General features: G+C 57.2%; 44 protein-coding genes and 12 pseudogenes (1 of these 56 running past the window's edge). 31 read left to right on the forward strand and 25 right to left on the reverse strand.

Translation table 11 applies throughout. From position 1 onward, the window contains the following. From VSR72_RS38345 to VSR72_RS38355, 3 genes are all read right to left on the reverse strand, one after another. Positions 1–1,189, reverse strand: a 1,189-nt coding sequence (locus tag VSR72_RS38345) for an IS66 family transposase (RefSeq protein WP_342957424.1), incomplete at its 3' end; no start/stop codon positions are given. A gap of 29 nt (positions 1,190–1,218) precedes the next feature. Then, positions 1,219–1,566 carry an IS66 family insertion sequence element accessory protein TnpB gene (gene tnpB, locus VSR72_RS38350; protein ID WP_342957425.1) on the reverse strand — a complete coding sequence of 116 codons (348 nt, stop codon included), beginning with the start codon at positions 1,564–1,566 and terminating at the stop codon, positions 1,219–1,221. Then, positions 1,563–1,970: a transposase gene (locus tag VSR72_RS38355; RefSeq protein WP_342957426.1), complete on the reverse strand. Its 408-nt coding sequence runs from the start codon at positions 1,968–1,970 to the stop codon at positions 1,563–1,565. Before VSR72_RS38355 ends, tnpB begins: the two co-directional genes overlap by 4 nt. A 100-nt stretch (positions 1,971–2,070) precedes the next feature. On the opposite strand from VSR72_RS38355, the pseudogene VSR72_RS38360 reads away from it, so the two are divergent. After that, positions 2,071–2,840 (forward strand): annotated as a pseudogene (locus VSR72_RS38360) (SDR family oxidoreductase). 168 nt (positions 2,841–3,008) lie between these two features. Here VSR72_RS38360 and VSR72_RS38365 read toward each other — a convergent pair. Next, positions 3,009–3,950: a helix-turn-helix domain-containing protein gene (locus VSR72_RS38365; protein ID WP_342957427.1), complete on the reverse strand. Its 942-nt coding sequence runs from the start codon at positions 3,948–3,950 to the stop codon at positions 3,009–3,011. A gap of 493 nt (positions 3,951–4,443) precedes the next feature. On the opposite strand from VSR72_RS38365, the gene VSR72_RS38370 reads away from it, so the two are divergent. The 3 genes from VSR72_RS38370 to catA all read left to right on the forward strand — a co-directional run bounded on the left by VSR72_RS38370 (position 4,444) and on the right by catA (position 8,568). Next, positions 4,444–5,913 carry an aldehyde dehydrogenase family protein gene (locus VSR72_RS38370; protein WP_342957428.1) on the forward strand — a complete coding sequence of 490 codons (1,470 nt, stop codon included), beginning with the start codon at positions 4,444–4,446 and terminating at the stop codon, positions 5,911–5,913. 274 nt (positions 5,914–6,187) lie between these two features. Further along, positions 6,188–7,270 (forward strand): porin, encoded by a 1,083-nt coding sequence (locus VSR72_RS38375; RefSeq protein ID WP_342957429.1) that lies wholly within the window; start codon positions 6,188–6,190, stop codon positions 7,268–7,270. Positions 7,271–7,632: 362 nt separating this feature from the next. Continuing rightward, entirely contained in the window at positions 7,633–8,568 is a 936-nt protein-coding gene (catA, locus tag VSR72_RS38380) for a catechol 1,2-dioxygenase (protein ID WP_342957430.1), read from the forward strand. 94 nt (positions 8,569–8,662) lie between these two features. Here the strand turns inward: catA and VSR72_RS38385 are convergent, their stop codons facing one another. Beyond that, positions 8,663–9,658: an AraC family transcriptional regulator gene (locus VSR72_RS38385; RefSeq protein ID WP_342957431.1), complete on the reverse strand. Its 996-nt coding sequence runs from the start codon at positions 9,656–9,658 to the stop codon at positions 8,663–8,665. A gap of 305 nt (positions 9,659–9,963) precedes the next feature. On the opposite strand from VSR72_RS38385, the gene antA reads away from it, so the two are divergent. The 5 genes from antA (at position 9,964) to VSR72_RS38410 (ending at position 15,378) form a co-directional block, all read left to right on the forward strand. Continuing rightward, the gene (gene antA / locus VSR72_RS38390) at positions 9,964–11,352 is read left to right on the forward strand and encodes an anthranilate 1,2-dioxygenase large subunit (RefSeq protein WP_342957432.1); all 1,389 of its coding nucleotides are present in this window, start codon (positions 9,964–9,966) and stop codon (positions 11,350–11,352) included. Between the two features lie 3 nt (positions 11,353–11,355). After that, complete coding sequence (gene antB / locus VSR72_RS38395; protein WP_342957433.1) at positions 11,356–11,844, forward strand: anthranilate 1,2-dioxygenase small subunit; 489 nt, start codon at positions 11,356–11,358, stop codon at positions 11,842–11,844. A gap of 15 nt (positions 11,845–11,859) precedes the next feature. Continuing rightward, on the forward strand, positions 11,860–12,888 hold the full coding sequence (gene antC / locus VSR72_RS38400; protein WP_342957434.1) for an anthranilate 1,2-dioxygenase electron transfer component AntC: 1,029 nt from the start codon (positions 11,860–11,862) through the stop codon (positions 12,886–12,888). Positions 12,889–13,044: 156 nt separating this feature from the next. After that, the gene (locus tag VSR72_RS38405; RefSeq protein ID WP_342957435.1) at positions 13,045–14,607 is read left to right on the forward strand and encodes a methyl-accepting chemotaxis protein; all 1,563 of its coding nucleotides are present in this window, start codon (positions 13,045–13,047) and stop codon (positions 14,605–14,607) included. Positions 14,608–14,688: 81 nt separating this feature from the next. Beyond that, positions 14,689–15,378, forward strand: coding sequence for a sensor histidine kinase (locus tag VSR72_RS38410; RefSeq protein WP_342957436.1), 690 nt, complete (start codon positions 14,689–14,691; stop codon positions 15,376–15,378). A 1,433-nt stretch (positions 15,379–16,811) separates the two neighbouring features. On the opposite strand, the gene VSR72_RS38415 is transcribed toward VSR72_RS38410, so the two are convergent. Beyond that, complete coding sequence (locus VSR72_RS38415; protein WP_342957437.1) at positions 16,812–17,009, reverse strand: hypothetical protein; 198 nt, start codon at positions 17,007–17,009, stop codon at positions 16,812–16,814. A 219-nt stretch (positions 17,010–17,228) separates the two neighbouring features. Here VSR72_RS38415 and VSR72_RS38420 point away from each other — a divergent pair, with 219 nt between their 5' ends. After that, positions 17,229–17,465, forward strand: a complete 237-nt coding sequence (locus VSR72_RS38420) for an AlpA family phage regulatory protein (RefSeq protein WP_342957478.1) — start codon at positions 17,229–17,231, stop codon at positions 17,463–17,465. Here VSR72_RS38420 and VSR72_RS38425 read toward each other — a convergent pair. Beyond that, positions 17,455–18,725, reverse strand: a pseudogene (locus VSR72_RS38425) (tyrosine-type recombinase/integrase). The gene VSR72_RS38420 and the pseudogene VSR72_RS38425 overlap by 11 nt on opposite strands. A 1,533-nt stretch (positions 18,726–20,258) precedes the next feature. On the opposite strand from VSR72_RS38425, the gene VSR72_RS38430 reads away from it, so the two are divergent. Next, complete coding sequence (locus VSR72_RS38430; protein ID WP_342957438.1) at positions 20,259–20,516, forward strand: hypothetical protein; 258 nt, start codon at positions 20,259–20,261, stop codon at positions 20,514–20,516. A gap of 48 nt (positions 20,517–20,564) precedes the next feature. Here the strand turns inward: VSR72_RS38430 and VSR72_RS38435 are convergent, their stop codons facing one another. From VSR72_RS38435 to VSR72_RS38470, 8 genes and pseudogenes are all read right to left on the reverse strand, one after another. Beyond that, positions 20,565–20,900, reverse strand: coding sequence for an H-NS histone family protein (locus tag VSR72_RS38435; RefSeq protein WP_342957439.1), 336 nt, complete (start codon positions 20,898–20,900; stop codon positions 20,565–20,567). Positions 20,901–21,047: 147 nt separating this feature from the next. After that, positions 21,048–21,773, reverse strand: coding sequence for an IS6 family transposase (locus tag VSR72_RS38440; RefSeq protein WP_342957440.1), 726 nt, complete (start codon positions 21,771–21,773; stop codon positions 21,048–21,050). Positions 21,774–21,810: 37 nt separating this feature from the next. Continuing rightward, a pseudogene (locus tag VSR72_RS38445) lies at positions 21,811–21,939 on the reverse strand (IS5/IS1182 family transposase); the annotation flags it as partial. A 13-nt stretch (positions 21,940–21,952) separates the two neighbouring features. Then, positions 21,953–22,213 (reverse strand): hypothetical protein, encoded by a 261-nt coding sequence (locus VSR72_RS38450; protein ID WP_342957482.1) that lies wholly within the window; start codon positions 22,211–22,213, stop codon positions 21,953–21,955. Positions 22,214–22,249: 36 nt separating this feature from the next. Continuing rightward, positions 22,250–22,553 (reverse strand): annotated as a pseudogene (locus tag VSR72_RS38455) (helix-turn-helix domain-containing protein); the annotation flags it as partial. 814 nt (positions 22,554–23,367) lie between these two features. After that, positions 23,368–24,077 (reverse strand): annotated as a pseudogene (locus tag VSR72_RS38460) (IS6 family transposase). 62 nt (positions 24,078–24,139) lie between these two features. Further along, positions 24,140–24,329: pseudogene (locus VSR72_RS38465) on the reverse strand (IS6 family transposase); the annotation flags it as partial. Between the two features lie 705 nt (positions 24,330–25,034). Next, a pseudogene (locus VSR72_RS38470) lies at positions 25,035–25,319 on the reverse strand (transposase); the annotation flags it as partial. A 114-nt stretch (positions 25,320–25,433) separates the two neighbouring features. On the opposite strand from VSR72_RS38470, the gene VSR72_RS38475 reads away from it, so the two are divergent. The 8 genes and pseudogenes from VSR72_RS38475 to VSR72_RS38510 all read left to right on the forward strand — a co-directional run bounded on the left by VSR72_RS38475 (position 25,434) and on the right by VSR72_RS38510 (position 33,614). After that, positions 25,434–25,589: a hypothetical protein gene (locus tag VSR72_RS38475; RefSeq protein WP_342957441.1), complete on the forward strand. Its 156-nt coding sequence runs from the start codon at positions 25,434–25,436 to the stop codon at positions 25,587–25,589. 276 nt (positions 25,590–25,865) lie between these two features. Further along, positions 25,866–26,130, forward strand: a pseudogene (locus VSR72_RS38480) (transposase); the annotation flags it as partial. 478 nt (positions 26,131–26,608) lie between these two features. Continuing rightward, positions 26,609–26,956 (forward strand): hypothetical protein, encoded by a 348-nt coding sequence (locus VSR72_RS38485; RefSeq protein ID WP_342957442.1) that lies wholly within the window; start codon positions 26,609–26,611, stop codon positions 26,954–26,956. Positions 26,957–27,192: 236 nt separating this feature from the next. Next, positions 27,193–27,795 (forward strand): reverse transcriptase domain-containing protein, encoded by a 603-nt coding sequence (locus VSR72_RS38490; RefSeq protein ID WP_342957479.1) that lies wholly within the window; start codon positions 27,193–27,195, stop codon positions 27,793–27,795. Next, positions 27,792–28,246, forward strand: a pseudogene (locus VSR72_RS38495) (SDR family NAD(P)-dependent oxidoreductase); the annotation flags it as partial. The gene VSR72_RS38490 and the pseudogene VSR72_RS38495, both read left to right, overlap by 4 nt. Positions 28,247–29,527: 1,281 nt before the next feature. Next, positions 29,528–30,787: an acyl-CoA dehydrogenase family protein gene (locus tag VSR72_RS38500; protein ID WP_342957443.1), complete on the forward strand. Its 1,260-nt coding sequence runs from the start codon at positions 29,528–29,530 to the stop codon at positions 30,785–30,787. A 244-nt stretch (positions 30,788–31,031) separates the two neighbouring features. Then, a complete protein-coding gene (locus VSR72_RS38505; protein ID WP_342957444.1) occupies positions 31,032–32,057 on the forward strand; it encodes an aldo/keto reductase in 1,026 nt (341 codons plus the stop codon). Between the two features lie 750 nt (positions 32,058–32,807). Next, entirely contained in the window at positions 32,808–33,614 is an 807-nt protein-coding gene (locus VSR72_RS38510) for a class I SAM-dependent methyltransferase (protein ID WP_342957445.1), read from the forward strand. Positions 33,615–33,688: 74 nt separating this feature from the next. Here VSR72_RS38510 and VSR72_RS38515 read toward each other — a convergent pair. Together VSR72_RS38515 and VSR72_RS38520 are read right to left on the reverse strand one after the other, a co-directional pair. Then, positions 33,689–34,524 (reverse strand): IS5 family transposase gene (locus VSR72_RS38515; protein ID WP_342957446.1). Its coding sequence is split into 2 segments (ribosomal slippage): positions 33,689–34,152 and positions 34,152–34,524, totalling 837 coding nucleotides; the frame shifts between segments, so codons are not numbered across the junction. A 43-nt stretch (positions 34,525–34,567) separates the two neighbouring features. Continuing rightward, positions 34,568–34,823 (reverse strand): annotated as a pseudogene (locus VSR72_RS38520) (hypothetical protein); the annotation flags it as partial. A 639-nt stretch (positions 34,824–35,462) separates the two neighbouring features. Here VSR72_RS38520 and VSR72_RS38525 point away from each other — a divergent pair. From VSR72_RS38525 to VSR72_RS38565, 9 genes and pseudogenes are all read left to right on the forward strand, one after another. Further along, positions 35,463–35,789: a universal stress protein gene (locus VSR72_RS38525; protein WP_342957447.1), complete on the forward strand. Its 327-nt coding sequence runs from the start codon at positions 35,463–35,465 to the stop codon at positions 35,787–35,789. 235 nt (positions 35,790–36,024) lie between these two features. Continuing rightward, positions 36,025–37,339, forward strand: a pseudogene (locus tag VSR72_RS38530) (IS701 family transposase). A gap of 242 nt (positions 37,340–37,581) precedes the next feature. Next, positions 37,582–37,842 (forward strand): annotated as a pseudogene (locus VSR72_RS38535) (hypothetical protein); the annotation flags it as partial. 202 nt (positions 37,843–38,044) lie between these two features. After that, positions 38,045–38,986: an EamA family transporter gene (locus VSR72_RS38540; RefSeq protein WP_342957448.1), complete on the forward strand. Its 942-nt coding sequence runs from the start codon at positions 38,045–38,047 to the stop codon at positions 38,984–38,986. Positions 38,987–39,144: 158 nt separating this feature from the next. Beyond that, complete coding sequence (locus VSR72_RS38545) at positions 39,145–39,840, forward strand: iron-containing redox enzyme family protein (protein ID WP_342957449.1); 696 nt, start codon at positions 39,145–39,147, stop codon at positions 39,838–39,840. A gap of 10 nt (positions 39,841–39,850) precedes the next feature. Next, positions 39,851–41,089 (forward strand): ATP-grasp domain-containing protein, encoded by a 1,239-nt coding sequence (locus VSR72_RS38550; RefSeq protein ID WP_342957450.1) that lies wholly within the window; start codon positions 39,851–39,853, stop codon positions 41,087–41,089. Positions 41,090–41,127: 38 nt separating this feature from the next. Further along, complete coding sequence (locus tag VSR72_RS38555; protein WP_342957451.1) at positions 41,128–42,408, forward strand: ATP-grasp domain-containing protein; 1,281 nt, start codon at positions 41,128–41,130, stop codon at positions 42,406–42,408. A 277-nt stretch (positions 42,409–42,685) separates the two neighbouring features. After that, the gene (locus VSR72_RS38560) at positions 42,686–43,177 is read left to right on the forward strand and encodes a hypothetical protein (protein WP_342957452.1); all 492 of its coding nucleotides are present in this window, start codon (positions 42,686–42,688) and stop codon (positions 43,175–43,177) included. A gap of 116 nt (positions 43,178–43,293) precedes the next feature. Further along, positions 43,294–43,803, forward strand: coding sequence for a transposase (locus tag VSR72_RS38565; protein ID WP_342957480.1), 510 nt, complete (start codon positions 43,294–43,296; stop codon positions 43,801–43,803). A gap of 1,378 nt (positions 43,804–45,181) precedes the next feature. Here VSR72_RS38565 and VSR72_RS38570 read toward each other — a convergent pair. The 5 genes from VSR72_RS38570 to VSR72_RS38590 form a co-directional block, all read right to left on the reverse strand. After that, positions 45,182–46,075 (reverse strand): hypothetical protein, encoded by an 894-nt coding sequence (locus VSR72_RS38570; RefSeq protein ID WP_342957453.1) that lies wholly within the window; start codon positions 46,073–46,075, stop codon positions 45,182–45,184. Between the two features lie 2 nt (positions 46,076–46,077). After that, a complete protein-coding gene (locus tag VSR72_RS38575) occupies positions 46,078–47,385 on the reverse strand; it encodes an MFS transporter (RefSeq protein WP_342957454.1) in 1,308 nt (435 codons plus the stop codon). Beyond that, positions 47,330–48,373 (reverse strand): CaiB/BaiF CoA-transferase family protein, encoded by a 1,044-nt coding sequence (locus tag VSR72_RS38580; RefSeq protein ID WP_342957455.1) that lies wholly within the window; start codon positions 48,371–48,373, stop codon positions 47,330–47,332. The genes VSR72_RS38575 and VSR72_RS38580 overlap by 56 nt, the downstream gene beginning before the upstream one ends. Positions 48,374–49,069: 696 nt before the next feature. Then, the gene (gene nifW / locus VSR72_RS38585; RefSeq protein WP_342957456.1) at positions 49,070–49,408 is read right to left on the reverse strand and encodes a nitrogenase stabilizing/protective protein NifW; all 339 of its coding nucleotides are present in this window, start codon (positions 49,406–49,408) and stop codon (positions 49,070–49,072) included. Between the two features lie 524 nt (positions 49,409–49,932). Then, entirely contained in the window at positions 49,933–50,433 is a 501-nt protein-coding gene (locus tag VSR72_RS38590) for an Lrp/AsnC family transcriptional regulator (protein ID WP_342957457.1), read from the reverse strand. 574 nt (positions 50,434–51,007) lie between these two features. Between VSR72_RS38590 and VSR72_RS38595 the strand changes: the two genes are divergently transcribed. Both VSR72_RS38595 and VSR72_RS38600 read left to right on the forward strand, forming a co-directional pair. Continuing rightward, on the forward strand, positions 51,008–51,385 hold the full coding sequence (locus tag VSR72_RS38595) for an iron-sulfur cluster assembly accessory protein (RefSeq protein ID WP_342957458.1): 378 nt from the start codon (positions 51,008–51,010) through the stop codon (positions 51,383–51,385). Positions 51,386–51,763: 378 nt separating this feature from the next. Then, complete coding sequence (locus VSR72_RS38600) at positions 51,764–51,883, forward strand: hypothetical protein (RefSeq protein WP_342957481.1); 120 nt, start codon at positions 51,764–51,766, stop codon at positions 51,881–51,883. Between the two features lie 736 nt (positions 51,884–52,619). Here VSR72_RS38600 and nifK read toward each other — a convergent pair. From nifK to nifH, 3 genes are all read right to left on the reverse strand, one after another. Next, entirely contained in the window at positions 52,620–54,179 is a 1,560-nt protein-coding gene (nifK, locus tag VSR72_RS38605) for a nitrogenase molybdenum-iron protein subunit beta (protein WP_342957459.1), read from the reverse strand. Between the two features lie 72 nt (positions 54,180–54,251). After that, the gene (gene nifD, locus VSR72_RS38610; protein ID WP_342957460.1) at positions 54,252–55,715 is read right to left on the reverse strand and encodes a nitrogenase molybdenum-iron protein alpha chain; all 1,464 of its coding nucleotides are present in this window, start codon (positions 55,713–55,715) and stop codon (positions 54,252–54,254) included. A gap of 79 nt (positions 55,716–55,794) precedes the next feature. Then, the gene (gene nifH / locus VSR72_RS38615; RefSeq protein WP_342957461.1) at positions 55,795–56,676 is read right to left on the reverse strand and encodes a nitrogenase iron protein; all 882 of its coding nucleotides are present in this window, start codon (positions 56,674–56,676) and stop codon (positions 55,795–55,797) included. A gap of 445 nt (positions 56,677–57,121) precedes the next feature. On the opposite strand from nifH, the gene VSR72_RS38620 reads away from it, so the two are divergent. Next, on the forward strand, positions 57,122–57,671 hold the 5' portion of the coding sequence (locus VSR72_RS38620; protein ID WP_342957462.1) for a hypothetical protein. It continues 59 nt past the right edge of the window; 550 of the gene's 609 nt are visible here — the first part of the coding sequence; the start codon lies at positions 57,122–57,124; its stop codon lies beyond the right edge, outside the window.

The following is a 57,671-nucleotide window of genomic DNA, read 5'->3' on the forward strand; positions in this document are numbered from 1 at the left end:
GCTCCTGGCGATGGGCACGGCGCTCGTCGGGCGGTTTGCCCCTGATACTTTCCTCAATCCTGTATAGCGCGCCGATACGCTCGAGCGCCTCAGTGTTCAGCGCATTGGGGCGCGCTGCGTGCAATTCGTAGAACTGTCGTCGAGCGTGTGCCCAGCAAGCTGCCTCCGTAACGCCCCCGGTTTCATAGATGGCCTGGTAGCCACCGTATGCATCGGCTTGCAGCGTACCCTTGAACGAATCGAGGTGTTGCTGTGGATGGATGCCTTTGCGATCCGGCGTATAGGCGAACCACACCGCCGGCGGCGTCATGTCGGCCGATGCACGATCGTCGCGCACGTACACCCACAGGCGACCGGTTTTCGTCTTGCCGTTGCCCGGAGCAAGCACTGGAACCGGCGTATCGTCGGCATGCACTTTCGTCGCCGACATCACGTGACGACGCAATGTTTCAACGAGCGGTTGCAGCAGCGTCGCCGCGTGACCGACCCACTTCGCCAGCAGCGAGCGATCAAGCTCGACGCCTTCTCGCGCGTACATGACCGATTGCCGGTAGAGCGGCACGTGGTCTGCGAACTTCGAGACGAGCACATGGGCCAGCAACCCTGGGCCGGCGAGACCGCGTTCGATGGGGCGGCTCGGCGCAGGCGCCTGAGCGATGTGGTCGCAACACGCGCACGCAAACTTCGGCCGCACATGACGGATGACACGGAAGCTGGCCGGCACGTACTCCAGTTGTTCGGCGACGTCTTCGCCCAGCGACTTCATCAGGCCACCGCACTGCGTGCACGTCCCAGCGGATTCGGGCAGGTGCGTCTGGATCTCGCGCGGCAGATGTTCCGGCAGTGGCCTGCGCGGTGGCTGTTCCACTGCCGTGCGCGGCGTCTTCGGGATTTCGACGGGGGCCGCGCCTTCGTCGGCCTCAAGCTCTTCGAGACGCAGTTCGAGTTGCTCGATCTGATGGTCCAGCTTCTCCGACTTGCGACCGAACTGCATACGGCGCAGCTTGGCAATGAGCAGCTTCAGGTGTTCGACTTCGGCGGCGCGCGAAGCCAACGCGGCTTGTTGCGAGTCGACCGTTTCCTGCAACTGGAGCACTTGCGCGTCGCGTTCGCGCAGCGCGGCCTCCTGGCTGAGCAGCATGGCCTTCAGCGTTTCGACATCGTCGGGAAGTGGGTTCGCACGCGTCATGCAGGCAGTTTACGCGCCGGCGACGACGTTTACAACGCTGAGATCGGTTGTGCCGTTCTCGTCGGTTGCCGCCAGTCGATGCCTTCCAGCAGCATCGCTAGTTGCGCCGGGCTCAGGCAGATGACGCCACCGTCGGCTTGAGGCCAGACGAAGCGCCCCTTCTCGAGTCGCTTCATCAGCAGGCACATGCCATCGCCGCTCCACCACAGCACCTTGAGCAGGTCGCCGCGTTTGCCACGAAACACGAAGACGTGCCCGCAGAAGGGATCGCGCTCCAGTACGGTCTGAACCTTCGCGGCGAGGCTGTTGAAGCCTGAGCGCATGTCGGTCACGCCAGCAGCCAGCCAGACGCGTGTGTGGCTGGGCAGACCGATCATGCGGCTGCTCCCGGCATACCGCGCAGCATGCGAAGCACCAGCATCAAGGTACTTTCGTCAGGTGCGCCTTCAATACGCACCCGGGAATTGCCGACACTGATTTCGATAGCCCCTGATGGTGCGGCGACCGGCGCTGGAATCGATGCCGGCGGCGCTACCTCGCTAAGCGCTGCATTGATCTTTATGGGGAGCAGATCAACGGGGTCGTATTCACCCGCGTGCAGCGCCCGGCGCCATTTGAACACGAGGTTCGTGTTCAGCCCGTGTTCCATCGCCAGGCGTGCGACCGAAACCCCGGGCTCGCTCGCCAGCCTGGCGATCTCGCGCCGGAATTCGAGCGGATGATTCGGTATGCCTTTGCGGCCAGATCTCTTCAGTGCTTCTGTTGTCAAAGTAGTCCCCACTACTCGATGTGGTGGGGACTACTCTGGCAACTTCTGGTCAGATCGTCGAGACGGTATGGTGGACTCGCTTACTGCCGAGCGGTGGGCGGAGGGATTTTAAATGAGCGATCAATTCAAGGGTAATAAGCTGCTTGTCGTCGGGGGCACGAGTGGAATGGGCCTCGAGACGGCCCGTATGGTGCTCGCCGAGGGCGGTAGCGTGGTCATCGTCGGGCACCGTGCAGATAAAGCCGAAGAGGCACGTAAGGAGCTCGCCGCGCTCGGCGCGGTAACAGCGTTGACGGCGGGACCTATCCAGCAACGACGGGCTGGCTGCGCTGCTCAAGACGATCGACGAGCAGCATGCGGACATCGACCTGCTCGTCAATGCTGCAGGCATCTTTCCCAAGCCGTTCCTCGAGCACCAGGATGCGGACTACGATCAGTACATGAAGCTGAACAAAGCGTTTTTCTTTATCACGCAGAAAGTCGCCGCTAATCTGGTCGCCAAGGCCCGCCCCGGTGCGATCGTCAATATCGGCTCGATGTGGGCGAAGCAAGCCATCGCGGCAACGCCGTCGTCGGCATACTCCATGGCGAATGCCGGTCGGCATTCGCTGACTCAGCACCTCGCGATGGAATTGGCTCCGAAGCACTTCCATGTCAACGGGGTATCGCCAGCAGTAGTCCAAACCCCGATCTACGAAGGGTTCATCCCGAAGGCGGAAGTGCACAGCGCTGCAGGGCTTCAATAGCTTCCACCCGATCGGCCGCGTAGGCACGCCGCGGGATGTCGCGGAAGTGGTCACGTTCCTACTCTCGGACAAGGCGAGCTGGGTTACCGGTGCGATATGGGATGTCGACGGTGGTGTGATGGCTGGCCGGAACTAATATCCAGCTGCATGGTACTGCCCCGTTTTTGGCGGGCTCCGATGTCGTCGACGAAAACGTTCGGCGGCGGAAGTTCAACGACCGGCGCCCGCCGCTGTACGAAATCTGCTTAAATGAGTAGCGCCTCTCCGCACTGCCCCGTTGTCGAACGTCGACGGGGGCATCACCTCACCGCGGGCGATAGCGACGCAACGTCGCCGCTGGTGGCTCCCCAAAAGCCAGCCGATAGTCCGCACTGAACCGGCCGACGTGGGCGAACCCCAGCCGCAAGGCAACATCAGTGACCGACGTATCGTCGGTTGCGGACGTGAGAATCCGATGTGCGGCGTCTAGACGCGACCTTCGCAGAAAAGCAGAAGGTGTTGTCTGATCGACCTTCTGAAACCCATTCTGCAGCGTTCGAATACTGACCCCGAGCTCGCGAGCCACAGCCGCAACCGTGGTTCCGGATTCCGCTCGTTCACTGAACAGTTGCTTGGCCGAAGCGACGACTCTCGGCGTCGCGGCGGGAACTGGGCGCTCGAGTTGCTCCGAAAAATTGTGTCGATGGCCGTGCAGAATCGTCGACAACAAGAAATTGTCCAGCGATTCGGCGGCAGTCGGCGTCAAGGCTATGCCTGACGATGTGATCGTGCATAGCACTCTCAACGCATCTTGCCAGACGGCTTCGAATGCTTTCGGCAGCGGACAAAGTTCGAATGCGATGGGCTTTTCAAGTGGGTAGCCGAGCAACGACGCACACGTGCGTTCGAGCTGTTCAACGTTGACGCGCAGCGAATTTTGGGCGAACGCGTGATCGAAACGGAAGATGGTCTCCCGCCCAGGCGACAGTGGAACAGTCTGGCCTGCGCGCCAAGAGATGCTATTGCCGTTTTGCTCGGCGCGAGCCGCGCCGGACGATGCAGACATCAAAAGCAGTAGATTCGGAAAACGCCCGGCATTGACGACTACCGGCGCCGAATAACGCAGGTGCACGACTGCTTGTTCCGTCGCCCCCGCGACACAAAATACAGTATTGATCCTCCGATCTGGCGCACTTGGTTCGATCCTGTGAGGACAATAGACCCGTCCCACCAAATCAATGGCCTCATCGAGATCACGGATCGTCACGGAACTACGGTCATTCCGAGCCGAAACGAGGCGACCCATTTGACCGGTAGAGTCTTCCGGGTGAGGTGTTGGCATCTCGGACACTCCGTAGCAGAAACAGCGTCATTGTGCGTCATTTGCCTGCCATACGGAAAGCATTGGATACAGAGCCTGCCGGACCCTGAGATGCAAGTTAGCGATGGCACTCTTGTGCCAGGGAAATCCCCGAGGTCCTGAATGCGCAATTCGGATATCGCTGCGCCTTTCGTCCTTTCGGGCATCCTCTGCGCCGGTGCAGTATGACGCAGGAGAGTGTTCGGGACCATGCACCGGCCCCCACTGCCTGAGCACCCTGGTTTCACATTGTGTTCGCAGCCTATCGGTGCAAAAAAAATGCAACCGTTGAAGAAAGCGATCACTGTCGCTCGACTAGCGCATTTAAGAATTTCCCGCCGAGTCCTCGTGCGGGACTGACCAGACCTTTAAATCATCAACGATCACTGAGAAGAAATCTATGGAACTGGGACTGAAGCAATCCTACGGTGCGTTTATCGCCGGCGCATTCACCCCTATCAAGGGAGAGACCTTTCCTGCAATCAATGCTTCGACGGGCGCACACCTGGCTGATATCGCGCGCTGCAACGCCGACGATGTCGCATTGGCCGTCGAAGCGGCAGAGGCAGCCTTCCATGCATGGCGCGCGACCGGCTTCGAGGAGCGTTCGTCGCTGCTACTGAAGCTGGCCGACGCCCTGGAAGCCGATGTCGAACGGTTGACTACGATCGACACAGCGGATATCGGCCGTGTTTACAGCGAAGTTATGCACGATTACCGGATCGCGATCGAGCAGTATCGCTACTTCGCTGGAGCCATCCTCACACATGAAGGCTATGGTCGGCCGATCCCGGATGGCTACTTGCTGGCAAAGCGCGAGCCGATCGGCGTCGTTGGGCAAATCATTCCGTGGAACGTACCGGCGATCATGGTCGCGCTGAAGGTTGCGCCGGCGTTGGCGGCGGGCAATACCGTCGTACTGAAGCCCGACGAGAACGCATCGCTTTCGACCCTCGAATTCGCCGAGATCGCCAGCAAGATCTTTCCGCCGGGAGTCGTGAATGTCGTGCCCGGCTTCGGCGAAGAAGTTGGTGCGGCGCTGACAGCACACCCCAAGGTGAAAAAAATCGCCTTCACCGGCAGCTCCGAAGTCGGACGCATCGTCGCACGCGCGGGCGCCGATCGGCTCGTACCGGTCTCGCTCGAACTTGGCGGCAAGAGCCCCAATATCGTCTTTCCCGACATCGAGGACATCGATGCGGTCGTCGACAATGTGCTGTTCGGCGGCACGTATTGTAACGGTCAATCTTGCCTCGCCGGTACACGAGTCTTTGTGCACGACGATATTTACGGAACGTTTTCCGACAAGCTAGCCAACGCCGCGAGCCGCATCAAGGTGGGCGACCCGATGGATGGCCGCACGCGAGTCAGCAATCTCGTGTCGTCGACTCAAGGTCAACGCGTCCTGGACTACATCGACATCGGCAAGGCGGAGGGTGCGAAGCTGATCGCCGGCGGTGATCGAGTCAAGGTTCAAGGCTGCGAACACGGATATTTCATTCAGCCCACTGTCTTCGAAGCAACGAACCGTATGCGCGTCGCGCAGGAAGAAATTTTTGGCCCTGTGCTGAGCCTGATTCGCTGGAGCGACTACGAAACGATGATTGGCCAAGCCAATGACGTGAGATATGGTCTGGCGTCGGGCATCTATACGTCGAACCTGGCAAACGCGATGCGGACTGCTGATCGCCTCGAAGCTGGCAACGTCTGGATCAACCACTACTTCAACCTAACTAGCGGCTCGCCATTCGGCGGCTTCAAGGAGAGCGGCATCGGCACCGAACATTGCCGCGAAACGCTCAATATGTATTCGCATGTCAAGGCGATCACCGTGCAAGATACCGTCGTCAAGCCCTGGTTCTCGATTTGAGAGCGAGCTGATCGAATTCTCATAGCGGATTAGTCACCACTGAAGACCGAGACGTTTCACAATTTTAGGTCTCGCCATGACGTCGCCGCCTGCAGCTCGTCATGGCAGTTATGCCATTCGATCACGCCTTCCCAAGACCCAGCAACCCCAAATTGCGCTCGAACCAGCCATCGCTGATCGACCGGTGTTTCAAGAGACGAAAGCAACCCGCCATTGGTATATCTGCTGTATCGGCGGACAGAATAATTCGATTAAGAATCAAGAAGGAGACTCTATGCCGAAGAAGTTTCATTGGCAAGCAGTTGCACTTTGCCTATGTGCGGCCCAAAACTGTCATGCGCAATCCAGCGTAACACTAAGTGGACTGATCGACGCCGGCGTCTCGTACGTCAGCAACGAGGGCGGAAGCGGAAATCTCAAATTTGACGATGGCATTTTTGTGCCAAACTTGTTGACACTTAGTGGTAGAGAAGACCTCGGAGGCGGGACACAGGCTGTCTTCAATCTCACAAATCAGTTCGTTTTGGGAAGTGGATCTACGCTGCCCGGCCAGGGATTTTTCGGCAGGACGGCATACGTTGGCCTGGACGATAATCGACTGGGTCGCCTCACGTTCGGCAATCAGTACGACTTCATGACCGATTCCCTATTCGGCGGGCTGACTGATGCCGCAAGCTTTACATCGGGCCTCTATCAATTTCGCAATGGGCCATTCGATAAATTAGGCTTACCTGGCAATCCCACCGGAGCATTCGACTGGGACCGGCTGGCCGGTGAGCGGATCACGAATTCCGTAAAGTATCAAAGCACTTCGTTTCACGGGCTATCCGTTGGTGCAATGTACGGCTTCGGGAATGTGGCAGGTTCGATCGGGACGGGCAACGCCTCCAGCTTCGGACTGAGCTATGTGAACGGTGCGTTCGGCGCGAACGCGGCATACACCCTGGTGAAAGACGCGACGGCGTCCGGGCAGGTCAGCGTTCGCAACTGGGGAGTCGGAAGCCACTACCGTCTTGGCACCGTGACGGCGACAGCATTGTTCACCACAGTACATAACGATGCGAATGGAGCCGCAGTCTGGCAAGCGGAACTCGGGGAACTCTGGGAAATGAATAGCAGTTGGTCGCTAAGCGGCGCATATTCATATATGAAGGGCAACTCAGTGGTTGACGACAACCACGCGCATCAGTTGAGCGCCATGCTGCAATACCTATTGTCGAAACGCACCAGCGTTTATGCATCCGCCGTGTACCAGCGAGCAACCCAGGGAAGCACCGCGCAGATCAACGCCGTATTCGTACCATCCAGTACACCGTCGCAAGCCATTGTGCGGGTCGGGATGACGACACGGTTCTGATAACGTACGCGCAAGTTCGCAGGCCGTAGCAAAGGCGGATAAGCGCCTTGCTTTCGACGCACAATCCGCGGACAAGGTCAGTCGAGCGATTGAGGGACGACTTTGGCCATGCCTATGAGGCGTCCGGCCGCGATCGATCGGAAGTGTAAATCTCCTGCCCCAATCGCTTGATGAGGTCGATGTACTCCGAGCGGTCGTTGACACGATGACTAAGGATCACGGGTGATGTGGTAGTGACGGCCTTGTGTCGCCATCCGTCGTCCATTCATAGCGACGACGCCTGATTTTCAGTAAGGGGCGCTCTTTCGAGGGCGAGTGCGTCCTAACGGTTCTTGCCCCCATACGTAGTGGAGACAATCATCATGAGCACCAAGGTGTTCGATACAAACGAAGTACAAGAGTTGCTGAAGGCTGCGGTCAACCTTGAGGGGGAAAACGGCAACCTCCGTTTCAAGGCGATTCTGCACCGGTTGTTGAGCGATCTGTTCAAGGCTATCGACGATCTCGACATCACGCCCGATGAGGTTTGGGCCGGCATCAACTACCTGAACGTGCTCGGCCAACAAGGCGAAGCGGCGTTGCTCGCTGCCGGCCTCGGGCTGGAGAAGTATCTCGACATTCGAATGGATGCAGCGGACAGGAACGCTGGCATCAACGGAGGCACGCCCCGTACGATCGAAGGCCCGCTTTACCTCGCGGGCGCGCCGGTGCGCGATGGCGTATCGAAGATCGATATCGACCCGGATCCGGATGCAGGCCCGCTGGTGATCCACGGCACCGTCACAGGCCCCGACGGCAAGCCGGTCGCCAATGCCGTAGTCGAATGCTGGCATGCCAACTCGAAGGGCTTCTATTCGCACTTCGATCCTACAGGTTCTCAAAGCCAGTTCAACCTGCGTGGTGCGGTGAGAACCGGGGCCGATGGCAAGTACGAATTCCGTACGCTGATGCCCGTTGGCTACGGATGCCCGCCGCAGGGCCCGACTCAACAATTGCTTAACGCAGTCGATCGTCACGGCAACCGCCCTGGACACGTTCATTTCTTCGTCACCACCCCCAACTTCCGCAAACTGACTACGCAGTTCAATATCGAGGGCGACCCGCTGATCTGGGATGACTTCGCGTACGCGACCCGTGAAGAACTCATTCCGCCTGTCGTCGAAAAGGCAGGTGGGGCAGCGCTAGGATTGAAGGCTGACGGCTACAAAGATATCAAGTTCGATATCGCGCTGACTGCCCTGGTCCATGGCAAGGACAATCAGGTAGTCAACCGCAACCGCGCGTCAGCCGCGAAGTGATTGTCACAGGCGGCCCAACGCCGCCGCTTTGCCTGCTGCACGAGAGGACCAATGCAGTCGAGTTCTCTTCCAACATCAGGAAACGCGCACCCGGCTAACGTACGCGAGTGCGCTTCAGCGTCTGAGACGGGGTTTCGCCAAACAGATCCTTATACTCAGAAGAGAATCGCCCTAGGTGCGAGAAACCCCAGCTCATCGCGATCGAGGAGACATTGTGTTCAGAGCGATGTTCGAGCAGGTCACGCCGCGCGCCCTCGAGCCTAAACCTTCGCACAAATGCCATAGGCGATTGCCCGAAATGTTGCCTGAAGGCGTCGAAAAGCCTGTGACGCGATACCCCAGCCGCACGTTCTATGTCTTGGAGTGCGATGTCGTTACGCGCGTTGTCGACGATGAACTGACGGGCACGCCGAAGGTAGTGCGGCGGAGCAGACCGCAATGTAGCGAGTTCTTCAAAATAATTGTGAGGCTGAGACAACAAGAGCCCCTTAAGCAGCGCATGCTCGATGTCACCTGTCAGATAGGAGTGGTTCAGTAGCGGAGCCGACTGCTCCATCTCGCGCAGCACAAATTTGACCAACCTCCACCATGCCGCCTGATCTCCATTCGCGGCATCCATATCCGGCTGAAAAACCAGCGCCCCATCGAGCGGCCGCTGCAATAGGGTCTCAAGCACTGTGCGTAGCGCCGGCCGCGGAATCGAAACGATAATCTTGCGGCAGTTCCCTCCGATCGCCAGTTCTTGGGTTTCCTCAGGGGAAACGATCAGACCTTTTCCCTCGTCCGATGACCACAAGCGACCACGCATCGCGAGTTTCTGCTCGCCGGTAAGTGGAAGACTAATACTGTAGCAATTCAGCGGAGCGCCTTTCCGCACCAAGACCGTTACGTCGGTGCCGTATTCCACGTAGCCAAGCGTACATGCCGTGGAGCGCAGTACAGTGCCTGAGTGACGAAATCGCACATCGCCGGGGTGACGTACTTCGAGCCCGTGCGGGCCGCAGATCAAGGCCATCCAATCCCGCGCCCCGTCTAAGTCGTGACGCGAGGCTTGAATTCCGTAGCCATCGTTAGCAGCCGTAGAAGACATTGCTCGCAATACCTGTACCTGAAGCTTAGAGAATAGACGATTCCGCAACCGAAAAGAAGCGCTGCGGCCGATAAGTCAGCTTGGCAAAGGTGGGACGAATGGACGTCTGCCACTAGCGAGCCTGGCGCGTTCCCGCGGCACTTCGGTGCGGTCTTCCCCGACGGGTAGATGTCCGCTCGCCAAGAGGCAAAAAAATGGATAAAGGACGCCCACCAAGCGGATAGTGCCGGCGCCTCGTCCGGTGTCCAATCCTATCTACCAAGCACCCATTCATAAGCCCGAGAAAAGCTGGAGGAGCAACGATCGTGAGCGCCAAAAGAACCACTTTGCAGTGGCAGGATTTTATTCGCGGATGCCTCGACTTCCGCCCCGCGGATGGCGTCTATCGCATCGCGCGCGAGATGTTCACGGAGCCCCAATTGTTCGACCTGGAGATGGAATTCATCTTCGAGAAGCGCTGGATTTACGCCTGCCACGAAAGCGAAATTTCGAAACCGCACGATTTCATGACGATGCGCGCGGGCCGGCAACCGATGATCATCTCGCGGGACGCCAGCGGCCAACTGAACGCCATGATCAACGCGTGCCAACACCGCGGCGCAACCCTTACGCGCATGAGTAAGGGGAATCAGTCCACTTTCACTTGCCCGTTCCACGCATGGTGCTATAAGAGCGATGGCCGGCTCGTCAAAGTGAAGGCTCCGGGCGAGTACTGCGACGATTTCGACAAGGCAACGCGAGGACTGAAGAAGGCACGGATAGCGAGCTACAAGGGCTTCGTGTTCGTAAGCCTGGACGTCGAAGCCACCGATACGCTCGAGGATTACCTCGGCGATGCTCGCATCTTCTTCGACATGATGGTCGAGCAATCGCCTACGGGGGAACTCGAAGTTCTGCCCGGCAAATCGACCTACACCTATGACGGGAACTGGAAGCTGCAAAACGAGAACGGACTCGATGGCTACCACGTCAGTACTGTGCACTACAACTACGTTGCCACGGTTCAGCATCGCCAGGAATCGAACGCGAAGAAGGATGGGAAGCCGAGCGCAACCCTCGACTACAGCAAGCTCGGTGCGGGCGACGCGGATACCGACGATGGGTGGTTCACATTCGCGAACGGCCACAGTGTGCTATTCAGCGACATGCCAAATCCAGAGGTACGTCCGGGCTATGCGAGCGTGACACCGCGCCTCGTTGAAGCTCACGGCCAACAGAAGGCTGAGTGGATGATGCATCGACTGCGCAATCTGAACATCTATCCGAGCCTCTTTTTTATGGATCAAATCAGTTCTCAGCTTCGCATCGTGCGGCCAGTGGCCTGGAACAAAACGGAAGTGATCAGCCAGTGTATTGGTGTAAAGGGCGAATCAGATCAGGACCGCGAGAATCGCATCCGCCAGTTCGAGGACTTCTTCAACGTATCCGGCATGGGCACGCCAGACGACCTCGTCGAGTTCCGGGAACAGCAACGCGGCTTTCAGGCGCGGCTCGAACGATGGAGCGATATCTCGCGCGGCCATCATCGTTGGGTGACGGGCGAGACCGAGAACACACGCCTACTCGGCATCAAGCCACGTCTCACTGGAACGGAACTCACACATGAGGGCTTATATGTGAACCAGCATGGAGCGTGGGAAGAGTCGCTGTTGAAAGGACTCTCGCAAAAATCCAGCGATACCGAGGAGGCTTAAACCATGCAAGCGCTGCAACATTCAGTCGAGCAGTTTCTTTATCGCATGGCGGAGCTTTGCGACGCCCAACTCTGGGACGAATATCTCGATCTGTTCGACGAGAACAGCGAATTTCACGTACCGCAGTGGGACTCCGAGCACGAATATACGAGCGACCCGAAACGCGGTATGTCGCTGATCTACTATTCGAACCGCACGGGTCTAGAAGACCGCGTCTTTCGCTTGCGAACCGGCAAATCCGCTGCATCGACGCCGCTGCCGCGAACGATGCATCAGATCACCAACGTGCGCATCACCCCGTGCGAAGGCGGTAACTATGAGGTGAAGGTGAACTGGGCAACGTTTTATGCTCGTCAAGGCATAGGCGAGTACTTCTTCGGGCGGGCTACTTACCACCTGCGCGAACACGGTCAAAGTTGGAGGATCACCAAGAAGCACGTGCTGCTGCTCAACGACACCATCAACGCGGTGCTCGACTTTTACCATCTTTGAGCGGAGTGCCTGCCCATGAGCTACAAAGTTGCTTTTAGTTTTGCCGACGGCAAAACCGTGTTCTTCGACGCCCGGGGCGACGAGCTTTTACTCGACGCTGCGTTGCGCAACGGGGTAAACATTCCCCTTGATTGCCGAGAAGGCGTATGCGGCACCTGCCAGGGACGCTGCGAATCAGGCAGCTACACGCAGGATTATGTTGACGAGGAGACGCTTACCTCTGCTGACCTCGCGCAACGCAAGATTCTTTCTTGCCAGACGCGCTTGCAGTCGGACGCGTCCTTCTATTTCGATTTCGATTCAAGCCTGTGTAACGCCGGAGGCACCTCGCTCCTGTCCGGACGCGTCGCCGGTGTACAGCAGGTTTCCGAAACAACCGCAATTTTGCATCTCGATGCGAGTTCGCACACGCGACGGCTCGACTTCCTCCCCGGACAATATGCACGCCTCAAGGTGCCCGAAGCGGATGTCTGGCGGTCCTACTCGTTCGCGAACCGGCCCGATGACAGCAACCAGTTGCAGTTTCTTATCCGGCTCCTCCCAGACGGCGCAATGAGCAATTACATACGCGATCGATGCAAGCCAGGGCAAACGATCGAGTTCGAAGCGCCGTTCGGAGCTTTTTATCTGCGACAGATCGAGCGCCCGTTAGTTCTGGTTGCCGGTGGCACCGGCTTATCCGCGTTTTTGGGCATGCTTGACGACCTTGCACAGAACGGCGCCTGCGGCCAGCCGATCCGCCTCTACTACGGCGTAACCAACGCGCGTGATTTGTGCGAACTCGAGCGCCTTGCACGTTATGAAGACAGAATCGCGAACTTCCAATGCGAGATTGTCGTAATGAACCCCTCCGCAGAATGGCTGGGCAAGACGGGGCTTATTCCACAGCATTTCGACCGCGCGTTCCTGGACGCCAATTCGGTCGACATGTACTTGTGCGGGCCACCTCCGATGGTGGAGGCGATCAAAGTGTGGCTGTCGACCGAACTTCTCGACAAACATAGGCTCTTCTACGAGAAATTCGCGGATAGCAACAGCCTTTAACCGCCCCGCTTCGAAGCAGTAAGGACGCCGACGATTCGTTCGCCGTTGGTGAGAATGCGGGTATCGGGTTGGCACCGAAGCCGCGTTGAATATCCGCGTCTCATTCGATAAAGATTCGATTCCATGGACCATACCGGATTAACGGGGAGAGAAATAATGAAAAAAAAGACGCTTAGCGTTTCTACACGCCTCCTTATATCGTTCGGCACCTTATTCCTCCTATTCGCCATGGAAGGTGCCGTTTCGTTGGATAAACTTCGAGAATCCAACACTCGCCTCTCTCGAATCGTCGACGATGGAAACGTAAAATTGGCATTGGCGGAAGACCTCTCTCGTCAGGTTTTTATCGGGATGGACTCCATAAAAACAATATTGCTTATAACCGATGCGAACGCGATCTCATCTTTCACTGCGCGCGGTTATGATGCAAAACAAAAATTCATGACTGACCGAGAAGCGCTGCGTAAGATAACGCTCGGGTCTCCTGAGGCCACTGAACTGATAGACGCAATCTTCGAGACTAACGATAAGCGGGCGGTGCCTGACTTCGATCGCTTCGTGACGTTGGCACGGAACGGGCAGCGCGACGAAGCTGCTCAGTGGTTGGTCGATCGAGCCGCACCGTCGTTGCAAGCACTTCAAGATACGATCACGCACTTCACGCAATTCCAAACGGCACGTAACGCGGAACAGAAACTGCAAGCTGTCACGACGTATGAGAGAGCGAAGGTGACCCTAGTGATCGTCCTGACAGTTTCGACTGCCATACTGTTTGGGGTTGGGCTCGCTCTATCTCGAAGCCTGCTGCATGACTTGGGCGCGGAACCGGTTACCGCACGAGAAGTCGCTTCTACGATCGCGCAAGGTGATCTATCGAGCGAGCCTGTAGTTCTCGGTGCACCTCCAGGTAGCTTGATTGTGGCAATGAGAGAGATGCATATCGGTCTCAGGCACGTTGTCGAGAGCGTACGCCACTATGCTGAAACAGTCGCGCTTGGGAGTCGAGAGATTGCGCAAGGAAACGACGAACTCTCAGCACGCACAGAGGAGCAGGCCGCGTCGCTCCAGGAGACTGCAGCCAGCATGACGGAATTGACCGAAGCTGTCAGGCAAAACGCAGACAACGCACGAGAGGCAAATTCTCTTGGCGCGCATGCCTCCGCCATGGCCAAATCCGGGAACGAAGCGGTGCAGGATTTGGTAAGCACGATCGCGGAGATAAGCGGCAGGTCCACGAAAATTGCCGATATCACTAGCTTGATAGAAGGCATAGCGTTCCAGACGAACATACTTGCACTTAATGCAGCCGTTGAGGCCGCTCGTGCGGGCGATCACGGACGCGGTTTCGCCGTCGTGGCGAACGAGGTCCGAGGGCTCGCCCAACGGTCGGCGTCCGCCGCCAAGGAGATAAAGGAACTCATTGCCTCATCCCTCGCAATAATTCAGGGCGGCGTAGCCCAAGCCGGCAAAGTGAACGTAATGATTGGAGATGTCGAGCAGGCCATAGAGCGTGTATCGGTCATCGTGAGCGAAATCGCGACTGCGTCGATGGAACAGAGCCGAGGCATCGAACAGATCAATCAAGCCGTGTCGCAAATGGACGACGTGACGCAGCAGAACGCTGCACTCGTCGAGCAATCGGCTGCAGCCGCGCAGTCGCTCGACGAACAAGCTTGGAAGTTGAAGGACGCCGTTGCGACATTTAAATTGACTGCGTGACCGGGAATCTCACACGTCATTTTTGGTGAGAATGCGATAGTCCTATCATCGAAAAAGTCTCTTCAACTTGAGGTCGGTCCAATGTGCAAAGACACCAAACGAAGAACACCCGCTTTCTCTCAGCCACAAGCTTTGTGCAGGTACTTGGAAGCCGCTCGGGAAGGTGAACGGAAACGAATCGCAATGGAGATCCACGACGAGCTGGGGCAACTGGTCACTGCTCTGAGACTTGAAGTGTCGCTGTTGAGGGACAACTTGTCGCCCGATTCAATTGCGGTGCAAAAGGCCGAAGAAATGAAAATGCTCGTCGAGTCGATCATGGGGGCGGCTCGCAGTGTGGTGAACCGGTTGCGGCCCGCTGCGTTGGATTTCGGGATCGTACCAGCACTCGAGTGGCTGGCCAACGACTTCAGACGACGTTCACAGATTTCATGTCGTCTGTATGTGAAGGGCCGTGAACCGCGTTTATCTGAAATCCATGCTACGGGGATTTTTCGCATAGCCCAAGAGTCACTGACGAATATCGCTCGCCACGCCGCCGCCTCGCACGTAGAAATCACATTGATCACATCAAATTCTAAGATTGAGCTCGTAGTCAGCGACAATGGAAAAGGGTTTGATATGTTGGAGCGGCGCCCTGGGTCGTATGGACTACTGGGGATGGCCGATCGGGCGAGAATGATGGACGCCCGCCTCGAGATCCACAGCCAACCCGGAAACGGTTCGGTGGTCCAGTTGCGCGTCGATGAAGATGCTCTCATTGCAGAATAAGTATAGATGGCTTACGATTTATCAAAATGGCAAATTCAAATTATCATGCGTATGCGATCAGCATTCGAGCTTGACTAAAGCGCTGTATCAGAGCGGTGGCTAATCCGCTTGATAAAATCAGTACTGTTACGGACTGGGCCGAATCAAACCTCGGCGCGCTTGTATCAATATACAATTTTAACTCATCACCTATTCCAGCCACTGGACGCGCCGCGATCGTAAGAACACAAACTCCCTGGAGCAGACGGAAGATTTTCAAAGCCGATGAGCACAAGGCGCACCCGCTATCGATGACCTTGCCCCTCGGAGTGCCACGAGCTGGTAGCTTCAGGTGCGTCACTTGAGCGTTTCCGGCTCTCGCCTTCGTGCCGCGTAGGCATCGCAATACCTTTGAGGGACGCCGGTGCGGCGTTCAAATTGACGGGTGACCACGTTGTCTCGGCCAACCCATAAGTTTCACTTCAGGAATATACCTTTTCCAGAAATTCATAAGACAGGGAGCGTGGCTTCTAGTCGTTTTGATAAAATCGGTACCGACACAGTCCGCTCAAACGCAGGCCATGTCATTCTCGTATTAGGACGAAATTCGAGTCTTATCATCTATTATTTCCCACTGGACACGCCGTGAATCCCTATTCGAAACCAAAGAATTCCGGAGCACCGGTCGAAAATCCCGACTCAACTGACCGGGCAAACTGATGAGGAGGTGGTCTATCCGCTCTCGCCTCGTTGCTCCGTTATCCGGCACGCACGGGCGCTTGCAGAAGCCAGATTAAAGCCGCGAAGGCGGCTACGCGGTGTCACCGGATCGGAGGTAGTGTCAGATGGTTGTTGCACGACAAACGGCGTGCTTTTATAGTCAGCAGCAGACGAGTACGTCAATGAGTACATTGATGGAGCCATATACAGAAAAATTCGCATCAAATCAATGCACTGAATGCGAACTCCGAGTCCTCTCCTGGGCATCTAAGGGTTGTGCGGAAATGTACAAAGGAATCCAAAACAAATGATTGATCAACAGGCACTGGATAGCTTTAGCTCGACTATCGTCCATTTTGAACCAACGCGATCCGGCTGCGAGCGAGCACGTTTGTGAGTACGTCGAAAGTACGAGGTCGATAAATGCACTCGCCCTGCGCTCTGCATCTCGTCCATCGACCGACACTGGTGTCTCGGCTTTTTTAGGCGGAGAAGCCCAAATCTGACTCCGCCTCGCCACGCACGACGGCTTGTACTGGATCAGCCTGAGGCCGCGTTCGGCAGTCTCCCGCGCAGACGGCCACCGTTTGCCTAAATGTACGCGACATGCTCTCGTTGATCGTTCAGGAACAAATAGCGAAGGTTGAACGCCTTGTTTTTCCCGAACAACCGATTATGATGGTGATTGTTAATGCACTGCCTGAGTGCGTGAGTTGTTCCTCAAGTACTGGCGCTCATCTCTCGCATTCGCGGTCGTGCTTCGTCTCTTCGTCTGGGCCACCGCGGGTCTTTTTGACTAGAAGTCCTCCTTGCTCCTCGCCTGGGGAATAAGTCGCTCTCCGCAGATCCGCCGCTTCTTTTCCGTTCACGAGATCGTCGTAGAGCAGCCCGGCGAGTTCCGGATGGTTCGACGTGACGTCGGTGCTGTGCACGCTAGAGTCCATCGCATGATCAGCGCACTTCGAGCGCTGAGCCCTTGCTCGAATACCCGACTTCGTGGCATCTAATGCGAGCCGGATCTCGGGGGCTTGTCGTTTGAGCGCAGCGCGTGCGGTATCGCGAACGCCTCGAGTAAAACCCGATTACAAAACGTTGTTTATTGGTCAGCGCCCCCAAAGCCAGAGGATTGCAGCATGCCCGCACCGACCAGTATGAAACCGCTCTACCTTGATCTTCCTGCAGTCGCTGCCGCCGTCTCACTCTCGGAAACGAGCGTACAAAAGCTCGTTCGCGAAAGCCTGTTCCCAAGGCCCCGAATGTTGTCCGGCCGTCGCGTCGCGTGGCTCACCCGCGAGGTCGAAGCGTGGGCCGAGGCCCGCCCCGTGTCGGATCTCCTCCCTCCCCCGAACACCGGCCATAACAATCGACGCCATCGCGCTACTTCCTAGCAGGATACGTGGCTGCGATCTCCTCAAGTCGATGCGACAAGCGGGTAAGCCAGTCGCGCCGCTCCCTGTCGTAGGTGTGACGGTTATAGATCCCAACGATGCGCGGCTGCACATGACCGAGTACTGCTTCCCCGATTTCATTTGGGCAACCGAGCGTTGCCAGAAGCGTGCGGGTCGTTCGCCGAAGGTCATGGGCCGACCAGTGCGTGACCGGCAGACGCGGACGGACGTGTTTCGGAGTGATCTTGCAATATGGCTGATGATAGTAGACGCCGTGCTGGATCACGGTCTGGTTCATCGACGTACCGCGCGATGACGAAGGAAACAGGAAGGGTCCCCTGGCCTGGTCCAGCCGGCGACGCACGACGACCTCGGCGCGGCCGATGAGCGGCACTCGCAAGTCCGTTGCTCTTTCGTTATGGAGCCCCTTGGTCTTGTGCTTCGGGATGGTCCACCACAGCCCGCCAGCCTCCTCCGCAATCTCCGTCTCCTCCATGGCGACGATTTCGCCGCCCCTTGTGCCGGTCCAAAGGTAGAGCGTCAATGCGTCAGCAACGGTCAAGCTTAAGTTCGGCAACCACCGGATCAACGTGCCAAGCTCGTCTGCCGAGAGGACCCGTTTCTGTGTCCCCGTATACTTCCCCTCGACCTTGCGCCCCTTGCTCTTCAATCGCCCCCGTAGAACCTCCCGCCACCAGTTGGCGGTGTCCTCCGGAAGGCGACCCGCATCGAGCGCATAATGCCAGGCATACCCAAGTTCCATCCGAAGCCGCGACGCGAGCATGGGCGTGGCGACTCGAGGAAATCAAACGCCTGTGCACGGGTGATGGTCGCCGCGCGCATATCTGCAATCGGTCCCAGCATCGCCTTGAAGATGCGCGCGACCTCGACCGCACCCTTCGTCTTGCGGTTCACCTCCACGTACCCTTCGAGATAGTCGCGACAAAGTTGCTTGACGGTGTAATCCTCTGGTGATGGACGGGCTGCCGCGCGTTCTTTCTTTCGACGCAGTGCGGAGAGCTCGGCGCCAGTATCACGCTCGACGCGGTTCTTCTCCCAAGCAGCGATCGCTGCCGCGAACGCCATCGCCGGCCATTCGCCAAGTTTCACCTGTCACATCCGGCCGTCAACTGGTGACTTGTAGCGATACGTCCACGACTTGCGGCTCGTCGAAGCCTGCAGGCGTAGCCCCGGAAATCCCTCAAAGGTCATGTGCTCCCCGCTGGGCAGCCTGGCCGCGACACGTGCATCAAAGCGCATTCTTCCCTCGGCGTAGGTTTTCTCCGAGAGAAGGATACGCGGCGTAGGTTTTCTTACAATGGCCCAAAAACCTACGCCGAAGTAGCGAGTTTGGGTGAGTGGAAACAAGTGTGGATGCATCAGCCGCGGCGGCGAAAAGAATTTTTACTTTGTAAATTCAGTTAATTAACAACACTATTAGACGTATCTGGCTGACCTCGGGCGGGACTGGAATTTCTACTATTCGTTTTCTTCGGAACAACGATACGAGCTTGATCATTTAGCGATGCAAGATCGAGAGATCGCCCCTCCATACCCCGCGCGGCCATCATTTCCACGAGATTACGCAGCCTGATAGGCTACGTACCAGCGTACACATAGCAGCATCACACAACGGGGATTGAAGCCCCCCACTTGATAGGTAGCGTCCTCCGTGGGTTTTGCGTCTTTGCCCTCATGTGATTTGTACGTTTTGATCGAACCATGCGAATCGCCCCTTAGCGGGAGATGCCAGAACCGCTCGTGCGCTGATGCTCTGCATGACTACATACCTCGGAGAGTAATGCATGTTGCATGAGCATGCTGCGGGTTCGCGTGTCAAACGGCACGAAAACAAGGCTTTTCATGCGGAAGATCAAGTCATGCAGAAGATCGAGGTTTCTTTACAGCGAACCCTTGACAGTGTCGAGACCAAAGGCGCAGTCCGCGGCCTCAGTGACCGTCTTGTTATAGCGGTCCGAATACCATTCGGCGAACCCGTTCCACACCATCGTCGGCAGCGGGCCGTCGCGTTCGATGCCAAGATACAGTCTGCTGGCACGCGGGCCTACTTCTGACGGCCACATTCGATGCTGACCCTCAAGCGCTAGCCGCCTGATCATGCCACCCACCCGCATACACTAGTCTTGACGATTTCTCGCAGACCCGATCGGAAACACGAGCGTCCCGAACTAGGGGACCCACTTGCCGTCCTGCTGCGCAAGCGGCAGGACGCCGACCAGCGCAAGCACGGGCCACACAGCATGCGGAACTTGCGGTTACCGACCGTAGCGACGGAGAGCGGCCCGCGAGAGCTGATGGCGACTGCGAGACCGAGTGACACGCACGCGCCGGACGGCTTCGAAGTAGCACAGCGCCATGCCCGCCATCGCACTACCGAGGACGATGGCGGCGATCCAGCGCCGCCGGGAGAAGGTTAAAGTGGCGGTCGCACCACGATTGACGGTACCACGCTCGCGAAACAAAGGCGCACCTAAGTCGTGCTGAACGTACCATATTGTGCCATCACGGGCCGCGACAACGCGGCACCAAGCTGTACGCTGCACATCGACGCGATGGCCATGATAGGCGCGGGCCCACTTGCACTACGATTTACTCGGACGGCATCCGATTCCTCGCTCATACACGGCTCAGTGACGATGATGCGCAAATCCTAGCAGTACCAATTCGCTTTATATAAATCGCTATTTCTTCTGGATACTTCAATCATATTGATGCCCCCTCTAGTCCATTGCTTCGTTGAAAAAGCGCCTTATTTGGTATTCAATGAAATACATGGAAAAGATGAACTTGACCACGCTTGAGCGCAAACAATTGCTGTCGGCGGCTCGTAGCCAAACGGTGCGCGCAGCGGACACGCGGCGTTCCCGGTTGATCCTGATGCGTGACGACGGTGAGACACGTGAGGCCAACATGCAGCGGCTGCGCTGTGACTCTCGCTTCTTTAGCCGTTGGTTGAGCCGGTTTCTGGCCGAGTGGCTGGCAGGCCTGTACGTGCGTCATCCCGGACGAGTCCCGGCGCATCCGCCTTAAAAGCTGGAGGCGCGGGTTCTGGTTCTGTCGCATTAGACCGAGAGAGAGTTAACCAGCGCGAACGGCCCGCAGCGTGCCGGTTGGTGCATCGTCGTTCTCGATGAGGAACAGACTGCGATCCTTGCCAGCGATCCAGGCCGGTTCACGGCCCCGGCCGCTCCACTCACGGCCAGTGGCCGGGTCTCGGTATTTCGCGACAACCGGCTTCATGTGGTACGTGCCACGTCGATATCGCCGGAGCTCGTTCGAAGTAATATCCCACTCGGTCATCTTCTCACGAATGTCCTGCAAAACGTTTTGCCGTTCGTCCTGCCTCGCACTCTCGATGCGTCGGTTCAACTTTTGCAGCTCGGCGATGAGGTGCTTGTACGTATCGCCTTTCACCTGATTCTGTCCTCCGTGCTAGTTGATGCGATCAGTTCGAACCGGCCGCCTTCGGTGCGGTCGGCTTCCACGTCTGGAATGCCTTGTCTGGCTTTGTCAAGTTAAGCGATGGTGTTTGCCAAACCCCATTAAAGATAGGCATCCTTATTAGATAACCAAGCAGTTCGTACCAGTCCACTCAGACCAGAAGCGCAGGTGCGCCTGAAGTTCAGCTCTATGGCAGGCTGCTTTCATTTGATGCCGGGGCAACACGAAATGCTGACGGATCGGTCCGAAGCGCGAAAGAAACGCCTGCGTTCGGTGTGGATCGCGAAACCCCTGCATTTGACACTCACGCCCGCGCTTGGGCTGGTGGCTATTCTCGGCGCGGTTATTGACCTCGGCAGAGGCCTTCACGAAGACGTGCTTCACGCAGGCCAGCTCGGTCACTTCCGCCTTGGCTGCCGGGTAGCTGCGCAACTGGCCGGTAACGATCTTAATGGGCACCGGGTGCGAGCACAGCACCCACTTGAAGAAGCGTTTGGCCGCAGCCTTGTCGCAGCGCTCTTGCAGCAGCACATCTAGCTCTGCTCCATGTTCGTCCACCGCGCGCCACAGCACGTACGGCTCACCGCGCAGCTTCACGAACATTTCGTCGAGATGCCAGGTGGAGCCCGGCTTTACGCGCGCCGCTTTCGCGCGCCGCGCAAACTGGGCCCCGAACCGGTCGCCCCAGCTTCGCACCGACTCGTAGCTGACCGTCACGCCGCGCTCGAGCAAGAACTCCTCCACGTCGCTCAGGCTCAGGTTAGAGCGGTAGTACCAGCGTACCGCGCAGCTGATGATCGCGGCCGGAAAACAAAAACCATAGTACGGCGTTTTGTTCCTCTTCATCCTCTCATTCTAACCGCCTTCGACTTGAAAAAGCCAAACATACCGCCGCCAGCCATCGTTGTGTCTGCTGGTACACGAATGCCACGGCGTATAAATTAGTCGGCAGCACTCGCCACGCCGCCCAAGCGCGACCCATCCAGCGCAACGCATTGAGCATCTCGCGCAAGATCGGTTGATCGCTATTCAATGCCTCCTTGCTTGCCGTCTCGCTCGTGACTATCTTCATCGGACAGATCGTGACGGCGGGCTTTGCCACATCGATTATTCAGATCCAGACGACAGAATGGGCTCGCGAGGATATCCTCCACGTGACTAGTTGGAAATTGTGAGCGGAGCGCCGCCCCAATTGCTTGCCAATTGGTAAAGGCACCGCTTTCGGCGAATTCGAAGGCCTTTTTTCGGATTCTCTCGCGACGCTCTATCGTGTCGGTGTCGATCATATTCTTCATCGTCGCCCCACCCTTCAGTGCGAATTAAAACTTGAACTGCAACGGCGTGTGGTCCCGTACGGCTTGCGCCAGCCAGCGCATCTCCTCGGCAGTGACCTTGGGCGCCCGGCCCAGGATCGACTCGGCGAGCAAGGCGCTTTGTCCGCCGTTGGCGAAGTCGGCCAGCCAACGATAGGCGCTGCGTTCGTTCATCCGCAGGCCGCCGCCACACTCGCCACGCCCTGTCCTTCGCGAACGGCTTCGCTGCTTGCTGGCGCATTGCCTGCAACGTCACGTAATCCAGTTTCCGGCCGTCGGATGACGTTTGGATTTCATGCTCGTACTGTCTCATCGTCATGACAATACTTTCAAAAATGTTAGTAAACGCGGTGCGCCACGAGCTAACGGCTTGCCGCACGCTTGCGCACCTGCATTCGCAAAGATACTCATGCGACTCGACCTCGACGTTGATGTGCATCATTTGATTCTTGGGAGACGGGCTCACCCGTAAAATTTCCTTGAACGCGCGCTGCCTGCCCTTTCCCTCGGATTACATCCCCGCAGCAATCCAGCGCGCTCAACGCCACGCTCCTGATTCCATTACCAAGTTGCGCATCCTGCTCAGACAATGGCCCATGCAACGACGGCTCTCTTCCTGTGCGATAGAGCGCGCAACTAATTATGTGACACAGTAAGCCTTCTATAGGGAAATGGAAGTCAATCCATTTTGCGATTCTTTTTTTTGTCAGTTATCTCCTATTCTAAAGTGCAGGCCAGATGTTTTTTAATCCTCCATATCAGGCGAGAGCAGCAGTGAGGTCGGCGTGTCTGAAGTCCGGACACTTGACCGGACCAACTTCTATCCGTGCTGGCACGGGACCGGGCGCCACATACCGCCTGCGCAAGGCGCTGGAACCACCCCATTGTGGACGAGTCCCATCTAGAACTACGGTTACCTGCGAAGGTAGCCCGCTTGCTGTCCGGGCGCGTCGAACCTTCAATCGCTGTTGCCGCTCGACGTTGGCTACTCAGGCCGCTGCCATGTTATTCACAGGTGGCTTGAGAGTTGCCCCAAGGGGAATCTCGCCGAATTCTAGATATCGCAATAGCAGATGTTGTCGCGATAAGGGCAACGGTCATAGCAAAGCGCAATATCATAGGATTGCTTATTTCGCCGGCGAGTAAAATTGCTCAGCGGCAGATTGTTGACTGCCGCGAATGCGTTTCATCTGCCCCTTGACGACCATATGCATGGCTTCGATGCCATCCAGAATGATGCGGGGACAGCGAAAATCTTTGAATCCCAGCATGGGACGGGTGCGACGCTTGATGGCACGGTGGTCCTGCTTTACAACGTTGTTTGTTCAGGTATTTGTTCTGGCGGACCTTGATCGGCGTCTCACGTTCGGCGTTGAGCGTTTGTAGCGCCGCCAGATTTGTCCCGCTTTTATCAATCGCCACGGTCTCCGGTTTCACCGTTCTGGGCCATCACCTTTTCGAAGTATCACCGGGCCGCAGCCTGGTCACGATGGGCTCGCAGAAGGAAATCGATCGTGTTGCCAGCCTTGTCCACGGCGCGCTACAAATATTTCCATTCGCCCCTCACGCGAATGTACGTTTCGTCCATACGCCAACTCCTGCCGACCGCCCGCTTGCAGCGCCGAAACGCCTTCTCCAGAAACGGCAACAGTTTGAGTGCCCAGCGACGCACGGTTGAATGGTCAACCGAAATTCCTCGCTTGCCCATCATCTGCTCGAGGTCACGCAGACTCAGCGGATACGCAACGTACCAGCGCACGCGGAGAAGGATTACCTCAAGCAGATAATGCAGGCGCTTGAGCACCTTCGCCACCGCGGGATTCAGGTTCTGCTTCATCGGTCAGATCGTTCGTCTTCGGGACTTCAGCATAGCAGGTCCCCTATTGCGACAAAGCCGAACTCCGGCGTGAAGCGCTGGAGCCAGCGCATGATCGTCGTGTACGCCATCGACGGACCGCGCTCGGCCATCATTTCAGCGAGATCTCGAAAGCCGAGCTTGTAACGCAGGTACCGGCGCACGCAATGGAAAATATTCACAATCGAAGTGGCGCCCGTTGAACAATCCGTCAATGTCTTTCAGCTTACGCATCGGCTTGTGCTCGCCAAAAAGTCGAGCGTAACAGACCAGCGCATCCAAATTGCACTATTACCGACGACACGTCATGGCAAGGTCAAGTCTCTTCTATTACCATTACTGCATGCACACGACAATGCCGACAAACCACACAACAAATGAACTCGTTCCTACATCGATTCTGTCCCTCGACGCAGTCGTACTCCACATCGGTGAGATGCTCGACCTCATTTTAGAACAGTTGGTGGCATCATTTCTTTCCGTTTGGCGGACAGCGCCACCATATTAATCACGGGGCGAAAACGTTCCGCTGCAGTGGAACGATGTTGTCCGTGTCAAATCATGGCGCGCAACGGCTGCGATGGTACGGCGCTTGCTTGAGTGCGTGCTGAAGGCTCCAACTGCGCGGAGTCCCTTACACGCGGGTCGGAGGCGGCCTTCCCGAACCTAAGGAACGTCTCACGATTGACGGCAACCAGGTCAGGCTCTACAAGTTCAATGGCTCGCCTGCGCAGGTATGGAACTTCGTTTCCCTGACGAGTAGGAGTGTGGCGGAGGCTGAGGAAGATCCGATCTAAGGTAGTTGGTTCGCGCGGGCATTGAGCGGCTTCTCTGCGCCCCCTGCGCGGCTTGGCTATGTTCAGATACAGGTTTGCGGAAGCGGTGGCTTTGCATCATTGGTCAAAATGTACGACGCGTCCGTGCAGTATTCGGTCACGACTAGTCCGTTGAACCGGATGAATTGCACCGGATTCTCCGCGATGGATCGGAATACTTCCATTTCAATGGGATCGCCTGCTTGTTGTACTGGCGTATATAACGCATGAGCTTTTTGTCGAGATCCTTGGTGCTGGTGAATACGCCACGCGTAATGACGTCTCGCTGGATGCAGGCAAACCAGTTCTCAACCTGATTCAGCCATGACGAATACGTGAGTGTGTAATGTATCGAGACGTTCGGGTGGTCAGCCAGAAATGTTTGAACGGCGTCGGTTTTGTGGCTACTTTGCGCTCCGTTGCACTCAGATTCATCTTACCCATCCACTACTGGATCAGTGCAATTTCAATGGACTAGTATCGAAGTGTTATAAATTTTTGTTTTCAATTCCTGGGGATTGACATGCGCAAGAAGCTTAAGAAAATGGTATTCGTTGGCTTAATGGCGGCAACTGTGCTTGTTGGGGTTATGTCTGCGGTCGCTGTGGAAATGGACGAGTGGTCCGACGACTGTTTGTTCCTTGAAATCGGAAAGGGTGATTGGAAGATTTGTTTGTAAGGCTGACGGGCATAGGCGCTGCAGCCCAGACGGCTTTGTCCGGTTGACGGTAAGGCGGCGGTGGAATGAAGTGATAAAGAAGAAAACGAAATCGCTTTATCACGGCCACCGCTTCCCTGCCGTTGTCATCATCTGGGCTCCGGTGCAAATAGATAGTCAGGTCTAGAAAATTCGAAGCGGCTTGCGCAGCAAGGGTTTGACGCTGATAGTTGTTGACGGATTTGCAGGAACTTGGCAGATTATGGGTGGTTTCGCGCAAATTCTTTCGAGGTCTGGATGGGTCCGAAGACAGCGGTTAAACGAAGGCGATTTATTCCGGCATCCTCTGCGCGAGCAGATCAACCTGAAGCATCCACTGGTGCGTCTGGCCGATCTGATCAACTGGGATGGATTGAAAGCGTCGATGAGCGCGAGCTTCGTCTCACGCAAAGGTCGGCCGGCCACGTCACCGAGGCTGATTGCTGGCTCGTAGTATCTGCAGCACGCATTCGATCTGTCGGACGAAGCGGTCGTCTGGCAATGGGTTGAAAATCCCTACTGGGTGCGCCGGGACACCGGCTAGGTGTACGTGGTGAGAGTCCACTACGATGAAGGCGTAGCGAGCCACATCGCCCCCGAGCCGTGCGCGGGCATCCGCGAGGAGGTCAGCGAAGCGTCGGCAGGGGAATGTGTAGGCAAGCCATGGAGCCACGAAATGGTTTATATCCTGGACGCCGACGCGCTCCAGTACGTGGAAGGCGATACGAGCGGGCGCGACATCGCGAGTGGCCGCCGATCCGGCGTGGTCGTAGAACTTGGCATGCACGCAAGCGCCTTGTACGGGAACCGGGAGATCTCACGTCTGACCTGGCGCTGTAGCGGTATTGGCCAGGCCCGCATCGGGAAGGCGAGGAGGGGCGGAGCCAAGTGCGGGGACCGAAGGGAATGCGAACCAGAATCACACGTGCCGGGCGCAGCACCGGGGAAGCGTGTCACAGGGACTGGATCGCGTACGGCGGTTGGCGAGACACCATAAGAAGATGCGTTTCACGACGTTGCTGCACCACGTCACAGTCGAGCGGCTGAGCGTTGCGTTCTATGCGCTCAAACGTAAGGCTGCGCCGGGAGTTGACGGCATGACGTGGGAAAACTATGAAGCGGGACTGGAGAGCAATCTCCGGGACCTGCACAAGCGGGTAGGCACAGGGAGCTACCGTGCCCTGCCAGTGGTGCGCCGCTATATACCCAAGGGCGACGGAGGTCTCCGGCTGTTGGGTATAGCAGCACTGGAAGACAAGCTTGTGCAGAGCGTAATGGTTGATGTTCTGAACGTCATTTATGAAGGAAGACTTCCTCGGTTTCTCGTACGGGTTTCGCCCGAGTCATGACCAGCATGATGCGCTCGACGCATTGGCTGCCGCGATTCGGTGGCGACCAGTGAACTCGATTCTGGACGCCGACATTCGAAGCTTTTTCGACACCGTCAACAGGCAATGGTTGATCCGTTTCGTGAAGCATCGGGTGGCGGACCCGAGAGTTATTCGCCGATCGGCAAATGGCTTGATGCTGGGGTGCTGGACAATGGCCGGCTGATGTCGGTACAGGCCGGTACGCCTTGGGTTCAGTGATCTCCCCATTACTCGCCAATATCTATTTGCACTATGTGTTTGATTTTTGGATAGAGCGGTGGCAGCGTCTGTGTGCCCGCGGCACGGTGATTGCGTCGCGGTACGCGGACGATACGGTGGTGGGCTTCCAGGACGAAGCAGATGCGCTGCTGCTGATGAAGGAACTGCGGCAACGCATGGAGGAATTCGACCTCATGCTGCACTCGGAGAAGAACCGTCTGCTGCAGTTTGGTCGGTATGCGGCCGAGCGGCGAAGGCATAAGGGCATGGGCAAGCCGGAGACGTTTGCTTATCTGGGTTTCACCCACATAAGTGGGACGTCACTCAACGGCAGTTTCCAGCTCAAACAGAAGAGCCGCAAGGACCGGCTGCGCGCGAAGCTCAAGCATGTCAAGGAGCACATGCGCCTGCATATCCACGAACTGATCGCCTCACAAGGGCGCTGGCTGGCGCAGATCGTTCTGGGCTACTTTGCGTACCATGCCGTTCCGACTGGCGGGGCGTCTGGTGCAAAGTTGGAGTGGTCCCAAGAATTCACGGCATCACCCCGACGAAGAAGGAAAGCTCATGCCCCAAGCGCCCCCCTCACACGCCCATGATTCTGCTCATCGGTGCCTCACTCGGACGTGGCCATGCCATGGCGGCTGAGTTTCTGAAGAAGGGATGGAGCGTCATGGGTAAAGTCCGCGCTGGCAGCGGCTGGACCCCGCTGCATGCGCTGGCCGATGAGCATCGGGAAAGGTCGAGATCGAGACTGTGGACATCACCCGGCCCGATGAGATCCGGGCCCTGCGCGAGCGCGTGTCCAACCGGACGTTCGACATTCTGTTCGTGAACGCCGGTACCACCAATCCGGATCCAACCCAAACTATCGGCGAGGTATCGACCGCGGATTACGTGAAGCTCATGCTCGCCAATGCACTCAGCCCGATGCGGCTGGTGGAATGCCTGTCCGATCTTGTTCCGCCCACGGGCCTGATCGGGGTCATGTCGTCCGGACAAGGCAGCATTGCGGACAACGAGTCCGGCCAGCGAGGGGTCTTCCATGGCTTTACGTTCACTGGTTGTATGTCGGGCTTCTTCCAGAAGGACACGAGTCTGTCGAGACCACTCAAGTCTATCTGCACGCACATCTAGCCATTGAAGAAGCTGCACTGGCGAAGTTCCTCCCGCACAAGATGCACAGCCGGGTCGATATCATGCGAGCGGCCGACTGCTAGCGTTTCTCGACGCCCTTTGAACGTACGGAACGGACTATGCCGAATCAGAAGCACGGGCGTTTTCCTGAACGCACGTGCCATCAAGGATCCACCGAGGTCATCCCGCGCGATTCGGCATAGTTCGGTCTCGACGAGGGAGTACAGGTTGGCGCTCGCGTTTGCTCCGTCGACGGTGTCTGAGAACATCGCATGCGCCGTTGAGGTTAAATTTTGCACGAGCAGATTGCATCTGGGGCGACGATATTTTCAGAAAATCCTGACTAGCTGCCGCATATGTAACTACGCAGACTTTGTCTGCCGAACGACACCGTGAGAGGGCTCGCTAGTCCTGATAGTCAGACATTAGCGCAGCTGGGTCGACATCGGCGGTCATCCCCTTCGCGTCATGCCCACCCGCATGACCCGCCTTTTTTCGCTACATTTACTCCTTGGCAGCATGCTTTCTGCTGAGGTGTGGCTGGCCTACCGTTAAGAATCTAAACGCGGGTTAGCATCGCTCCCGCCGGGTTTGGACGGCGCCCCACCGATCGATTTCAAGCAAGCGTGCCCCGCCTACAGTTCAACGCCATGTGGATAAGACGATTGTCACGAGCGGTGAACGCGAAACCGTCAACTGGAATATCTGAGCGGTCACCCCACGGCGACGCAAAGAATGCGACATTTTTCGGAGTGAAAGCCATTTCAATTCTTTTGATATTAATTGTCTTGTGCCTCTACTAAACGCGAGGCAAACTTCTGAAACCGTGTATAAAGTATTAGATACATCGATGGACAATAGATTTGTCAACCCGAGGCCGAACCGCGAGTACTTATTTGCGCGGGCCTTGCATTCCAACCACGCTAAGCGTACAGGAGGAAAACCCATGCTCCGGCTCACCAATCCCCCGCCTACGGCCACAATTGATGCTTGCCACAGAAGTGAACGCACGCCGCCTGTCACAGAACCAGTAGCATATAGACTGCAGCCGTCCGGGTGGGCGAGTAGCACGAGAACCGCGCAATGCTGGTCAGTCGTGACGTAAGGCGCAACAACTAACCACCGCCGCACTGAGCCTGTCACAGGCAGAAGGCATGCTCGCTCATTTAATTAATCAGACACACGCCGAAACTAATGAAGCAAAGTAATGCCCTACACGAGTCAGATCGCCCGGCGCCAAAGGGACACCAAGCTGAAATTCAAGCCCTCTCTGACGACGAGGGCTTGGAGATTTCGTCAGTTGCAGCCGGCCGGATGCTTGACGCGATTCGTGCTCTTGCCCCAGCCATTCTCGCGCGCGTAACCGAAATCGAAGCCGGACGATGCATGCCGTCCGACCTTATCGAGAAATTGCGATCGATAGGGGTGTTCCGCATGTTCGTGCCACGCAGCCGTGGAGGATTAGAGTTAGATTTACCTTGGGGAATGGAAGTGATCAGCGCGTTGGCTCGGCTCGACGGGTCAGTCGGCTGGACCGCGATGATCGGCATTTCATCCGCCATTATGAGCCCTCGATTGCCGAGACAGACTTACGATCTGATGTATCAGGAGAAGTCGGACATCATCATAGCTAGTGTATCCATGCCTGGAGGCACTGCCGAGAGAGTGCCAGGTGGGTGGCGGATCAGCGGCCGTTGGCCGTTCGCCAGTTGTTGCCGCAACGCCGACTGGATGGCGGGTCTGTGTGTCATGTCGGAAGGAGGAAAGCCACTCCGTGGACCGGCAGGGGATGCCGGTCCACCCTTGGTCCGGGGCGTCGCGTTGCCGGCCTCGGCTTGGCATATTGAAGACACTTGGCACGCCTCCGGCCTCAGAGGTACCGGCAGTCACCACATAGCCCTACAGAACGTACTCGCGTCGGAGGCCAATTTTTTCGACTTTCCGGCTGGCGCATCATGCGAACCGGGACCGCTTTATCAAGCGTGGCGGCACCTCCAGTCGGTTCTTATTGGCGCGGTCTGCGTAGGCATCGCGGAGGGCGCGTTGTCGGATGTTGCCGAGCTCGCCCACAGCGGCAGGCAACAACTTCGAGCGCCGGCTCCTATGCGCGACTCGGAGATGGTCTTGGGTGAGCTGGGTCGAATTGAGGCAGATGTGCGTGCGGCGCGGGCGGCCATGCAGGTTCAGGCGCAGAGTCACTGGCGGCACGCCTTGGCCGGCACGCTGAATGGCCAAGTGCTGTACAGCGAGGGCATACAGACTGGAATCTGGATTGCGACGATCTGTGCCCACGCAGCGCATGCCTGCTTTACCCTGGCCGGCGGTGTCGCAGTGTATGAATCTTCACCACTTCAGCGGCGGCTGCGCGATCTGCAGGCGGCTGCGCAACACGCCATGGTCCACCAGCGGCACTACGCGGAAGCTGGTCGGATGCTGATGGAGCGGGTCGTATGAACGTCAAGGTCGGACAAATGGCCATAGAACGGATCGGGGAACGGCAGGAAGCTTTAGGAGTGGCAGGCCTGCGTATCAGCCTTCCGCATGGCCATACTCAGCGAATTCTAAGCGCGCCAACCTGCAGATCAGTCGGCTTTCCTCCTATATGGTTAGTTATCCGATCTGAGTTGGCAATGCCAGTTCACCCCCTCGCAAGCACAGCGGGGCCGCACCATGATGACCGTTATAAGGCGCAACAAAGATGCAGAGAATCCAGCTCACCCCAAACTACGAGATTTCACGAGTGATCCACGGAGGCTGGCAACTCGCGAGTGGCCACTGCACGCGCCGAAGCGAAGATCCCGTGGCGGATCTAGTGGCCTTCGCGGATGCCGGAATAACCACCTTCGACTGTGCCGACATCTATACCGGGGTCGAAGAACTGATCGGTCATTTTAGAAGGCGCTATCGCGATCTGCGAGGGGAAGAGGCCCTCGCCCGAATCAAAGTCCATACCAAATTTGTGCCGCATTTAGACATACTACGGCGCATCAACAAGTCTTATGTCGAGAGGGTGATCGACCAGTCACTGCAACGCCTCAATCAGGAGCGGCTCGACCTCGTACAACTCCACTGGTGGGAATACCGAGAGCCACGTTGGATCGAGGCGGCGCTGTGGCTCGATGATCTTCGCCTCACCGGCAAGATTGATAAGATCGGCGGCACCAATTTCGACACTTACCATATGCTGGAGATCGTGAATGCAGGAGTGCCGTTTACCTGCATGCAAGTGCAGTATTCGCTGCTCGACCGACGTCCAGCGCGGCGAATGGCTGCGGCGGCAGTCGAGTACGGTATCCCCCTTCTGTGCTATGGAACCGTGGCTGGCGGCTTCCTCGGCGACAGATGGTTCGGCGCACCGGAACCGACATGGGAGCCGGAGAACCGTTCGCTGGTCAAATATAAGCGGATTATCGACGACATCGGCGGTTGGGATCTATTCCAGGCCCTTCTGACAATGCTCCGCCAGATCGCGGACCGGCACGGAACCGACATCGCCACAGTCGCCAGCGCTGCGATGCTCGAACGACCGGGGGTGGCGGCCGTCATCATCGGCGCGCGCGACCGCACCCATCTAGCCTCGAACGTCGCCATCTCCGGTCTCACCTTGACCGCCAAGGATATGGACCTTATCACCGGAGTTCTGGCAGAAACGAGGGAGCTTGAGGGGGATGTCTATGGGCTGGAGCGCGACGACCAAAACGGTAATCGCACCCGCAAACCCTGATTCACCTCAATCTAGGCCGGTATCTGGATGTAAGTTGGAGAGAGTTGAATGAGAAACGCTTTACCGCCTAAGCCGGCCTTCGGCATCTTGGACGACGACGATTTGCGCAATTGGACAACAATACGCGGACCGCATCGGTCTAGCCGAAGCCTGTCAACAGCGAGGCTTTTACGCTTACCGCTCTGGCGGAGCACCATTTTACGGCCCATTGACGACGCCGTTCTTGTCGAGCGTCGCACAGCACGCCGCGGAACTTCGTCTCGGCCCTCTAGTCATGCTGCTTATAGCCTTCATCATCCGCTACTTGCGCTTGAAGAGATCTGCATGCTTTATCACCTGATCGGTGGTTCGAGACAGCACAGGCTCGGCTCTCTTCCGATCGAGCTGGGTTACTTCGGGATAGATGTGGACGCGGTTCCAGAACGTTACTTCAAAGCGAGCGAGATTCTAATGGAGGCGATAAAAGGGTGGCGCCCTTTCGTATCGGGACCACCGTTTTCAGCTAGACAACGGCCCTTTGACTGATGCCTCATCAACGTCCGTGCCCACCGCCACCAACGGACCAGAGTCTGCGGGATGGGCCGCTGCAAACGGCGCAAATATCGCATCTGCAACACCCGCGTCGTCTTTCGCAAGACGGCCCCTAGAAGGCGAAAACCCGAGGGTACATCACCAGGGGCCAAGACGAGAGCATAACGGTTGAAAACGCCGCGTCACTCAATCGAAATGAAGAATTCTCAAGGAGGCAATATGGGTTACATCATAAAAACGGATGACAGTGCCAGGCTAAGACTCGGCATCCAAAACCGGTTATACGAACAGTCCAGTGTTGACCTTATAAGCAGAGCCGGCACGCTCCGCGGTAGGAAGATCCTTGAAGTTGGCTGCGGTAGTGGCGCAATGACACTGAATCTGGCACGCGCGGCTGGACCTCAAGGAACGGTGACGGCTATAGATAACAGTCCGGCGCAGCTAGATGCGTCCCGCGAATTGATAGCAGAAAGTGGTTTCGAGAATGTTCGCTTTTTCGAAGGTGACATTAATTGCCTGGATCATTTTGATAACTCATATGACTTAGTCTATTGTCGGATGGTGCTGCATCATGTGGCGGATGCTGATCACGCGATCCGTGAAATGGTGAATGCGCTCTGCCCAGATGGCCATTTGCTGTGCGAAGAGCCGGTGATTCATGACGGTTCATTCTGTTTTCCACCGTCTGAAGCGATCGATGAGTTTATAAGAATGTTAAGATCTTGTTTTATCGTGAACGGCCGTGATTACAATATCGCCTTCCGGATGGAGAGTTTTATCAGGAATCTCGGTTTGGAAATTGAACATAGCCGCCTATATCACCCGTTACTCAATTCAGCCCAAGATAGGTTGCTTTATGCGATGAGCTTGAGTGACCTCGCGCCGCAGATGATAAAAAACGGAATAATCGATCCCTCGTCAGTTTCTGAACTTCATGAAAAACTAGTGCACGTGGCGAATTCTGAGACAACAATGACTTGGGCGAGGATGCACAGCGTTCTGGCACGGAATTGTTCAAAGGCTTAGAGACGGCTTCATAAAATTGTTGGGCTTGCTGAAAGGGTGTTCCAGCAGATCACCCAACAGTCAGCTTAGAGGTGTTAACAGAATGACTTTTGCAGGTGTCGCCAGCATATGATGCAGCAGGCAATTCTGGGGAAAGCCTCGTGGATGAAAGCGAGCTGTTCGAAGCGGATGCGCAGTCGGCGGAAGTTGTGAAGCCACGAGATGGTCCGCTCCACAACCCAGCGTGTTTTGCCTAGCCCACTACCATGAGGCTGACCACGTCGAGCGATTTCGGTTGCAATGCCGGCGACATGCAGTGGACGTCGATATTTGTCGTGGTCGTAGCCTCTATCGCCCTGAACGACCCGAGGCTTTGATAGTGGTTTGCCACGCTTGCCACGAATCGGCGGAATTGCCTCGACCAGCGCTTGAAGTTGCGTGACGTCGTTGCGGTTGGCGCCGGTCAGAATCACCGCGAGCGGGATGCCCTGCGCTTCGGTGATGAGATGGTGCTTTGAACCGGGTCGCGCGCGGTCTGTGGGATTCGGTCCTGTTTTTGACCTGAGCCCACAGCGCGGATTGAAGAGGAATCGACGATGACGCGAGGCCAGTCGATTTGGTCGGCTGCGCGCAATCCGATTTGGTCGGCTGCGCGCAATCGCGCAAGCAGCACCTCGTGCAACTGCTCCCAGACGCCAGCGGCTTGCCAGTCACGTAGGCGACGCCAGCAACTCATGCCGCTGCCGCAACCCATCTCGCGAGGTAGCAGGTCCCAACGCAGGCCTGTCTGCAAGACGAAGAGAATGCCGGTGAACACCGCACGGTTGTCGAGCGGCTTGCGCCCCGGATAACGGGTTCGTCGTAGTTTGGGCGGGGGCAGCAACGGTTCGATGAGTGCCCACAGTTCGTCGTCGAGTATCGGCTTGGCCATGTCCTTTTCGTCGTCGAAACAAAGAAAAGGTTAACAGTATTCATCAAGGGTTCACAGCCCCTTCGTTCTTTTTGTTAAGGGTTCTTAGAAGGCGCTTTGCAGCTCTGTTAACGGCTGCGCAGTGGAAGACAATAAGCGGGGAGAACACGACGAAATGCAAACCAGCCAAGGTTTTTGGCCAAACCCTCATAGTCTCTGGCCAGTCGTCTGAGGCGGTTGAGCCAGCTGCGCTCCTCCACCCAACGACGCAGCAACAGTACAAAGCCTTCATTTGCCTCCGGCAACCTGACCACGCGAAGCTCGATGCCTTCATCGCGAGCGGCCTCTGCGGGTTCTTCGCCGGTGTACTACCTGGTCAGCGAACGCGATTCTCACCGTCTCCCCCGCAGCCTGCTGGACCTGTCGCGCCAGTTCCCCGATCTATGCACGCTCCTGTTCACTGGGCGGCGCCACATGCCCGCCCAGTGATTGCCCCACGGGCATGTGCACCTACTGTCTTGCTTGAACTTCTACCCGTGATAGCCTGCGCGTGGACCACGCTAGCACTTCGACTGCAGCGTGCGTCCATCGAGAATGACCACACTGGACCACTGACCCCGGCGATCGTGCGTCACACGGATAATCAAGCGCAGATCACTTACCATTGATTTGAAACAGCCTGTCTGGAACCAGCGCTGCGTCTACTGGTAGACCGTCTCCCAAGGCGGAAAGTCATTGGGGGTTAGTTTCCCCAGTCTGGCTTACTGCCGCAGCCCTCTCCCATAGCATCGGAAGCCTGATTTCGACGAAGTAATAGGATTGATTCGCGAAATATCAACTTCAAAAGTCTAACGGACTCCTAGTGTCTAACTACCAAAGCATTCTTGTTTATTACGACGGATCGGAAGAAAGCGAGCAAGCTCTGAATCGTATTCCCGAGCTACGCTGACAAGGAGGGTGTGAACGACATTTCCACTGCACTCATATCGACAGCTGGGATCGTGACCGACCTTGCTTATTCAATATATGTAAGCAATACATCACAGTTGCTGGACAACGCGCTGTGTCGTCTGAAAAGCGAAGGTATTAGGGCGAGCGGCTACCTTTCTCACGGTACAGTGGTCGAAAGTGTCGTGCACTACGCAGAGCAATTGAATGCTGGTTTGATCGTGGTGGGATTTCGCCATCGTCAAGGAATCTCAGGGCTATGGCGTGGCCGCCCTTGGCAATTCGATTTGATCGAACGTTTGGTTGGCCGAATGGTTGTTATTGTCTCTCAAACCTGACGCCAGCATTGAGATTCCGTCGGGTTTTCGCCTTCCAGAGGCCTCTGGTTACGCGGCCACATCCTTGGCCTGCTAGCCTGAAGAATGAACGGGGGCATGCTACGCGAGACCGTACCCATCAGGAAGCGATGGTCGGGGAAAGCTCACATATCCTTAGTCTTACTGTGTCAAAAAAGCCATTTGCAGCAAAGCGATACCTGGCAGTATTAAATAGTACAGACTTCGGGCGATCGCGATGAGAGAAGATGTCGATGAATTTGACGCGTATCTAAGCCATCTGGCGCAGGCGTTAGTGCACGCCGATCGCCATGCCGGCCTCAAGGGTTACTGTTCGGGCCTGGTCATGCCGTTGTCACGCAAGAGCGTCGAGCCGATGGCCGCGCATATTGACCCACTTCACGCGAGCGCGAAACACCAGTCACTCCATCATTTTGTGGCCAAGGCGGAATGGTCTGACCGGGCGGTCCTGCAGCGGGTACGCGAATGGGTGATGCCCGCGTTAGACCTGCACGCTGCTGAAGAGGCTGGCTATTACTGGATTATTGACGACACGGGCTTCCCGAAAAAGGGCAAGCATTCGGTCGGCGTAGCGCGGCAATACTGTGGGCAACTGGGCAAACAGGATAACTGCCAAATCGCCGTGAGCCTGTCGATCACGACGCAACGCGGCAGCCTGCCAATTGCGTGGCAGCTGTATGTGCCCAAGGAATGGATTGACGGCCGGGAACGAGCGCGTCTTGCAGGCATTCCCGACGATCTCGCCTTCGAGACCAAGCCGCAGATTGCGCTGGCCCAACTCCGGGAGGCTGTAGCATCCGGCGTTGCGCCGGGCATTGTGCTCGCGGATGCCGGGTACGGCGTCGAAACCGCTTTCCGGGAAAGCGTAACTGAACTGGGTTTGTTGTACGCGGTAGGGATCCGGCCGGCCACCTCTGTGTGGGCACCCGGTACGGCGCCACTTCCGCCCAAGCCCTGGAGTGGGCGCTGCAAACCCCCGACATTGCTACGCCGCGCGCCCGGTCATGAACCGCTCGCAGTGAAGGAACTGGCCATGCAATTACCCGAAAACGCCTGGCAGACCGTAACCTGGCGGGAAGGTAGCAACGCAGCACTTTCCTCACGCTTTGCCGCCGTACGGGTTCGTCCCGCACATCGCGACAATTGGCGAAGTACCGTTCGCGACGAAGAATGGCTGCTTATTGAATGGCCTGATGGCGATACGGAGCCACTCAAATACTTTCTCACTACCGCCCCCGAAGAGGCGACCTGGAGCAGTTTGTGTTCGTGACCAAAATTCGCTGGCGCATCGAGCGCGACTATCAGGACCTGAAGCAGGAGTTCGGTCTCGGTCATTATGAAGGGCGAGGCTGGCGTGGCTTTCACCATCACGCCACACTGAGTATCGCAGCGTATGGGTTTCTGATGGCTCAGCGACTCAGAATGCAATCAGATGAACATGGTAAAAAAACTTCCTTGAAAGCGCGCTGCCTACCCTTCCCTCGGATTACATCCCCCGGGGCAGTCCAGCGCGCTCAACGCCACGTTCCTGATTCGATTACTACGTTGCGCATCCTACTTGGACAAAGGCTCATGCAACGATGGCGCTCTTCCTGTACCACAATAGAGTGCGCAACTGAGTTTTTGACACAGTAAGATTAACAGGCTGTTGAAATACACCTCACCGATGCGCGGGATGCCTTTCCAAAGAGTCGCTGCGTCGGTTGGGTTTGTGTCGATTTGATACCGGACGCTCTTGCTCATAGATCAGTAAGTTAGGGAACAAATTCGGCGAATGCTGATCTATCGTGTCGTGTCACTCGATGGAGCTACGGACTGTACACGAGCCGGAAGAAGTCTGGCGCACAACATCCTCGAAGAGATGCGCATGCTCGCGCTTGAGCGGATGAATGATGGGGAACATCCCGATGCGGTTTCGGCGTCGCTTGGGCTGCATCGTTCGTGGGCATACAAGCTGCGGGCGAAGAGGCACGGAGTGCGTGCATTGCGGTCGACCCAGGCGACAGGCCGCCCGCGCAAGCTCACTCCTGCCCAGTAGCGTGCGGTCGGTTCCGTCACTTCACAAGACGTGCATTCTAGCGCTCCGCCCTTACCGCGACAAAACCACTTTACCTGAAAAACAAGCTTTTTCTGGATCGCGAATCATCAATATGATTGATGCGCACAAAAATATTAACGGCTTATACAAAGCGGATCTTCGCTGTTAGGATTCTCCCGTCGTTGCTACGGAGCCGAGTATGAGCGAAGATTTAGATGCCATCCAAGCAAATCGTATCGACACCGGGCTTGAGCCAGTTAAAGGCGATGGGTTTGATGCTAACGCCCTTGGTTCTGGGCCGTCTTCGCAACGTTTTGCCAGCGTGCTCGCGCCTGCCATGGCTATCGTATCGATGTGCAGCGTGCAGCTTGGTGCTGCATTGTCGCGACCCGTGACGATCCAATACGGTGTGCTCAGCACGACTTGGCTGCGTCTTTGTTTCGCGGGATTGGTGCTCGCGATCGTGGTGCGACCGCCGCTCCATACCTACTCCCGACAGCGCTGGATCGCCGCTTTCGTTCTCGGTAGCGCCATGGCCGGCATGACGCTGTGCTACTTCGAAGCCGTGCAGCGCGTGCCCCTTGGTCTCGGAGTCGCCATCAGCTTCATTGGCCCCCTCATCGTCGCGACGGCTGGCATCCGCAAATTCCGGATGCTAGTGTGGCCCATGGTCGCGATGGTCGGCGTCGTCCTGATTGCGCGGCAGGACGGCATATGGACCACCTCGTTCGCCGCGCTGGTCTTTCCGATTGGCGCTGCGCTCGGCTGGGCAACCTACATCGTGATGATGAAACGAGTCGGCACGCTGTTCGATGGCCTGCAGGGGCTCTCGATGTCGCTGATCGTCGCGGCCCTTGTCACCACGCCGTTTGGTCTTGCGCAAAGCGGTGGCCATCTGCCCGCCGCTCAACTGATTGACGCAGCATATCTCGCGGTACTCGTGCCGCTCCTGCCCTACGTCCTCGAAATGTTCGCGCTGCGGCGCATGACGGCGTCCGCGTTCGGCATTCTGATGAGCGTCGAACCCGCCATTGCCTCCGCAATCGGCTTTGTCGTCCTCGGTCAGCTTATGACGGGCTTGCAAAGCATCGGCACGTTGCTCGTGGTCAGCGCCAGCATAGCCTGCGGTCGCCAAAAATAGCCCGGTGTTGCTGGCAGTTGGATCGTCGTCTCGCACTGCATTTTCTTCCAAGTCTTCGAATGTTGCCGAGACACTAACTGCGGATGATTCGCTTCGTCGTTGTATGTGTCGCGCTCGCGATGCTGTTTCCCTTCATGTAGTTTTACTGGAGACTGAAAATGGCCCACCAAGATCGTGCCCGCTTCGAACTGGTTGCAGACTGTGAAATGCAGGCGCTCTTTTCCGCCTCGCCCGACACCGCCGCGTTTCACCGCGGCGAATGGATCGACCGCGAATACTATCGGCGGCATCTCGTCGAGACAGTGCTGCGCATCCGCCTGAACAATGAAGTCGATGCATTCGCGCTCTACAAGATCGGCTTCAAGGACAATCAACTCGCGCAGATCCTCGCGCAATACCTCGCCGAGGAATACGGCCACGAAGGACTCTTTCTGCGCGACATCGAAAAATTCGGCCTCACCGCCGAACAGATTGACACCATTCAGCCGCTCCACTCGACCAGCAAGCTGATCAATTATCTGTATCTCAGCATCGAACGCGATGGCCCGTTGCCGACGATGGTGTGGAACTGGTTCGTCGAATGGTATTCGGACCGCTACAATAAGACGATCACCGACGCTGCGGGTCGAGCCTTCGGCCACCACGCCGTTAAGGGTTCACTTGGCCATATCCAATACGACGAATCGCACGACCACGACGATCTGATGTGGGGCGCCCTCCAGCGGGCGATCGACGGATGGGGTGGCATCGACAAGGCCGAAATGCATCTGCGCAACTTCATCGGCTTGGTCGGCGATTACTTCGACGAACTGAAGGCAGAAACCGGGCGCCAGTCGGAAGTGCTCGTCGCATGAGGAGCGCATCGTGGCTATTGTCGTAGTAGAGCCTGTCTCATCGGGCACCGCGCTGATCGCTGCAGCGCAGCGGCTCGGGCACCCGGTACACGTGTTCTGCGCAGATACTCGCATCGTGCCGCCAACGCACCTACGGACCGTCGCGTCGCTGACGAGTGTCGACACTGGCTCGGCTGATGACGTCGCTGCGGCAGTGCGGACAGTCGGAGGCATCGACGCGCTCGTTCCCGGCTTTGAGTACGCGGTCGACGTCGTCGCGCAGACGGCCGCGCAATTGGGGTTACCTCATCTAGCGCCCGAAGCGGCCGCGCTCACACGCGACAAATACCGTAGCCGCCAGCGACTTAGCATGTCCGGGCTTGCCGTGCCGCGTTTCGCGTCGATCGCGAAGCGTGGCGACGTCACCCGCGCGGCGGTGCACGTCGGATTTCCTGCCGTTGTGAAGCCGGTCGATGGTTGCGGCAGCCTACTGGTGCGCCGCGTCGATTCACTCGCGCAGTTGCACGCGACGATCGACAGCGTTGCGAGTCGATCTGTGCCGGACATGGGCCACGAAGTTGGTCAAGCAATGATGCTTGAACAGTATCTCGACGGACCCGAATACAGCGTAGAAGGCTACGTCGGTTCGCTCGGTCCGCGCGTGCTTGCCGTTACCGAAAAGATCCTCGGGCCCGAGCCTTACTTCGTCGAGATGGGACATGTGGTCGACGCTAAGCTCGACGACCGCGACCGAGCTCGCCTGAGCGCGTATGTCGAAGCGGTGGCGAGACAGATCGGCCTGACGCTGGGCGTGTTTCATGCGGAAGTGCGTATGACGCGCGACGGTCCCACGCTGATCGAAATCGCCGCGCGGCTCGGTGGCGACCGGATCTACCGGCTCGTTGAGCTAGCTAAGTCAATCTCGCTCCCGGAAGTCATGCTCCGCAGCTATCTCGGGGAACGGGATCCGGCACCGGGATACTGCCACCGGCGGAGCACGCAGGTAAGCGGCGTCCGGTTTCTCGCACCCGAGGCAGCCGGGTCGTTCGTCGGTGTCAGCGGGCTTGACGATGTGCGTGCGCAGCCTGGCTTCCAAGAAGCGGAAATCTATCCGTGCACCGGCGACTGGGTATCGCCGCCGACTGACTTCCGTGGCCGGGTCGGCCACGTGCTATTTACCGCGCCCGATCGCCCCACGCTCGAACGCCGACTGAACGACGCGCAATGCGCGCTCGAAATAGGGTTGACATTGAAGGACGACTCGCGATGACGTACACCCCCTTCCCCCGCCGTACCCGAAGCGTCGTAATGAATCGCTGGTCCGACGATTTTGCCGCCTATCACCGATACATCAATCACGAAGCGCACGACGTTGCCTATCTGTGCACACCGGAAGGCGCGAAAGCTCTCGAAGCGACACGCATCTCGCACATCGAGATCCTCCCGGACTTCAACGATATGCACAGGCTACACGCGGCGTTCGACGCATGCCGCACTAGGCTGAACGGCGTCGACCGACTGATCGCGCTGTCCGAATTCGACCTGCTCGCCGCGGCGCAGCTGCGGGAGACCTTCGACGTCCCGGGCGACCGGCCCGCCACCGCAGCACGCTTTCGCGACAAGACGGTGATGAAGCGCGTCGTCAGTGCGGCCGGTCTGCGCGTGCCGCAGTTCGTCGAACTGAACGATCAGGACGACGCGCTCGCCACTGTCGCCGGGCTGCGGTATCCGCTTGTCGTCAAGCCGCGAACCGGCGCGGCAAGCGTCGGTGTCCACCGGGTCGATTCGGTGGAACAGTTCGATGCGCTCCTGCCCCGACTTACGGGCAGCTCGTACGAATGCGAGGAGTTCATCGAAGGGCCGATCTATCACGTTGACGGTATCGTCTCGAGCGGCAAGCCGTTGCTGATCCGGGCGTCGCGCTACCTTAACTCATGCCTCGACTTCGCCAATGGCAAACCGCTCGGCTCGATAATGTTGCAGCCTGGACCGTCGAACGACGAACTGCTCGCGTTCGCGCAAACGAGTCTTCGCGCCCTGTCGCTGGTGGACGGCGCCTTTCATCTCGAAGTGATTCGCGGCGGCGACGGCCTGTATTTCCTTGAGATCGGCGCGCGCGTAGGCGGCGGCGAAATTCCGTTCCTGTTCCGCGATCTCTACGGCATTAACCTGTTCAGCTTGTGGGTTCGTCAGCAACTCAACTTCGGGACGCCGCTCGGATCCGAGCTAGGCGTAGGGGCAGCGGCCCGCTCCACCGAGCTAGGAGGGTTTCTGATGCTCCCCGGGGCGACCGGTAGCCGCCTCGTGCGAGCCGTTGTCCCGGACGGTATCGCACCGCTGTATGCGGCCATTACGCCGAAGGCAAATCATGTCTTCGACGGCAAGGGCGGCTACGACGAGATCCTCGGCCGGTTTCGCTACCGCGGTCGATCGGAAGATGAGATTGATGCAGCGATCGCCGCAACCTTGGAGCGCTTCCAATACGAGCTCGGCGATATCGATGCCCCTCGCCGCCCCGCTTGGCCGCGCGGGCATTGGCATGATGGCAATTCTCCATTGCCCGAAAATGCGCCGTCACGCTGGCGATGAGGCGCTCGTTAGAAGCGGACAATGAACGCGACGAAATCGCTTTACCGCGGCCACCGGTTCCCTGCTGTTATGATCAGCTGCGCTGTTGACCGACACTTCTGGTTCGAAGCGAGGCGCCGTACTCATGTACGGAACCAACGATCCGTTGCTGGCATGACACGTCCGGCTCTGGATTGGCTCGGTTCGCAGCAATAGATACTATGGAGGGGCCGTGGAAGTAAGCCTCCTGGAGTAAAACGGAGATTCCAACACCCGTTTTCCCGAGAGGAGTACGCAAATGAATGCGCCTCGCACGGCCCTTCATGGGCAGGATACAACCATCACCGGATCGCTGTATGTCGCCTTTGAACTGGGTGACAGGAGCTGGAAGCTCTCGCTGGGCGGTGGGGTGCGCTCGCCGAGCCGCTGCACAGTGGCCGCTGGCGATACGGCCGCAGTCTTCACGGCGATTTCAAAGGCCAAAGCGCGCTGTCATCTGACCATCGATGCCCCGGTGCGCAGCTGTTATGAAGCCGGGCGTAACGGTTTCTGGCTGCGCCGCTGCCTGGAAGGACATCAGATCACGAACCTGGTGGTGGATTCAGCCAGTATCGAAGTGAACCGGCGCAGACGTCGCGCCAAGACCGACCGTCTCGACAGCGACAAGCTGCTGTCAATGCTGATGTGTTACTACGGTGGTGAGCGCCGGGTTTGGGCGGTCGCACGTATCCCCATCCCCGAACAGGAAGATGAGCGGCGGGTACACCGTGAACTCGATCGCCTGCGGTAGGAGCGCACTGCCCATAGCAACCGCATCCGCTCGCTGCTGGTACTCCACAACCTGCGGCCCGAGCGAATCGGTGGCCGCGCGTGGGCGCAGCACACCACACAGCTGTTGCCAGCCCTGTGCGCCGAGATCGAACGCGAATTCGAACGGCTGTTGCTCGCTGCCAGGCAGATCAGGGCGCTCGAGGTACAGCAGCAGCGCGAGGTGCGCAACCCGCGATTGCGCGGCTCGCGCGCCTTGCGGGTATCGGCACTGGCAGTGCATGGGTCCTGATCAGGGAACTGTTCGGTTGGCGGCAGTTTCACAACCGCCGTGAAGTGGCCGGCTGCCTGGGCTTGGCCCCGACGCCCTATGCCAGCGGCGCCAGTGAGGTTGAGCAGGGCATCAGCAAGATCGGCGACAAGCGAGCCAGATGGCTGATGGTGGAGCTGGTTGCGCTTCCGCGCAGCAGCCAGCTAAGCGACTGGTTCAACGAGCGCTTTGCAAGCGGCGGCAAGCGTATGCGACGCATCGGCATTGTGGCACTTGCCAGACGTCTGGCGGTCGCGCTATGGCGCTATCTGGAATTCGGTGAGATTCCCCTCTGGGCAACCCTCAAGCCCCCTGCCAAGAAGGTGACAGCGACCTGAGTAGCCAACGTCGAGCGGCAACAGCGTTTGAAGGTTCGGCGCGCCCGGACAGTAAGCGGGTTACCTTCGCAGGTAACCGTAGTTCTAGATGGGGTGCGTCCATAAGGGGGGGCCAGCGCCTTGCGCATGCGGTATGTGGTGCCCGGTCTCGTGCCGGCACGGATAGAAGTTGGCCCGGTCAAGTGTCCGGACTTCAGACACCCGACCACACTACTGTTCTCGCTTGATATGGAGGATTGCGAAACATGTGATCGAGCAGGTTATCCACCGTCGGCCAGCGTCGTGGTCGTAAAAGGCGACCCCGCCGGTCGGCCGTGGATAACCTGTTGCACTCTCGATGGGAGATAACTGACGGAAAAACGGATCGAGAAAGGGCTTGCCTTCCATTGCCCCATAGAAGTCTTATTGTGTCACAAAATAAATTTTCAGCGAAGAGATACCTAGTATTATTGAATAATACAAACTCCGGGCCGTCGCGATGAGAGAAGGTGTCGACGAATTTGACGCGTATCTGAATCATCTGGGGCAGGTGTTAGGGCACGCCGATCGTCGTTCCGGCCTCAAGGGTTACTGTTCGGGCCTGGTGTTGCCGCTTTCGCGCAAGAGCTTCGAGCCCCCGCAGGATCAGACCAGTCTGCCTTGGCCACAAAGTGGTGGAGTGACTGGCGTTTCGCACTCGCGTGAAGTGGGTTAATGTGCGCGGCCAGTAATTGAAGCCTAACACGGTAACAACAACGTCGGTTGATGTATGTCATGTCCTTCACTCGTGCTGAGGTAACGATATTCCGTGATTTAGATAGATGGCATGAACGCCGCCCTCCCTTCGGGGAACGCACGAGGAAGCTGAAATCGCGGGAATCGAGTCGTCTACCGATGCCACTTGCCCGATGCGCCAAAGTCGCGTTGTTGGCTCTTATTTCCGAAGCGTAGCCCCCATGGCTACCATCATCTACGGTAGAGAGCGCCAAGCAGTATGGCCGGTCGTAACGCCATTCCTACCACGGCGAGACATAGATGAAGTCGGAGCGCGGCACGCTCGTCTCCGAAGCCGTCGGCGAACCCGCTTGCCGCGAACCGCACCACGCGGCCCTTGCAGCTTCCTCAGGATCCCTGACCGTTCAGCGTACCCACAATGCCTTCCCGGCTCATCCGCTTCCTGACCGAACTCACGAGCCGCCACCTCCAGAATGGCGCACTCCGACTGCAGCGAGTCGTGCACCGCTTGGTTCTTTAAAACTTAGTCCGCAACGAGCCAACGGCTCTCTCACCAATCGCTCGTTTGCATTGAAAACAAGTGACAAGGGGGCGCCCCTACGGCGACAGCCATCACCAACCCAGAACCATGAGTCTAGAAAAGATTCAAGTTTCACGCCAGCAGCTATCTCGTCATCGATGGAAGTGATGTACTCGCCGCCTTAACATAGAAACTGACTAGCAAGTCATGCATCTGCTGACGACTCACATCGTCAGCATACCCCATGTGACCACCAGGGTACCGGATCCGTGTATAGTTCGATTGCATTTGCGATTGCGGCACCTGGCCACCCTTGGGATCGAAAACGTATCGCATGTCCCAATCGACCTTCGCGGCGGGAACGACGGCATCGTAATACCCGGCAGCGGTCAACACTTGCATTTTGGGATTGATCGCCATTTCATCCGCGATAAAAATCGTTGCGTCCGGAAACGGAAGCTGGGAACCATCGGGGTAACTCGTGATTCTGTTCCAGGCCGAGGCAATTATTTGATTCATTCCTTGATATCCGGAAACGGCCTGGTATTTAAGGGTGTTATACACGTACGATGCAAATATCGGAGTGTATGCAGAGAGGTCGTCAACCGACGGATCCCATGTCAAGTAATTGGTCATGGTTTGCGAAATATTACCCCCCGCCAGACTTTTTCTTAAATCATACGCGCCCAATGTCTTCCCACCCACCATAGCGTTCGTAATGGCGATCGGATTTTGTGTGCTCAAATCGTTGGCAAGACCCGTGCGCGCGTCCTCGAGGTACTCGTCGAGAAGGTAGGTCCAGCCCGGTCGTTCGTAAAAGTGATGATGCGCGTCGATGATCGGCATATCGGGTTCGAGCGCCGCTTCGGCACCGGAGGCGAGCCAGTCGACACGAACGGGCAGGTAGTTGTTGGTTATACTCACGGAATGCGTTTCCTCTTTTGCAAATGCAAGACGCGCGCTGATAGCGGGCAACAACATCGATGTTGCGAGAGCACCGAGGACCTGACGGCGTCGGGACGAGGGACGTGGCTCCATTCTTAATCTCCGCGACCGAAGGCATAGAGGGACAAGGTCAGCAAGGTCGTGATACCCAGCACGATCGAAAGACCCGTCATGCCGGCCGAAAACGTACCAAAACTGTCCTTGAGGTACCCCACGAGGTACGGCCCCGCAAAGCCACCCAGCGCACCGATCGAGTTGATGAACGCCAACCCGCCGGCAGCGGCCTGTCCGGAAAGGAATCGCGCCGGGAGCGTATAGAAGATCGTCCGGCCTGCAATCGTCCCGATCAGCGCCAGCGTGATGCCGGTCATCGCCGGAACCAGTTGATGGAAATACGTCGAGATTCCCAGCGCGATCGCGCCGATAAAAAAACCTGCGGCGAGATTGCCGATCGGGCCGCCGCGACGATCGACTCGCTTTGCCCACCAGAGCAACGCGATGGTGGCGAAGCAGTACGGCACGGCCGACGTCCAGCCGGTCTGCGTCACGCTCATTCCATGACCTCTCAGCATCTGAGGCAACCAGATGCCGATGCCGTAAGAGCCCATCGTGAAGCCGAAAGAAATCATTGACAGAATGTAGGTGCGCACGTCCTTCAACGCCGCGACGAAATCTTTCTTTTTCTGACTCGACGTGCCTTCCCGATCGGTTACGCTTTGCAGCGCTTGCCGTTCGTCACGGGACAACCAGGTTGCATCGGCAGGCTTGTCCGCCAGCGTCTTGAGCACCAGAAAACCGAGCACGCACGCGGGCAATCCCTGAACGATGAACATCCACCGCCAGCCCGCCAGTCCCAAAACGCCGTCCATGTGGAGTAGCCACGCCGAGAGCGGCCCGCCCACAAGCGAGGACAGCGGCGTCGAGACGGTGAACCATGCGAGCACGCGCGTGCGATAGCCAGCCGGAAACCAGACCGCGAGGAAGAAAATCACGCCCGGAAAGAAGCCGGCCTCTCCGATACCCAGCAGCAGCCGGATCGCGTAAAAGCTCTTTGGGCCCACGGCCAGCGCTGTTGCCACTGCGAAGAAGCCCCACGTGATCATGATTCGCGCGAGCCAGCGCCGCGCGCCGAAGCGGTACAACGCGAGGTTGCTCGGAACCTCGAACACGCAGTACCCGGCGAACATGATGCCCGCGCCCCAGCCGAACTGTGTGGCGGTCAAACCCAGATCGCGATTCATCGTCAACGCCGCGAAACCGACGCTCGTGCGATCCAGGTAGTTGAAGAAGTACGCAAGCGCGAGCAGCGGAATGAAACGCCACGCCGCCTTCCTGACCGCGGACTGCTCATGAATGGACGCGAACGCGCCGCCCGTTGCGATGTTTGATGAGATGGATGTCATGTCGTGTCTCCGGCCGCGCGGAGGCCTCTCCGGCTTCCGCGGCTCGATGATTCCATGTGTCTTTCGTGTTACGTGGCTGCTTCAGGCGCTGGCGACTTCGTTCGCCGAAGGCTTCGACGCATCGCCAGGCTGGCTGTGCGCACACTTGACGACACCGAACTCGGTCAATCGCCTCACATCCTCCGGCGTGTATCCGAGACCCATCAGAAGCGCTCGCGTGTCCTGACCCAGTGAGAGCGGTGCCGCGCGCAGTTGCAAGCGCTCGCCGCCGAGCGTCTAGGGCCGCAGCGCCGTCCTCGTCTCGATGGGCCGCCCTGCGCCGCTGGCATCGGGCGGCAAAGTCACCTCGGCGAGCCCGAAAGCGTCGCAGAACAGTGCCCATTGGGTATCGGAGACCAACCACCAAAAAAATCTGCTCGCCGTTCTTGACCGAAAACACGTCGTAGACAGCCCACGCGGAAATGCGGTTCGGCATCGGCGCCGCGGCCTGGCCGGTCACGGCAAACTGCATCATGTGCTGGGCTACGAGGAACACATTGTTCTCGAACAACGCGCTCTGCGCTTCCTGACCACAGCCCGAGCGTTCGCGTTGAGCCAGCGCCGCCATCGCGCCGATTGCGCCGAACATACCGCCCAAGATGTCGTTGACGCTCGTCCCGGCGCGTGGCGGTCTGCCCTCGGGCCCCGTCATGTAAGCGAGTCCGCCCATCATTTGCACGACTTCGTCGAGCGCGGTGCGATGATCGTATGGGCCAGGCAGAAACCCCTTGTGCGACACATAGACGAGACGTGGATTGACCCTGGAAAGCGCGACATACCCGAGGCCTAGCTTGTCCATCGTTCCACTCTTGACGTTTTCGCTGAAGACGTCCGCCCCGGCAAGCAGCTTGTAGACGATTTCCACGCCACGCGGGTCTTTCACATAGACCGCGATGCTTTTCTTGTTCCGGTTGAACGTGCCGAAGAAGCCCGCTCCGGAGCCGCGCAAGGCGCGTGTGCTGTCACCGATCCCAGGTCCCCCCCGAAATCAATACTTCCCCAACCGGTCGGATAATCCCAGCCTAGGCCGACGCGGTACCTGTGACCCAGAAAGCAGTTGTTACCTTTGACTGCATCGTGAACCGCCGGCGGATTAGCGGCCGCAGTCTTATATATCGATGCGCCGGGGAAACCGAATGTATTGTCACTGGCTGACAGCGAGCGAAGAGTCCGACGAAAATCGGTGAGGCCAAGCTTGTTCCGCCAAACGGCGAGGCATTGCCGTGCCGTAGACACGCCCCAGTTTCCGCCTTTGCATCAAAGGGTGTCGGGCACGTCGCGCCCAGATGGACCCGCAGAGGATCTTAGCGCAGATTGCCACGGCGACATTGGTTCATAGGAGCTAGTGCCGCCCCCTGTCGCCCACAGGACTCCTTCTTCCACCCCATCGTTCCAGACGCATAAGTTCCGCTATGAGTTGTGTAAAGCGCTGTTCCGCCGACAGAAATGGCATGCGGGGACGAAGACGGCCATGAAAGCATCGAAACCGCTCGTGTCCGCTCGTCAGCCGGACGTGGAGGCTGCTGATGGACCACTCCTGGCAGATGTTCACAAGGACAAGTCAACCGAACTTCACAACGTGCATCAAACGAGGAGTTGCATCGTGACGACTCAGACAAGCACCAATATGACTCGCTCACCAACTTCAATTGTTAGCCCGAGCCGGCAGGGATTCACGCAGGCTATCAAGAGAGATATGCCGCTCTCCGTCGGCTTCCTGAAGAACCCTGAACACCTTTTGCTCAGCGGGCGTGGAAATGACAAAGTCGTTGTACGCTTTCAGCAGGAGATTTCGATAAACCAAGAATAAGGTTGCGTCGTGATCCGCGGACAGGTCCTCCGCCTGTCTGATGTACTGGAAGAAACGCCTTAGTATATGTAATCGACTTACGTCCACCACCTTGTCGTCATATGAGATGGCGAAGAATCGGAAGAAGTCCTCAGCCGACGAAAGCCGGTGCAGTTTATCAACCAGTACTTTCATGTTGTTGCTCCGTATGACAAAGTTGGCCGCGAAGCCGTCCGTAGCGAGGCGGCGAGTTTTATGTCATCGTTAAGCGCTTTCACATTCACGAAAGGTCTTAACTTGTCTGTGCCTTCTAACCTAGCGGCCGACGGCACGCAAGGACCATGCCTGTCCCACCTAAACTTGGAAGGTGTTTCTCGCATGCATCGCCATTCCCGATCACCGTAACAGCGGGGCCGGTCTCACGTTGCCTTTGTCTGAATTGTCTGGATTGTGACAGCGCGGCGCGTTGCGCGAAGTGCATCCAGTCGGCTTCGGTTGCCGGCGAAACTTTACTGAACATGAGTTGGGATGTTGCTGGCGCAACTCAGTCTGCTCGCGCCACTACGAACGGTCTTCGTCGCCGGATAGGTCAATAGTTTACCCGTCACGAGTTTGGTCTGCGGATGCCAGCAGGGCGATTCGAAGCGTGTCGTTTGGTTACGACCAGAACCTGTCTGTTGATTGACACAGGTCAAGCCTACCTTTTCAAGCGTTTGCGGTTACAGCGGTATCGCCTGCGTCGATAAGACTTCCTTTAACACCTTGAAGCTACGCAGTTCCCGTACTCCCGGCAGGTGCAACAATTGTGCAGCATGCAACCGGTTGAAGCTTTCATTGCCGCGTGCTCGAACGAGCAAGATATAGTCAAACTTCCCGCTCACAGCGTGGCACGCAACGCAGCCCGACACCTTCTGCGCCGCTTTCTCGAATGCGGCAAACGCCTCGGGCGTCGAGCCGTCCAGCATGATCCCGATTACCGCGAACATGCCTGCGCTGAGAGCCTTCGCGTCGAGCCGTGCGACGACTCTTCGTATTAGTCCCGTCTTCTTGAGCCGTTCCACGCGCCGCAGGCACGCAGGCGCACTGCGTTTCACTTTCGCTGCAAGGCTGACAATCGATAGCGACGCGTCTTGCTGCAAGTGTCTGAGGATCGCGCGGTCTACGGAATCCAAGTCGGCTATGCCCTTCTGGGCGGCGACTGAATTCGTTATCAATTTCATTGCACTCATCTCCCATCTGGTGAATTAGATGGCATCCGAAAAATGTATCGTTTTTTCATGCGCTATCCGTGCAACTCGTTTTCCCTGAGCGAGCGTCGCCTGCGCCAACCATTCTATATCCGCTAACTTCGCGCCGTTATTCCACCTGCGTTTCCTGAGCGTGGGGATAGCTTCTCCGTGTATAGGACAAACTTAGTTTAACGTCGAATGTAGACGTCCAAGATGGCGAACTTCAACTGGTTAAATAGAACGTCTATCGACTCGCGATGAGTCGCAAGGCTCGCACCGCGGATCTCGCTCACTTGTTTGCTATGGCGCAAGGAGATCTCCACCGTGCCGTTCCGCGCATCGCTTCACTCTTGGTGACGACGTCTGGGGGGAGAGTTCAACAGCGTGAATAATTTGGCTTGTCGCTACACGGTCTCCGGATGCACACTCGCCTCAGCAACCTAATTCCGTACCTGATCAATAGTATTTCGAGCGAGTGTTGTGGCGCAGTACTTGCTTTCTTTCCTCGTGCAGAGTCACATTGTCAAGACGGATATAGTTCTCTATTAATCTTCCAGGAAAATCTATGATTTCCCAACGATCAAGCATATCTACAGAATCCGCGTGTGAATTTTTTACGTTCACGGCCCGAGCAGCAAAAGAAGCGGCCGAGCTTGTCACGCAGAGCCACGAAGCGCCGCTTTATATTCGACTGCGTGCTGAATTTCATGCGGGAGGACAGCTAGAATATTTTATTGTCCTGGTTGACTCCGTAAGCGCTTCCGACACGAAAGTGTTTACACAGGGCCTCACTGTGTTCGTGGACGAGACTAGCCTGCGTTATTTTATCGGCACGCGGATCGACTATGAGGAAGATACCCCGCTTCCGCGCTTCGTGATTGAAAGTCCGAGCGCATCAACATCCTGCGGCCGCAGTGAATCATTTACCTCATGTCCGCGCTAACATCGTAGCATGCCGATATTTATACCGCTTGCACGTGGTCTCGATGCAGAACAAGATGGTGAATTGGCGACGCGCGGACCACCGAATGCAATGAGACTCGTGCAAGCCTCGGTTGGTTTGCGCGCTGGTATAAACAGTACCGGAATGAACGCACTTACGGGTTCATTCAGTCACCTAACACCCGTTGCCAGCCATATGTGAGTACCTCTGGGCGAGCAATCATGCTGGCATCAGCCTACGGAGCACGAGTCGCAACGGCGCTGGATCGACGCTATACCGTGGCGCGAACACGGGTACCGGGTTCAATCTCGATGCGAGACGCTGCCGGCAAGAGCCGCGGACTCGACAAGGGTCTCGTCGCTCGCCAGCTTTGACTGGATCCGCAACGCACAGAACCTGATCCTGACAGGGCCACTGGCGCCGGGAAAGACTGCTCCAGCAGACTACACGGCCTTTCCGTGCTGTACGTGGACTTCACCCGGCTATTTGAGGTATTGAAGCGACTATCACGCCGGCACGCTGTACTCGACCATTAGCAACCAATTTCCCTCGAGCACGGGCGCGCCCGGCTCAAAACCCCCACTTGCCGATACGATACTGAACATCCATTACGCTCACAAGCTTGCAGCGAAGAGGCGATTCGATGCGCAAGAAGGACGCGCCTGGTCCGATCTCGAACAGTCGCAGCAGAGTTGAACTCTACGCCGCACGCCCCTAGCCTGTTCGACTTCACCGAAACGGCCACTCAACTCGCCGGAAATAGGCAGCTGCACCTCAGTCCTGGACGACGGTTCGAAATCGCAACAAACTTCATGGCGATCAAATTGATCGGGATCGACGTGGCGAACGCGCGGACCTTCCAGTTCTTCTCACCCCGCTCAATAGCCATGTCCAGGCGGTCACCTAGCGCCGTATTCGTCCACGGAGGGTTGTGTCAGACGCGTCCATTTGCGTGCTCCTCGGAGAAGACGAGCGTGCGATTCCCGCTTTACACCAGCAGGGCTTGCTTCCGCTGCCCTCTCTCATTGAATCAAGTTAATTCAGCGAGATTTGCAACTTCCAGCAAGCGCTTTTAGAGCAAGGTTGCGAATCGGACTACGGAGCGCGGCCATACCTGGGTGCTGTGGACGACTAGTCAAAAAGTCGTGCGGACCGCGCTCTGCTGAGCGGCCGCGCACGATCGCCCACGTCGAGGGGCTGGGCAAACCAAGCCTAGGCAACAACCGTCCTGCCATCATCGAACAATGTCATAACTGTAATCAGTCTTCGCAATATCGATCGTACTAGCATCGAGCTTTTCGAAGAATTCGTCAAGTAATGCCAATAGAACGCGCAATCCTCCCTCATATCCCCACGTCGCAAAACGGTGATAGTGGTGCCGGTCAAAAATAGGAAACACGAGTCGCACTAGCGGTGTCCCCGTATCACGCTCCAGGTACTTCCCATGAGTGTTGCCGATCAGGAAATCGACTGGTTCGGTAAATAGCAGCGAGCGCAGATGCCAGAGATCGCGCTTCGGATAGGCGTTGCATCCCGCACCGTATGGCGACGCGTCCAACAACGCCTTAACCTTCTCGGCCCAGCCGTCGTTACCGTTTGTCGACACAACATGCACCGGCTCTGCACCGAGCTCGAGAAGGAATTGCGTGTACCCTAGCATCTGATCGGGATCGCCGTAGAGTGCATAGCGTTTGCCATGGAGAATAGCCTGACTGTCCGCCATTGCATCAACGAGTTGCCCCCGCTCCCTTTCCAGTTCAGGCGGAATCGGTTGGCCCGTGACACGCGATATCTCCATGAGGAAATGGTCGGTACCAGCAACGCCGACTGGCGAATTAAGCACAATTACCTCTTGGCCGTGTTCCGCGATATACTTCGCCGTCTTTTCGCAGCAATACTCTTGAAAAATGAACGTTGCTTTCGCATTCAGGGCACGTTCAACTTCTTCCTTCGTGGTCCCACCCTCGTACATGCGGAATTCGCCATCCGTCGGTGTATTCCATGTGTCTGAAGGATCGCAGATGATGTTGACGTTCACGCCGAACAGATCGAAGATACGTCGAACCTCCTTGATGTTGCCCACCACGAAACCGTCAAAGCCACCGATAAAGTTTACACTCTCGTCCTGCACACGTATGAGTGGTGTTGCGGTACCGGCCTTACCGTCCCAGAAGTGTTTGAGAATACCCAGCAGAGCATTGTCGTAACCCGTCACGTGACTGCCGACAAACGCGGGCGTATGAGCGAACGGCACGTCGTAGTCTTGCGGAACGCTCCCCTTCTGCTTACTATTCTTGATGAATGCATCGAGGTCGTCACCGATGACCTCTGCCATGCAGGTCGTCGATACGGCGATCATCTCGGGCTTATAAAGGTTGTATGCATTCGCCAGACCGTCGATCATATTATTGAGGCCCCCGAAAACCGCCGCGTCTTCGGTCATTGATGAACTCACGCACGACGTCGGCTCCTTGAAGTGCCGCGAAAAGTGTGAGCGGTAATAGGCCACGCAGCCCTGAGAGCCGTGCACGAACGGCAGTGTTTTATGAAATCCGTTTGCCACAAATACCGCCCCCAGAGGCTGGCAGGCCTTCGCTGGATTGATGGTTAGCGAGTCGCGCGCGAAGTTTTTCTGCTTGTAGTCTTCAGTCTTTGTCCATTCGGCAACCTCCCTCACTGCCTCATCAGGATGGTTAAACTCAAAATTTTGCTTCTTGTTGCGCAAAAGCGTCTGATATTCCGGCTCGCGAAAGAGCAGTTCGTGATCGAGAATGTTGTCGCTTGATTGGGGCATGACTCCCTCCTGAATCGATTTCCTGAAGAGCCGTCCGGCGACACGGACGTACCGCCAACGGCCCGGCCTGGCTCACGCTGCCTTTTTCCACGGTGCCTTGGAAAGATTCCAGACAGGACTCGAAATTGCCATGTCCATGTCGCGCGCAAAGATCGCGAATCCGTCGTATCCGTGGTACGGTCCTGAATAATCCCAACTGTGCATCTGACGGAACGGAACACCCATCTTCTGAAAGACGTACTTTTCCTTGATTCCTGAACCGACGAGGTCCGGCCGCATGCATTCGACGAACCGCTCGAATTCGTAGCCGGTCACGTCGTCGTAAATTAGCGTGCCGTCGTGAATGTGATGCGTAGTGCGCTGATAGTCATCGTTGTGGGCAAACTCGTAGCCGGTGCCAATGACCTCCATGCCGAGGTCTTCATACGCCCCGATGACGTGGCGCGGGCGAAGGCCGCCTACAAAAAGCATCACTTTCTTACCCTCGAGGCGTGGCTTATATCTCGCGATTACCGCATCCATTAGCAGACGGTATTTGGCGATCACTTTCTCGGCATTGATCTTGATCGTGTCGTCAAATCGGCTCGCAATCTCTCTCAAGCTCCTTTCAATCATTGTGGGACCAAAAAAGTTGTATTCCAGCCAAGGGACACCATACTTCTCTTCCATATGCCGGCTTATGTAATTCATTGACCGGTAGCAGTGGAGCAGGTTAAGCTTTGAGCGCGGCGTATTCTCCAGTTCAGCGAGCGTGCCATCGCCCGACCACTGCGCAATAACGCGCAAACCCATCTCCTCAAGGAGAATGCGGCTTGACCATGCGTCGCCACCGATATTGTAGTCACCGATGATCGCAACGTCGTACGGAGTCGACTCGAGCGCGGAATGTTTATTTGGATCGACCCGGTCGAACACGCAATCGCGAATCGCATCGTTTGCGAGATGATGCCCAAGCGACTGCGATACGCCGCGAAATCCCTCGCAGCGTACGGGTACGATTGTGTGCCCGCCATACTGTGCGCTCTTCTTCTTCGAAACTGCTTCGATGTCATCGCCGATCAGACCGATCGGGCATTCGGTTTGAACTGATATGCCTCTGTTGAGCGGAAACAGCTCCTGGAGCTCATCGACGATTTTGTCGAGTTTCTTGTCGCCACCGAACACAATGTCCTTCTCCTGAAAGTCAGAAGTGAACTGCATTGTGACAAACGTATCGACTCCGGTTGTTCCGACATAATAATTGCGGCGTGAACCCCACGAATACTGGCCGCAGCCGACGGGTCCGTGACTGATGTGAATCATGTCCTTGATCGGTCCCCAGACCACGCCCTTCGAACCGGCATATGCGCAGCCGCGAATCGTCATCACACCAGGCAGCGACTTAATGTTGGACTTCACCCCACAGTCCGGCCTACCTTGCTCGAAAGTGCATAAATGCTTGGCCCGCCGCTTGGCCATCTTTTCCGGGTAAGCTCGCAGCACTTCGTCAACGAGAGCCTTGTGAGCGGCCTTACGTTCTTCAACCGTTGCGGTCATTGCATATCCATAAGTGGAGAAATGTGATCGCCGGAGTCGGTTGCCGTACGCCGCATGGCAACCGTCATCCCCGCAGCCGTCAGGCGGTCAGTTCAGCCGCTGTCTTGCCAACCTTCGCCTCATCGACCTGCACCATGATTCCTTTTTCCATCAGGAGATCTTCGAGTTGGTCCATCGTGATCGGCGTTGGGATCACGCCATTGCCGGCGTTGTTATGCACCTTCTCTGCAAGCGCACGATACTGGGCGGCCTGTGCACTCTCTGGCGCGTACTCGATCACCGTCATGCGGCGTAGTTCCGCATGTTGCACGATGTTGTCGCGCGGCACGAAGTGGATCAGACGTGTGCCAAGCATCGCTGCGAGCGATTCCGCAAGCTCGAGTTCCTTGTCGGTCTTGCGCTCGTTGCAAATGAGGCCACCCAAACGCACACCACCGCTGTTGGCATACTTGAGAATCCCTTTTGAGATATTGTTCGCAGCGTACATAGCCATCATCTCGCCTGACATCACGATATAAATCTCCTGTGCCTTGTTCTCGCGAATTGGCATTGCAAAGCCTCCGCACACCACGTCGCCCAGCACATCGTATGAGACGTACTCCACTCCGTCGTAGGCGCCATTCTCCTCCAGGAAATTAATCGACGTAATCACACCGCGACCCGCGCAGCCGACACCCGGCTCAGGACCGCCCGACTCCACACAGCGTATGTCTTTGTAGCCAATCTTCATGACATCCTCGAGTTCGAGGTCCTCCACAGAGCCGGCTTCCGCCGCGAGAGAGAGAATTGTGTCCTGCGCCTTCGCATGCAGTATCAGCCGTGTCGAGTCTGCCTTCGGATCGCAGCCGACAATGAGGATCCTTTGCCCAAGGTCGCTGAGCGCCGCGAGCGTGTTTTGCGACGTGGTCGATTTTCCAATCCCGCCCTTTCCGTAGAAAGCGATCTGTCGAAGTTGAGCCATCGTGGTACTCCATTGAGATAGAAGGATTAAACCAAGGTTGCCAATCAAGGCTGCAAAGCCGCGATCATGTCCTCAGCGTGCAGTGTCCATATGATCTTCTTCTGTGGAGTCACGCATCGGCCGGATGGTGTCCGCGCGAATCGCTATAGTGCAGTTTCTATGCCAAGGCTCCAGAATCGTCGAAATGCCTTGCAAATCGCGCTTTGAGCAAACATGCCGGCATGGCGCCTACCGACGTTCGCAGCGTCGGCTTCCTGACAAATCGTGCGTTGTTGTAGCAAACCAGATTTGCACCACCATTGTCGGCCCGCCTCGGTCAATGGCAGCGGGCCAGAAAGGGAGGGATTGTTGGTACGAAAGTTGCAAACGAAACTCCATACTTCTTGACCAATTGCGAACTGTCACTGCCATTTCACAAGTTATTCAAACTTAAGAGGAGAACCTAATGAACGATATGACTATCGACAAGGGCCTTGACCAGACCGTTTTCGCCCGCTTGCAGCGCGAGGGCCGTTTACTCAATGCAGTGTTCAAGGGTCCCACCAGTACACCTGGGCGCATCGGTTTTCGCGGCGAACTCGCGCTGCGCTTCGGACCGCAACTCGCTGACGAAGCGCGCCCGCCTGAGCTGTCTTGCGAGCAGGTCATGGCAGTGGCCGACGTCGGCAACCCGCATCTCATATTTTTCGCGGGGTGGGTATTGAGCTTCGAACATCTGAAAGACGTCGCCGAAGTGTTGGGAGACGCACTCTCGCCCAACGGAAAGTACTTTCTGTTCTGCGACAACATCGATCTTTCGAGTCGCTATCAGGCGCACTACCTGGGCGCGGTATTCTATGTCCTGCCTATCGTGGAATCGACGGTCTACAACGAAATACTTGAGCTCCTGTATCTCGACAAGGCAGAGCTGAAGAAAAAGGACACCGCGGGAAAACTCGACGCGGTCGCCGATGCTGGGTCGAAGTTCGACTTGTGTTTCGATCCCATCAGTTACG

Origin of the sequence: Paraburkholderia sp. JHI869 (assembly GCF_038900775.1) — a bacterium.
In the GTDB taxonomy this organism is placed as follows: domain Bacteria; phylum Pseudomonadota; class Gammaproteobacteria; order Burkholderiales; family Burkholderiaceae; genus Paraburkholderia.

Excerpts from the sequence above, each read along its gene's own strand:
- tnpB (WP_342957425.1), bottom strand. The coding sequence starts at position 1,566 with ATGATCGGTCTGCCCAGCCACACACGCGTCTGGCTGGCTGCTGGCGTG.
- VSR72_RS38370 (WP_342957428.1), top strand. The coding sequence starts at position 4,444 with ATGGAACTGGGACTGAAGCAATCCTACGGTGCGTTTATCGCCGGCGCA.
- VSR72_RS38375 (WP_342957429.1), top strand. The coding sequence starts at position 6,188 with ATGCCGAAGAAGTTTCATTGGCAAGCAGTTGCACTTTGCCTATGTGCG.
- catA (WP_342957430.1), top strand. The coding sequence starts at position 7,633 with ATGAGCACCAAGGTGTTCGATACAAACGAAGTACAAGAGTTGCTGAAG.
- VSR72_RS38385 (WP_342957431.1), bottom strand. The coding sequence starts at position 9,658 with ATGTCTTCTACGGCTGCTAACGATGGCTACGGAATTCAAGCCTCGCGT.
- antB (WP_342957433.1), top strand. The coding sequence starts at position 11,356 with ATGCAAGCGCTGCAACATTCAGTCGAGCAGTTTCTTTATCGCATGGCG.
- antC (WP_342957434.1), top strand. The coding sequence starts at position 11,860 with ATGAGCTACAAAGTTGCTTTTAGTTTTGCCGACGGCAAAACCGTGTTC.
- VSR72_RS38405 (WP_342957435.1), top strand. The coding sequence starts at position 13,045 with ATGAAAAAAAAGACGCTTAGCGTTTCTACACGCCTCCTTATATCGTTC.
- VSR72_RS38410 (WP_342957436.1), top strand. The coding sequence starts at position 14,689 with ATGTGCAAAGACACCAAACGAAGAACACCCGCTTTCTCTCAGCCACAA.
- VSR72_RS38420 (WP_342957478.1), top strand. The coding sequence starts at position 17,229 with ATGAAACCGCTCTACCTTGATCTTCCTGCAGTCGCTGCCGCCGTCTCA.
- VSR72_RS38430 (WP_342957438.1), top strand. The coding sequence starts at position 20,259 with ATGGAAAAGATGAACTTGACCACGCTTGAGCGCAAACAATTGCTGTCG.
- VSR72_RS38440 (WP_342957440.1), bottom strand. The coding sequence starts at position 21,773 with ATGAAGAGGAACAAAACGCCGTACTATGGTTTTTGTTTTCCGGCCGCG.
- VSR72_RS38450 (WP_342957482.1), bottom strand. The coding sequence starts at position 22,213 with ATGATCGACACCGACACGATAGAGCGTCGCGAGAGAATCCGAAAAAAG.
- VSR72_RS38475 (WP_342957441.1), top strand. The coding sequence starts at position 25,434 with ATGCGCAAGAAGCTTAAGAAAATGGTATTCGTTGGCTTAATGGCGGCA.
- VSR72_RS38485 (WP_342957442.1), top strand. The coding sequence starts at position 26,609 with ATGCGTTTCACGACGTTGCTGCACCACGTCACAGTCGAGCGGCTGAGC.
- VSR72_RS38500 (WP_342957443.1), top strand. The coding sequence starts at position 29,528 with ATGAAGCAAAGTAATGCCCTACACGAGTCAGATCGCCCGGCGCCAAAG.
- VSR72_RS38505 (WP_342957444.1), top strand. The coding sequence starts at position 31,032 with ATGCAGAGAATCCAGCTCACCCCAAACTACGAGATTTCACGAGTGATC.
- VSR72_RS38510 (WP_342957445.1), top strand. The coding sequence starts at position 32,808 with ATGGGTTACATCATAAAAACGGATGACAGTGCCAGGCTAAGACTCGGC.
- VSR72_RS38540 (WP_342957448.1), top strand. The coding sequence starts at position 38,045 with ATGAGCGAAGATTTAGATGCCATCCAAGCAAATCGTATCGACACCGGG.
- VSR72_RS38545 (WP_342957449.1), top strand. The coding sequence starts at position 39,145 with ATGGCCCACCAAGATCGTGCCCGCTTCGAACTGGTTGCAGACTGTGAA.
- VSR72_RS38555 (WP_342957451.1), top strand. The coding sequence starts at position 41,128 with ATGAATCGCTGGTCCGACGATTTTGCCGCCTATCACCGATACATCAAT.
- VSR72_RS38560 (WP_342957452.1), top strand. The coding sequence starts at position 42,686 with ATGAATGCGCCTCGCACGGCCCTTCATGGGCAGGATACAACCATCACC.
- VSR72_RS38570 (WP_342957453.1), bottom strand. The coding sequence starts at position 46,075 with ATGGAGCCACGTCCCTCGTCCCGACGCCGTCAGGTCCTCGGTGCTCTC.
- VSR72_RS38575 (WP_342957454.1), bottom strand. The coding sequence starts at position 47,385 with ATGACATCCATCTCATCAAACATCGCAACGGGCGGCGCGTTCGCGTCC.
- nifW (WP_342957456.1), bottom strand. The coding sequence starts at position 49,408 with ATGAAAGTACTGGTTGATAAACTGCACCGGCTTTCGTCGGCTGAGGAC.
- VSR72_RS38590 (WP_342957457.1), bottom strand. The coding sequence starts at position 50,433 with ATGAAATTGATAACGAATTCAGTCGCCGCCCAGAAGGGCATAGCCGAC.
- VSR72_RS38595 (WP_342957458.1), top strand. The coding sequence starts at position 51,008 with ATGATTTCCCAACGATCAAGCATATCTACAGAATCCGCGTGTGAATTT.
- nifK (WP_342957459.1), bottom strand. The coding sequence starts at position 54,179 with ATGCCCCAATCAAGCGACAACATTCTCGATCACGAACTGCTCTTTCGC.
- nifD (WP_342957460.1), bottom strand. The coding sequence starts at position 55,715 with ATGACCGCAACGGTTGAAGAACGTAAGGCCGCTCACAAGGCTCTCGTT.
- nifH (WP_342957461.1), bottom strand. The coding sequence starts at position 56,676 with ATGGCTCAACTTCGACAGATCGCTTTCTACGGAAAGGGCGGGATTGGA.